Source organism: Streptomyces sp. NPDC059224, assembly GCF_042754285.1.
In the GTDB taxonomy this organism is placed as follows: Bacteria; Actinomycetota; Actinomycetes; order Streptomycetales; family Streptomycetaceae; genus Streptomyces.
Map to the genome: position 1 here is coordinate 56,218 of NZ_JBHZAN010000037.1, position 44,771 is coordinate 100,988.

Here is a 44,771-nt window from a genome sequence, read left to right on the forward strand (position 1 = left end):
CCCCGGATTCGTTCGCAGAACCTGTTCTCACTCAAAAGCGGGGCGGACCCCCTTCTGAGACTTGCATTGTGCGAAAATCCGGGCCCATGACGGGCCCTCAGCAGCCTTCCGTGTCCGACCGGTCGGACGCGGACGACGTCGAACAGCACGCCTGTCCGAAGTGTGACGCGCAGCCCGGCTCGCCGTGCCGCTCGCGCGGCGGCGCGGTCGCCTCGGCCTACCACACCCGCCGCTTCACATGGTGCCCCGGCTGAAGAAGGAGCTGCGGGTGCCCACCCCGGCCGACCGCGGTCCGGGCCGGCCGTGGCGGCCAGGCAGGGGTCTGAGGAACATCGGTGTCAGGTCGTGCGCTAAGCCCGCTTCGGCCCTGGTGGGCGGCCGACGGGTCATCAAGGCGGCGCCGGTCTGAAGTCGTCCCACAGATAACACCCCAATATCTGCGGTAGCTTGATCCGTCGCCTGCGGTGATGCTCTCCGGGCCGCACGTGAAGTGACCCTGTTATCTGCGGCAAGGAGGAAGCGGTGCCCACCGTCGTACAGTTGTCGACCGGCAAGGCGCTCACCGTCCGGACAGCGGCCGACGTGTTCCTGGACTCGCTCGGCAACCCGAACACCGTCCGCAACTACGGGATCGGGGTGGGCAAGACCGCCGAGCGGCTCGGCGAAGGCCGGCCGCTGGCCTCGGTCGCGGACGACGAGATCGGCGAGGCCCTCGAACTGCTCTGGGGCACTTCCGCGGTGAACACCTGGAATTCTCGGCGCGCGGCGGTGCTGTCCTGGCTCGGCTGGAGCGGGGAGCGCGGCTACGACGGCCCCGCCGTTCCGGCCTGGGCGAAACGGCTCGCGGTGCCGGACTCCGAGACGCCGGCCCGCTCCCGCATGGCCATCGACCGGCTGATCGCGCGGCGCGAGGTGCACCTGCGGGAGAAGACGCTGTGCCGGATGCTCTACGAGACCGCCGGGCGCTCGGAGGAGATCCTGGGCGTGAACATCGAGGATCTGGACTTCGCCGGCCGCCGCTGCCCGGTCAAGGCCAAGGGGGCGAAATCGAAGTCCCGCCGCCGAGGCCAGGTCCGCCAGGACTTCGTGCTGGAGACCGTCTACTGGGACGCCGGTACCGCCCGGCTCCTGCCCCGGCTGCTCAAGGGCCGCACCCGCGGGCCGGTGTTCGTCACACACCGCCGCCCCGGTCCGGGGAAAGTTATCAGCCCCCGTGACAGCTGCCCGGACACCGGCTTCGCCCGGCTGTCGTATGGGCAGGCCCGCGCGCTGCTGGACGAGCACACCGCCGTGCGCGGGCCCGGGACGGGCTGGGATCTGCACGAGTATCGCCACTCCTCCCTGACTCATCTCGGCGAGGCGGGGGCGTCCTTGCTGATGCTGATGGCGAAGTCCCGGCACAAGAAGCCAGAGAACGTCCGCCGCTATTTCAAGCCGTCCCCGGAGGCCATCGCCGAACTCACCAGCCTGCTCGCCCCAGGTGACAGCCTGCGCTGACGCGGGCGAATCGGGGTAGCCCTGAACGGCGATGCCCAGCAGGAATGGGCTACCTCTTGCGCGGCTGGAAGTTGTGGAACACTCCAAGACCGGCTCATGATCGTTGTTCCTGGCGGGGCCACCGCGTGTGGGGAAGCTGGCGGAGACTTGCAAGGGCGTGGTTGGCCTGGCTGGTCGCCGCGTCTTTGTCCCGGCCGACCCAAGGACTGTCATCGTGAGCGAGCGTGTTCTCACCCCCCGCAACCGGGGCTTCCTCTTCCTCGACTCCCACCCGGCGGGCTGCCAGCAGCTGGTGGCCGACATGTGGCAGGCATGCCCCGCCTCCGCCGGCGTGCCGGAGGGCGACGGGCCGGTCGCGCTGGTAATCGGCTCTTCCGCCGGATACGGCCTCGCGGCCACGCTTGCCGGACTCAAGCGTGCTGGTATCCGCGGCATCGCGGTGTCTTTCGAGAAAGCTCCCACCGCGCGGCGTACCGCGACGGCCGGCTGGTACCGCACCGCAGCCACCGCCGACATCGCCCGTGCTACCGGGCGGGACCTGGTCTTCCTCAACGGTGATGCTTTCTCTGACTCGATGAAGGATCAGGTCGCCAGCCTCATCGAGCAGCGTTTCGGCGGTCGGCTGGACTACCTGATCTACTCGGTGGCCGCGCCCCGGCGGACCGACCCCGACACAGGTACCACCTACGCCTCGGTCCTCAAGCCGATCGGCCAGGCGAACCGCACCAAGACCCTCGTTTTCGACGATGAGGGTGTTCCTGAAGTCCGCGAGGTGGAGACCGGACCGGCCGAAGGCGACGACGTGGAGCAGACCGTGGCCGTGATGGGCGGCGCGGACTGGGAACGCTGGATCGACCACCTTGCCGCGCGGGGACTGCTTGCCGACAAGTTCGCCACCGCCGCGCTGTCCTACATCGGCTCGCCGCTGACGGCGGCGATCTACCGGCAGGGCACCATCGGCGCGGCCAAGGCCCATCTGGAGGCGACCGCCCGCACCCTGAACGATCGACTCGACAAGACAGTGGGCGGGCGGGCCGTAACCTCCGTCAACGGCGCCGCCGTCACCCAGTCCTCCACCGCGATTCCTGGCATCGCCCTGTACACCGGCCTGCTGCGCGGCGTCCTCGGAGAGGACTTCGTCCCGCCGATCCGCCAGCTCGCCGCCTTGTGGGACCAACTCACCGGCGCCGCCCCGCTCGCCCTGGACGACGAGGGTCGTATCCGCCTGGACACCTTCGAACTGACCGGCGATGTCCAGGCGGCCGTCGCGCAACGCTGGGAGACCGCCACCACGGCGACCATCGCCGACCTGGCCGATCTCGACTGGTTCCGCGCTGAGGTCCGACGCCTCTACGGATTCTCCGTGCCCGGCATCGACTACACAGCGCCGGTCGCCACCGACGTTCCCTGGCCCGACCACACCCTCTGACCCGCGTCCGGAGAAATGCCAGAGAAATGGCGCTGCTGAGCAAACTCACCCTTCCTCAGTAGCGTCCCTGTCGCGCAGAGACCGCATCCCGCTGGGTCTGTCAAACGAGCGGCCCTGTCTCACATTCGGTGGTGACGGAGCGTGCTGTTATCCGAGGAGGATGCGGTGCCGGAGCAGGGTGAAGCCTGCTCGTCCGTGCATCTGGCGCGCGATCCGTTTGGTCTTGGTGTTGACGCCCTCGGTGGGGCCGTTGCTGTACGGAAGCGTGAGCCCGGCGATCACGGCGTTGATGTCCCGGTCCAGGCCCCGGGTGAAGGCGTGTAGGTGGGGCAGGTCGGCTGTTCGGACTTGGGCGATCCAGTGCGTGAGCGCATCGGCGTTGTCGGTGTGTGGCGTAGGGAGCGGGGCGAAGTCTCCGATACATGCCGCCAGTTGGGTCATCTCGGGGCAGGCGGCGGTGAGCTTGGCCAGGAGCTCGTGCTGCTCGGGCTTGAGGTTGTCGGGTCTGGTCAGCAGCATCCGGGCGAGCCGGCGCGGCGAGATGTGGCTGCGGTCGGCGTCCGCGCGGCCTTGGTTGATGTACTTGTGCAGAAGGTTCAGGCAGCCCGTGAAGCCGAGAGCCTTGATCTCTTCGAAGAGGTGCTGGACGGGGACGCCGGGGTCTTCACTTCGGCGTTTGCGAAGGTGCTCGCGGTAGGGGTCGACGAGGCTGGCGCGGTACCTGGGGACGCGGAGCATGCGCTCGGGCCGGTCGGCTCTGGCGTAGCGTTTGACGGTGTTCAGGGCCAGTTGCAGGCGGCGGGCGCATTCGAGCAGGCCCACGCCCTTCTCGAGCAGGCCATGAACCTGATGCCAGCGTTCGAGGGTGGTCTGGGCGCGGGGCCCGTCGTAGATCGGCGCGTCCAGCACGGTGGCCCAGCAGGCACTGTGTGCCTTCACTTCGTTCAGGGCGGCTTCACACAGGTTTTTCCATAAATGCCAGCGATCACCGACTTGCACCGCGTCAGGCAGAGCACGGCGGATGGCCTCGGCATAGGTCGCCGAGCCGTCACGGCACACGACCTCGATGCCCGGATGCCCGCGCAGCCACGCTTCTAGCGTGTCGGCCGTGCGGTCGGGCAGCACGTCGATCCGCTCATGGGTCTCGGCGTCGATCACCACGGTGGCATAACGGTGCCGCCGGCGCAGTGCGAAATCGTCGACGCCGATCACGCGGGGCACGCGCCCGGTGGGTAACGGGATGCGCAGCAGGGTGCGCAGGGCCGTGTGACGGGACAGGCCCACCGCGAGTATCGCCAGCAAGCGTGATCCCGCCCGGCCCGCTAACTCTTTGACCACGGCCTTGACCTGCCTGGTCAGACGAGCGGTACGTCGCTGGTATCGCTCCAGTACCCCGGGCACCTGTTCGCGGAAGGTATGGCGGCAGCCCCGCGTGGGACACACCAGACGCCGCACCCGCACACGGACCACCACCCGTCGCCCGTCGACCGGAACGTCGGCCACAGTCCGCCAATGATAGCCGTGCACCCGTCCCGACGAGACCCCGCACACCGGGCAGACCGCGGTGTCCAGCGGCGTCCGGGCCCGCACCACGATCCGCTCACCCTCGTCGACCACATCCTCCATGACCAGTGGGAACAGACCCGAAAACACCGTCTGCACAAGCTCGTTGACACCTATCACATGAATGTCAACGACCCTGACAACTCTCCGTCACCACCGAATGTGAGACAGGGCCGAACGTTTTACAGTCCCCCTCCAGGAGGTCCAGCGCGTCGTCGACAGCCCGGGTCGTCAGGTAGACCGTCGTGGCCAGCAGCGTCGCCAGCCGGCGGGAATCGCCGTGGCGGCGCAGCAGCGATGCCTTGCCGTCCACGCCGCACCGGGACAGCTCCGCCAGCCGCCAGGGCGGGATCGCCGACGTGTCCAGGTCCCCCATGCCGAGGGCGGCGATCTCCTCCGCCCGCTGCAGCGACCACTTCATCTGCGGACCCGACACCCGCACCGGACCGCGTCGCAACCGGTCCAGCTCCGAGACCCGCTCACCCGGCGGCACGGTCAGCAACGAGTCCAACACCGCCCGCTGACCGACGCTCAACAGCCCATACAGCGTGTCCCACAACCGCTGGTTCGCCGCCTCCCGCACCGTGCCCACCAGCCGGGCTAGACGGCTCGCTCCCGGCAGCAGCACCCGCCCCTCACGCAGCCAGCCCGCCGCCGCGTCGAACAACGCCTTCGGCCCGTCCCCGGTCGTCCACGCCCGCGCGTCCAGCCAGACCACCAGCTCGTCGCGGACCTCGGCGAAGTCCCGCCAGCCCCCGGCCTCCTGGATCTCCCCGGCGTGCGTACGGGCCGTACCGTCCCGCTCGCCGTACAGCTTCAGGCACGAGGCGTCCGCGATCTCCAACTGCTCAGCCAGGTACTCGGCCACCTCCGCCGGCACCTCCCGCGGGTCCGGCATGAACCGGCCCAGGAACCGCACGCTCGTGAGCTGGACCGCGAACCCGAGCCGGTTGTGGGCCCGGCGCTTGGCCTGCACAGCCTCCCGGTCCGTGTCGTCCAGGAAGAAGTACCTCTCCAGCTCCGCCCGCGAGGGCACCTCATGAAACGACCCGTACCGGGTCGCCTGCTCGTCCGTCAGGAACTCGACCGCCACAACAGCTCTCCGAAGATCGACAACAACGACCCTCGAAGGCTCCGACGCTCAATCACCCCAGGTCAAAGCCCCAGCCGGCCCGGAGAACCCTTAGCGCACGATCTGACACCGATGTTCCTCAGACCCCAGGCACCCCGCCGCCTGCGCCCATCGACCGGGACCTGCCGAGCGCGGACATCCGCATCGGCTACGCCCGCTGCTCGACGCTCGGGCAGGAACTCGACTCCCAGCTCGACGCGCTCAGCAAACACGGCATCCCCCGCGACAAGATCTTCAGCGAGAAGATCAGCACCCGCGTACGGGTCCGGCCGAAGTTCGAGGAGGCGCTGCGGACGGCGCGGGAGGTCAAGGCGCACGCCCCGCACTGCCGGGTCATCTTCACCGTGTACGAGATGAAGCGGCTCGGCCGCGACGCCGCCGAACTCACCGCGCTCGCCGACCACCTCACCGCCCACGGCCTGGTCCTGGAGATGCTCGCCGGGCCCCTGCCCGGCATCTACGACCCCACCGGCCCGGGGAAGCTGCTGTTCGCATTCTTCGCGGCGATGGCGGAGACCGAGCGGGAGAACATCCGCGAGTCGACCCTGGAAGGGCTCGACACCGCGGCCCGCAAGGGCAAGCACGGCGGCCGGCCCCCGGTCATCACCGACGACATGCTCCACACCGTGCTCCGGCGCCGCGCTGGCGGCGAGTCCGTCGAGCAGATCCAGGCCGACCTGATCATCCCCACCGGCAAGCGCAAGGGCCAGAACCCCTCGGTGGCGAGCATCTATCGGGCGCTGGCCGAGCACGCCAAGCGTGGGGCGTACCCGGAAGCCGTCGAACAGGCCCACGCCGACTTCGCCGCCCTTCAGGTCGGCGAAGTCCCAGGACCCCGTCCCGCTATCCGTGACCGAGCGTCACTTTGATTACAGAGAGCTACTTGTCACTTCGCCGTAGCTTCGGGAGAACAGGGCCGTCACGGCCGCGCCGCGCAGCGTGGCGGACTTGTGCGACATGGGCTGACTCCCGGCACGTGAGAAGGAACGCGCGGTGGGGGCGGACGTCGGAACGCTGCCTCCGAAGGATTCGAGCACGCACCGGACGGCGCCTGTCGGCCGGGCCGCCGGAATGCTTGTAGGACCGGCGGGCGGGTCCGATCGGGCGGGTGTGCTCACCCGACCCGGTGAGCGCGTCGGACGGCGCGTACCACCGGCGCGTTCCGGGCGTTGCGCCGGTATGGACGGATCCTCACCCACGCCCGGGCGTCCGGCCCGGAAGCCGCGCGCCCCTCGCTCCCGTGAGCCGATCTACACCCAGCTCCTGCGGGAGTGGCGGGACCAGGGCCGTACCGTTCCGGCCGAGCCCGAGGGCCTGAGGGGCGCCGTGTTCGTACCGTCGCCCCGTCGCTGACCTCGGCTACTCGCCGTACATCGGGGACAGCACCGCCAGCGTGCCGTTGGCCTCGCGCAGCGCCAGTTCCAGTGTGCCGGGCGCATGCAGCGAGCCGCTGCCGTCCGGCGGTACCAGCCATTCCAGATACCGGGCGGCCCGGTACGGCGGCGGTGCGGCGACCCATGCGCCCTTGGTCGCGTAGCGCAGACCCGAGCCGATCCAGCCGCCGGACGGATCGGGCGGCACCAGGAAGCCGATCCGTCCCGCCGCGCTGTCCGCCAGGGTGGGCCCGGGCACCGGCAGCGACGGCCGCCACAGCAGGTCGAGCGTGAGCAGGCCGAGGCGGTCCGGGACGCTCAGCACATCCCAGAACCGGCCCGCTTCCAGCAGGGCGACGCCCTCCCCGTGGTCCCAGTCCCACTTGCACGCCCGGGGGTCCGCCGCGGCCGCCGCGAGCCATTCCACACCTTGCATCCACATCACGTTCGTCACGCACCGCTCCGGGGGATCACCGCTCACCTGTTTCGGGGGCAGGGAACGACCGGCACCGGGCACCCGGTGCGGTCCGCCCACCAACCCGGCATATGCATGCTGGTAGATGTTTCTATGTGGCGGAAGGGGTGGCGAACCCTGGCGTTTTGAGGCGAATGTTCGAACATGGAGCGCTCGTGCCTTTATCGGTCGTCGCGCGGAAGATTTCCTTGATCGTCTGGCGCTCGAATCCGTCGTCCTGACGATCGATTCGATTGTCAGATCTTGATGATGTACGGGTTTCGGTCGTAGGCTCCCGCCGTTCCGTCGTCGCCGAGTCCGAGCTGGGGTATTCCATGGATCGCACCCGACTGCATGCTCTGCTGGCCCGGGAGAGCGCCGAGGCCGAGCGGCGAAACCCCCGCTCCCGCGCGGCATATGTCGACGCCGGCCATCTCTTCGGCCGGGTCCCGATGACCTGGATGAACAAGACCGCCGGCGCTTTCCCGCGCTACCTGGCGACCGCCCGGGGCGCCCGGGTCACCGACCTCGACGGGCACGCGTACATCGACTTCTGCCTCGGCGACACCGGTGCGATGGCCGGCCACTCGCCGGCCGTCGTGACGGAGGCGGTGCACCGCAGGTTCGCCGAGCTGGGCGGGGCCACCGCGATGCTGCCGACGGAGGACGCGGAGTGGGTGGGCGCGGAGCTGACCCGCCGCTTCGGGCTCGCCCGCTGGAGCTTCTCACTCACCGCGACCGACGCCAACCGATGGGCGATCCGGCTCGCGCGGGCTGTCACCGGCCGCCCGAAGATCCTGGTGAACAGCTACAGCTACCACGGCAGCGTCGACGAGTCCCTCATCGTCGTGGGCCCCGACGGCGCGGGCGTGCCCCGCCCCGGCAACGTCGGCGCGCCCTGTGACGTCACCCTGACCAGCCGGGTCGCCGAGTTCAACGACCTGGCGCAGCTGGAGCGCGAACTCGCCCACGGCGACGTGGCCGCCGTTCTCATGGAACCCGCGCTCACCAACATCGGCATCGTGCTGCCCGAACCCGGCTACCTTTCCGGCGTGCGCGCCCTGACCAGGCAGTACGGCACGCTGCTCATCAACGACGAGACGCACACCTTCTCCGCTGGACCCGGCGGCTGCACGGCCGCCTGGGACCTGGAGCCGGACCTGCTGACCATCGGCAAGGCCATCGGCGGCGGCATCCCGGCCGGCGCCTACGGCCTCTCCGCCGACCTCGCCGAGCGCCTGCTGGCCCGCGCCGACCTGGACCTGGTGGACATGGGCGGGGTCGGTGGCACACTCGCCGGGAACGCGCTCTCGGTCGCCGCGACCCGGGCCACCCTGGAGCACGTCCTCACCGACAAGGCGTTCGACCGCATGGGACGGCTCTCCGCACGCTTCGAGACCGGCGTCCGGCAGGCCGTCGAGGCGCACGGCCTGCCCTGGTCGGTCAGCCGGCTCGGGGCCCGCACCGAGTACCGCTTCGCCGCCCCGGCCCCGCGCACCGGGACCGAGTCCGCGGCCGCCGCAGACCCCGAGCTGGAGGACTTCCTGCACCTCTACCTGGCGAACCGGGGCATCCTCCTCACCCCGTTCCACAACATGGCCCTGATGTGCCCCGACACGACCGAGCAGGACGTCGACACCCACACCGCGGTGTTCGGCGCCGCCCTGCTCGAACTCGTCGGCTGAGGAGAGGAGCCCAGGTGCACATGGACGACATCGACCGGGCCATCCTGCGCGAGCTGCAGGCGGACGGCCGGATCGCCTACGCCGACCTCGGACCCAGGGTCGGGCTCTCCCCCTCCGCGGCCCGGCAGCGTTTGCAGCGCCTGCTGGACGCCCGGGCCGTCCAGGTCGTCGGCGTCACCGACCCGATGGCCATGGGCGGCCAGGCGATGGCGCTGCTCGGCATCGGCGTGGACGGCGACCCCCGAGCCGTCGCCGACGCCCTCGCCGCACACCCGGAAGTGGTGTACTCGGTGTTCACCTCGGGCGGCTTCGACCTGTTCGCCGAGGTGGTCACCCCTGGCCCGAAAGACCTGCTCGACTTCGTCAACGACGTGGTCAGGCCCGTCGAGGGGGTGCGCGAGGTCCGCTCGTTCCCGTACTTCGGCATCCACACCCACCGTTTCCTGTGGGAGGTGGGGTGAGCCGGGCCCCGGGCCAGTCCCTCAGGCGATGTCGGGCGCGAGGACGAGCATGGTCGCGTCGTCCCGCACCTCGTACCGCCGGGCCAGGTCGGCCCAGACCTGCTCGGTGAGCTCGGCCGGCTCCGCGCCGGCGAACCCGGCCAGCCGCTCCGGCAGCGGGTAGAAGCGTCCGGCGCGGTCGCGCGCCTCCCAGACCCCGTCCGAGGCGATGAACAGCCGGTCGCCGGGGCCCAGCTCGACCGTGATCTCCTTCGGCGGCTTCACCCCCGCAAGGGCGAGCCCCACCGGCGCGCCGGGCGCGACGGCCAGCTCGTGGGCCAGGCCGTCGCGCAGCAGTACCGGCGCGGGATGACCGCAGGCCACCACCCGTACCGACCGCAGATCTGCGGAGAACTCCAGCAGCAGGGCCGTCGCGAACAGCTCCGCGTTCGGTACGTCGGCCGAGTCCACCGTCAGCCGGCGGTCCATCCGCGCCGCGACCGACTCCAGGTCCGGCTGGTCGAGGACCGCCTCCCGGAACGCGCCGAGCAGCGACACCACCGTGGAGACGGCGGCCAGCCCGTGTCCGCGTACGTCCCCCATCACCGCCCGTACCCCGAAGGGCCCGTCCCGCACGTCGAAGAAGTCTCCGCCGACCAGTGTGCCGTGCTGTGCGGCCCGGTACAGTCCGGCGCATCCCACCGCGCCGACCCGTTCCGGCAGCGGGGGCAGCACGGCCCGCTGAACCGCCTCGCCCACCGCCCGCTCGGTGACCAGCTGGGCGTCCCGGTGACTGCGGACATAGGACACGAACACGCTCAGTAGCGCGACGAAGGTGACCGTGAGCAGGTCGGTGTCGCCGGGATGGTTCAGATGGGTGGCGGGCACGTTCAGCAGGAGTACGACCAGGCAGCTGAGCACGGCGGTCGCCAGCGGGCCGTAGGACAGCACGGCCAGCGGCGGGATGGCGCCGAGCAGGAAGCCGAAGTCGTGTCCGTCCGGGCTGGCCAGCGTCGCCGCGGTCACGACCGCGAGCAGGAGAACGGGCAGCACCCGCACCCAGCGCGGCGGAGGTGCACCCTGCAACCAGCCACGCCCGTCGCTGTAGTCGCGCGACCACCAGCCGCGCACCGAAGTCACATCCCCAAGTTACGCCCGTGCCCGGGCACCGGGCACACGCATGGATCTTCGAGTGCCGCGGCGGAAAATCCGTGGACGTGCCCTGACCGGCGCCCTAGTGTGTGTGCCGCACGCCCTGGACCGGACGGAAGGAGGCGAGTGCGATGTCCATCTCATCCATCCCGCGCTCCCTCCCCGACATCCGGGCGTGACAGGTCAGAGCTGACCCGGGAGCGCTCCTCGCAGCACGTCTCTCCCGGAGGAATCCGTGACCGATCCGGTCATCCGTACGCTCGACGACAGCACCGCCCACCTTTTCGACACCCTGCCCGACCCGCTGCGCCTGCGCGAGACGCACCGGCGGACCCGCCACCGCACCGACTGGAAGCGAGTCGCCCTGCGCGACGGCCGGGTGGTCGCCCGCGCCGCATGGTGGGGCGGCCCACAGGACACCGAGCCGCTCCTGGTCAACTGGTTCGACGTGGCCGAGGGCGAGGAGGAGGCCGGCGCGGAGCTGCTGCGCGGCGCGCCATGGCGGGCCGACGAACTGGAGCTCGACCTGCCCGCCGGCTGGCGTGACGTGCCCGCTCTGCGCTCGGCCGCCGAGACCCGCTTCAGCGCCGCCCGCCAGGCGGGCTACGAACTGCTGGTGGAGCGCTACAACTACCGCTGGACCCCCGAGTGCGGCCTGCCCGACCGGCCCGGCCGGCTCGCTTTCACCCCCGAACCCGACGACTCGGTCTTCCTCGGCATCCTGCGGGACATCAGCTCCGCGACCCTCGACGCCCACGCCCGCAGGGCCGTCGCGAAGGGCGGGGTGGAACTGGCGGCGCAGGAGGACCTGGAGATCTTCCACTGGTTCCCCTCGCCCCGTCAGTGGTGGCAGATCGCCCGCACCCCCGAGGGCGAGCCGGTCGGCATCCACATCCCTGCCCGCAACCCCTCCGGGCCGGTCATCGGGTACATCGGAGTCCTGCCCGGGCAGCGCGGCCACGGCTACGCCTACGACCTGCTCGTCGAGTGCACCCGCTTCCTCGTCGAACAGGGCGCCCAGACCATCGGCGCCGCCACCGACCAGGGCAACTTCCCGATGGCCGCGCACTTCGCGAAGGCCGGCTACCCGGTCGTCCGGGAACGGGTGAACTTCTGGGCGACGGCCGAGACCGCCGCCCGGTGAGGGCTGCCCCCCTGGCGGACCGCTAGGCGACGTCCTTGCCCAGCAGGGTCTCCGCCTCCGTGAGGACTTCGGTGACCCGCAGGGCGAATGCCGCGTCGCACGGGTGCGGGTGACCCGTGCGCGCGGCGGCGACCAGGGCGTCGGCGGCCCGGGACAGGGCCGGGACCGCTCCCTGCGCACTCCTCGGCAGCAGCGTCACCCCTGCCGCGCCCCGCAGCTCGACGTCGGCCCCGGCCGCCGCGGAGGGAGCCGTCAGGCTCAGGGTCACCGTGCTGGAGGCCCCCGTGGCGTGGTCGAGGACGAGATGCACGGTGTCCGCCGGGCCGTGCACGGCGGCCGCGACCCGCCGTACGTCGCCCAGCACCGGCAGCAGCACGGACAGGGCGTGCGGGCCCACGTCCCACAGCGCGCCCTTCTCCCGCCGCCACGGTGATGCCGCGAACGGGCTGTCGTCGGTGAACACCGACCCCAGCCACTGCGCCCGTGCCGTGAACCAGCCCCCCGTGCCCGCCTGCTCGCCGATCCACGCCTCCGGCTCGGTCTGGAAGCGGGTGGTGAAGAACACCACCGTGGCGACCTGGGCCCGCTCGGCGGCCTCCACCACCGCCCGCCCCTCGGCGACGCCGAGCGCGAGGGGCTTGTCCAGCAGCAGGTGCCGGCCCGCCGCCGCGGCACGCACGGCCAGTTCCGCCTGGACGGCCGGCGGCAGCGCCACCGCCACCGCGTCGACGTCGGCGAACAGCGCGTCCACGTCGTCGTACGCCCGGACCCCGTACTCCCCGGCCAGTTCCGCCGCGGCCTCCGGGCGGCGGCCCCACACCCCGGTGAAGTCCAGTGATCCGTGCCCCGCCAGCGCGGGGGCGTACGCCGCCCGTGCCCAAGGACCCGTCCCCAGCAGTCCGATGCGCATCTTCCGTTCCTTTCTCCGTCCGGTCCCGCCGTCACCCGCCCGTCAGGGCGTCCTGCTCCGCCCGCCGTCGACGAACGGCCGGTACTGCTCCGTGCCGTGCGCCAGCCAGCCGGCGATGGTCTCGGCGATCGGCTGACCGGTGTCCATCTCGACGAAACCGAACTGGCCCGACTGGTTGCACTCCAGGAACCACCAGATGCCGTCGGCGTCCTCCGCGAAGTCGAAGGCACCGTAGGCCAGCTCAGCGTCCTTCATATACGTATGGACGGCCTCGGCGACTCGCGGGGGCACCTCCGCCGCCAGCCAGGCAGAGACGGACGGGGCGAAGCGTACGTCCACGTCGTCGGGCCGCGCGTCGGGGCTCACCGGCTTGCGGGCGGCCAGCAGCCGTTCGCCGACCACCGTCAGCCGGATGTCGGCCCGCTTGGCCACCCGCCGCTGCAGCAGCGTCGGCCCGAACGCCACCGCCGAGAAGTCGGCGTCCGGCGCCACCCGGCTGGTCGGCACCGCCCGCGGCGGCTCCTGCGGATGCGCGCCCGACACCGGTTTCACCACCAGGTCCGGGAACCGCTCCGCGAACTCCCGAGCCGCCTGCGGGAACGTGGTGATCAGGGTCGCGGGCACGGCGAGCCCGCTGCGCTGCGCCAGCCGCAGCTGCCACGGCTTGTGGCGGGCCCGGCGGGCCGCGTCCGGATGGTTCATCCAGCGCGCGTCGGTCCCACGCAGCATGCCGTACAGCGCCTGTTCGGACTCCTCGGTCAGCCAGGCGGACGGCTGGACCGCCCGGGCGGCCGCCACTCCCGGCCTGCGCACCCAGATGGAGCGGAGGCCGTGCATGCTCACCAGACGCCCGTTCACGGACAGATGTCCGCGACTGGCGCCCTGCACATACTCGCCCGACAGGGCCACACCGCTGGTCAGATCGGCAGGATCGAGGCGGACGACAGGCACTCCGGTCTGGTGCAGCCGGAGGACCACCATGTCCGCGGTCACGTCCTCGTCACTGGTCAGGATGAGCACGGTCATCGTCAGGGTCCGCGCTCAGTCGTCGAAGTGCGTCTTGGAGCCCGCGGTTGAGGTCGTGGTCCCCAAGGCTCTGAGCATTGCGTGATCGGTGGCCGCGATCCGGCCATCGAGGAGAACGTTCAACTGCAGTCCGGAGTCATACGCGTACGGAGTGGTGACGTCCAACTGCACTGCGGGCTGTGCGTAGTTGAGCGCGAACGGTTGCATGGTCTCTCCCTGTTTCGTTCTTCCATGCACTTATACGATTCGAACGCGTGGTTGGTTTCGTTACTCTGCGTAATCTCAGTCCTAATTAAGGGCTCGTTAAGGAACCAGCCGGAAATCAACGGCGAATCGTTCCCGCCCGTGGCCGATTTCACATGCCCGTCCGGCATGTGACGGCGTCAGATGCCCGCGATGGTCCGGGATGTCTCCAGAGTCTGTTCGGCGTAACCCCGTCCGAAGAGCACGGTGTGCACCAGCAGGGGAAACAGCTGGTGCACACCGACGCGCTCCGCCCAGCCGGCAGCCAGGGGGGCCACTTCCTGGTACCCCTCCAGGACCAGGTCAAGGCGCGGGCAGCCGAAGAGGCGGAGCATCGCGAGGTCGGTCTCGCGGTGCCCGCCGTGCGCGGCCGGGTCGATCAGCCGTACCGCCCCGTCGGCTCCCCACAGGACGTTGCCGCTCCACAGGTCTCCGTGCAGCCGGGCGGGGGGCTCGGGCGGACCCGCCACATCCGGCAGCCGCTCGCAGACCCGCTCGACCACCGCGGCCTCGCCGGACCGCAGCGTCCCACGGTCGATCGCCGCGCGCAGATACGGCAGCACCCGGTACTCGGCGTACCAGCGCGCCCAGTCGGTGCCCGGCTCGTTGCGCATCGGGGCGAGGCCGATCCACGCGTCGCGCGGACCGTCCGGCGGTCCCGCCCCGAAGGCCGGGGCCCCGGCGGCGTGCAGAGCGGCGAGGTCACGCCCGAAACGTGTCGCCGCCTCGGCGCCCGGACGTCCGGTGGGGACCGACTCGGTCACCAGCCACCGCTCGTCCTGCCCCACCACCTCGGGTACCGCGACCGCCCCGGCGGCGGCCAGCCAGCGCAGCCCGGCCGCCTCGGCCGGTACCGCGCGGGGCCGGCCGCCGCGCTTGACCATCACCGCCCGCCCGTCGGCGAGCGTCACCTCCGTCGGGCCGCCCGACCGTGGCCGCACGGCCGAGACCGGCCGCCCGGTGAGCCGGGCGGCCGCCGCACCAGGGCCTTCACCGTTGTCGATCACGGCCACCAGGGTAGGGGCCGTCCGGGCTCAGGCCCCCCAGGTGCCCTGGTTCACGGCGCAGTTCCACCCCGTGCCGTGCAGGGCGAACTTCACCTTGTAGGTACGGGTGTTCAGCAGGTGCGTCTGCACCTTCACGCCGAGGCTGGTCTTCTTCTTCAGCGTCGTCGTGTACACCGACACCGTCTTCGACGTCTTGTGGCTGACCTTGCCGCCCTTGGCCGTGGCGCTGCCGAAGCGGATGTTCTTCACGTCCGTCACGGTGAACGTGACCTTCTTGAAGCTCTTGCTCGCGCTGGTGTTCTTGACGGCGAAGTACAGGCCGCCGTTGGTCACCCAGCCGCCCGAGTTCACGTAGAAGCGGCTCGGATAGACGATGTCGACCGGGCAGCCGGTGCTGCGCGCCGTCCCGGCCTGCGCGGACGCGCCGCTGGCCAGGCCGAGTTGGGCAGCGGTGACGACGCCGGCGGCGGCCAGGACACCGAAAGAAGTGCGCATACGGATCACTGCGGTGATACCTCCCCCTGTGGTACTCATCGGACCATAGAGGAGAGTCCCACCTCCGTGGCGTGAAAGCACGTGCATTTCCACGGGACTCTCGGGCCGTCTCGATCCGGCCGATCGCGTTGCCCAGCAGTTCGGTGAACCACAGCGTGCCGCCTGGGCCGGTGGTGAGCCGGAAGGGCGACTTGTCGGGCCCGGACGGCACCGGTACGACGCTGATCCCGCCGTCTGCCGACACCCGGCCGACGCGGCCGGACCGGTCGGTGAACCACACCCGGCCGTCCGGCCCCGCGGCGATCCCGCCGGGGTCGCCGTCCGTTCCGGGCAGCGGGAACCTGGTGACCCTGCCGCTGCCGTCGATCCGGTCGAGGCCGACCCGGACGCGGTGAACCACATTCCGCCCGGACCGGCGACGATGTCCTCGGGGAAGTCGGCGCGGCTCGGCAACGGGAACTCGGTGATCCGGCCGCTGGTGTCGATCCGTCCGGCCCGCCCGCCCGCGAGTTCGGTGAACCAGAGGGCGCCACCGGCGCCGGCGGCGATCCCGTACGGGAGGGCGGCGGCCGTGGGCACCGGGTACTCGCTGATCCTGCCCGCGGTCGTGATCCGGCCGATCCGGTTGGTTCCCGGTTCGGTGAACCACAGGGCACCGTCGGGCCCGCCGGTGACCCCGGCGGGTGCGCCGGCCGCCCGGGGCAGGGCGAACTCGGCGACGGCGCCGGAGGTGGTGATCCGTCCGATGCGGCCGGCTGCCTGCTCGGTGAACCAGAGGGCGTGGTCCGGCCCCGCGGTGATGGCGAAGGGTGCGCTGCCGGGGGTCGGGGTGCGGCGGCCGGTGACGGTGCCGTCCGCCGCGATGCGCCCGATCCGGGCGGCCCCGGACTGGGTGAACCATAGCGCCCCGTCCGGACCGGCGGTGATCCCGGCGGGGAGGCTGTCGGCGGTGGTGGTGATCGGATACTCCGTCACCTCGCTGCCGCCTCCGGCGCGGGCGGGCGCCGCGAGGGCGGTCACGGCGGTCAGGGCGCCGAGCAGGAGAGGGAGCACAGGGCGGGGGAGTCGGCAGGGCATGCGCGGTCCTGGTCCTTGTCGGGCGGACTGTCCGGCCGAGGCCAGCCGCGGCCGTGCCGCCGTACGACCCGGCCGGTCCGGGCGGGGGAAGTGCGCCCCTGACGCAGGCATGGGCGCCGGAAAGGCCGCTGGAACCGTCGGGGGGAGGGACATCCGCGTAACTCCCTCGTCACGCAAGGATTGACCGTTCCCACGCACCCCTCTAGTTTCTGACCGGCCCTCCGAACCGCGTTCGAAATATCAGACACCCTGCCTTCTCGTCTGGAGCGCACATGAACGGCACTCCCCTGTCGCGACGCCACTTCCTCGGTGCGGCGGCGACCGTCCCGCCGGCCTCCACCGGCGCCCTGGCCCTCGGCGTCGGAGCCGCCCGGGCCGCCACCGACTCGGCCTATGTGATGTGCTACTTCACCGAGTCCCCGGACATGCTGGCCGCCGCCTACGGCCTGCACCTCGCGGTCAGCACCGACGGCCTGCAGTGGACCCCGCTCAACCAGAACAACCCCGTCGCGACCCCCACTCCGCGGGCTCCCTCGGCCTGCGCGACCCGTTCATCCTGCGCAAGCAGGACGGTACGTTCGTGGTGCTCGCCACCGACCCGAACGGCACCGACTGGAACTACGTCAGCCAGTACATCCACGTCTGGGACTCCACCGACCTGCGCTGCTTCACCGGCTACCGGCGGATGAAGCTGCACGACATGGACACCCACAGCTGGGCGCCCGAGGCGTTCTGGGACCCGGGCCGCGGCCGGTACGGCGTCATCTACTCCGCGGTCGACGGCAGCGACCACAACGTCATCATGATCAACTACACCGGTGACTTCGTGACCGCCGGCGACCCCCAGGTCTTCTTCGACCCCGGCTACGACGTCATCGACGGCGACCTGGCGGTCGGCGTGGACGGCGTCAACTACCTGTACTTCAAGAAGAACTCGACCCTGGTCGGCGCCCGCTCCGGCTCCCTGGACCCGGGCAGCTTCACCGAGTTCAGCACGGCCGTCTCGCACAACGGCACCGAGGCGCCGACCCTGGTCAAGTCCCTTGCCTCCGGCCCGACCTGGTACCTGTGGGGCGACACCTGGTCCCCGAACGGCGTCTTCTACGCGTGGCAGACCAGCGCCCTGTCCGCCGGCACCTGGACGGCCCTCGACCAGAGGGCCTACACCCAGCCGCTCAACTCCAAGCACTGCGGAATCCAGCCGATCACCGCCACCGAGTACGGCAACCTCGTCGCCAAGTGGTCCACCCCCGCCTGGAACCGGCTGAAGTCCTACAACTACCCGGCCCGGTACGTCCGGCACAGCAACTTCGTCGGGCGGATCGACGAGTACGCCTTCGACCCGTACACCGACGGCCTGTGGAAGCTGGTCCCGGGACTCGCCGACAGCGGCGGCGTGTCCTTCCAGTCGGTCGACTACCCGGCCCGCTGCCTGCGCCACTACAACTACCAGCTGCGGCTGGACGAGAACGACAGCACCACGGCGTTCGCCCAGGACGCCACGTTCTACCGGACGGCTGGTCTCGCCGACTCCTCCTGGGCCTCGTTCCGGTCGTACAACTACCCGACGCGCTACCTCCGGCACTCCGACCACGTGCTGCGCATCGACCCGGTCTCCACGAGCACGGAGCTGGCCGACGCCACGTTCCACGTGGGCTGCTGACACCGCGGCGGGTCCGTCCCGCGACGACACGCCGACGGCGGGTCAGAACACCCCCGAATGGCCCCGTGCCGCCGCGCGGGATTGACCCAGCCGGGCGGTGTTTGGCGTGTCGTCACCACGGATGGGCGGCCTGGATGGTGCGGGGCCTGGCGCTGGCTGACGGTGGTTCATGTCGAGGCCGGGTCGTATAAGCCGATGGAGTATCCGCTGCCCGGCAACGGCGGAAGGACATCGAAATGCGTTCTGCCCGCATGATCCTTGCGACGACGGCCGCCACCGCAGCCCTCGCCTTCGCCGCACCCGGCGCTCAGGCCGCGGTCGCGGGGGACCGGGACGACGGAGGCCGTGACGACCTTTCCTACAGCAAGGAGCTCAAGGACGACAGCAGCCACGCTGTACTCGCCGTGGCGAAACTCAGTGACGACTGGAACTCGGACAGCGGCAACAACAGCAAGTTCGACCCCGAGACCTACAAGGGCAAGGGTGACGATCAGGGGGGCAACGGGGACCAGGGCGGCAAGGACGACCAGGGGGGCAAGGGGGACAAGGGGAGCGGGGGCGGTGACGGAGGCGGCTCGTGGGGCGACGACGAGGACAGCGAGAAGCCGCACGGCGGTATGCACACCGGTGGCGGCGCCCTCGCCACGCGCGGCCTGACGACCGGCGGGCTGGCCGTCCTCGGTGTGGGGGCCGCCGGCGCCTACGCACTGCGGCGCCGGAAGGCCGGCGGGTCCGCGTCCTGACGGGTTCGCGCATACGGGAGCCGGGGCCGCCGACCGTCAGGGACGCGGCCGCGGCCCCGTCCGCCCCTCCCGCTGCCTTGCCCAGAAAGGTGACCTCCGATGGCAGCTGGCTCCTCCTGCCCGAACCCCGACGACCCCGGCCCCGACGGACCTGATTTCGCGGAGGCGGACGGCACCCGGCGTACCGGACGGCTGCCCGTGTGGGTCGCGGCCGCCCTGCTCCTGACCGTGGCGCTGCTCGGCGGACACGGCAGGGCCTCCGACGCGGCGGGCAGGACGCCGGCCGAGAGCGCGGACGCCGCCCCCTCGCGCCAGGCCCGCCAGACCGGTGAGGCGCTGTCCCGCTCCGCGCCGACCCGCCTGCTCATCCCGAAGATCGCCGTGGACGCCCCCTTCACCACCCTCACCCTCGCTCCCTCGGGCCAGCTGGAGCCGCCGCCCGCCGCCGACACCAACCTCGTCGGCTGGTACGCCGAGGGTCCGGCGCCCGGTGAGGCGGGCACCGCGATCATCGCCGGGCACGTCGACACCAAGATCTCGGCGGCCGTCTTCGTCCGGCTGGCGGAACTGGAACCCGGCGACGGCTTCTCGGTGTTGCGGGCCGACGGGACGAAGGCGGACTTCGTCGTCGACAGCGCCGACACCTTCGCCAAGGACGACTTCCCCAGCGAGCGCGTCTACGCGGACACCAACCGCCCCGAGGTGCGCCTGATCACCTGCGCCGGCGACTACGACCACGACGCGAAGGACTACACGGAGAATCTGGTCGTCTTCGCACACCTCGTCTGAGGCCGGAGGTGTGATCGCCTGGCGGACGGCACGGATCGCGCCCCGGGCACAGGCGGCGATCTCCCGCTCGTGGTGCGGGAAGAGCATGTCGTCGGCCTTGACGAAGTCGACGCCCCACGCGGCGAACCGGGGCGCACCGTCGGGCTGTCGCCGTCCCGGGTGAGGTACTCGACCCACTCGCTCACCTCAGGGACGGTGCCGGAGCCGGCGTTGCCGCTGATGCGGGGCTCGGCGCCGAGGAGTTCGCACAGGGCCATGAACTCGTGGGTGCCGAAGTGGTGGGTGGCGGCTGATGACCGGGCCGGCGATGGCGAGGTCGATGATCGCGGTGGCGGTGGACACGCGGGTACTCCTGTCCGGCGTGCCGAAGGTCGTCCGTGGCTCCGTTTGGACCGATAGGAAATCGCCACCGGGTGGGGGCGCGTCAAGAGCGCGGACGGCCCGGCCTCCTGTCCGCACAGGGGGCCGGGCCGTGGGAGGCGGAGGGTCAGACCGCCGTCGCCGGGAAGGTCGGGTACTCGACGCCGGAGACGTGCTGGACGACCCGGACCACCTGGCAGGAGTAGCCGAACTCGTTGTCGTACCAGAGGTAGAGGATCGCGTTGTTGCCCTCCACCTTCAGGGCGCCGGCGTCGACGATCGACGCGTGGCGCGAGCCGATGAAGTCGCTGGAGACCGCGTCCGGGGCGGTGATGAAGTCGATCTGGCGCTTCAGCGGCGAGGTCAGCGACACCTCGCGGAGGTAGTCCAGGACCTCCTCGCGGGACGCCTCGCGGGCCAGCTGGAGGTTGAGGATCGCGATCGACACGTCCGGCACCGGGACCCGGATCGAGCTGCCGGTGATCCGTGCCTCGAGGTCGGGCAGCGCCTTCGCGACGGCGGACGCGGCACCCGTCTCGGTGATGACCATGTTGAGCGGCGCGGACCGGCCGCGACGCTCCGACTTGTGGTAATTGTCCAGCAGGTTCTGGTCGTTGGTGAACGAGTGGACGGTCTCGACGTGCCCGCGCAGCACCCCGTACTCGTCGGCCATCGCCTTCAGCGGCGGCACGATCGCGTTGGTGGTGCAGGACGCGCACGACAGGATCCGCTCGTCCGGCTTGATCGTGTCGTGGTTGACGCCGTGCACGATGTTCGGGACGTCGCCCTTGCCCGGCGCGGTCAGCACGACCTTCTCGATGCCCGGACGCAGGTGCTCGGACAGGCCCTCGCGGTCCCGCCACTTGCCCGTGTTGTCGATGAGGATGGCGTCCCGGATGCCGTACTCCGTGTAGTCGACCTGGGACGGGTCGTCGGCGTAGACCACCTTGATCTCGTTGCCGTTGGCGAGGATCGTGCTGTTCTCCTCATCGACGGTGATCGTGCCCTGGAACTGGCCGTGGATCGAGTCCCGGCGCAGCAGCGAGGCACGCTTGACGAGGTCCCCGCCGGCCCCGGCGCCGCCACCGCGCACCACGATGGCCCGCAGGCGCAGTCCGTTGCCGGAGCCCGCCTTCTCGATCAGCAGCCGGGCGACCAGGCGGCCGATGCGGCCGAAGCCGTACAGGACGACGTCCCGCGGCTCGCGCTGCTCGATCTTGTTGGCGCCGGTGGCCCCGGCGACCGCCTCCGCGGTGAACGCCTGGACGTCCAGACCGCGGTCGTCGGCCTTGTACGTGGCGGCGAGCATGCCGATGTCGATCTGCGAGGGGCCGAGGTCGAGCGTGGTGAGCGCCCGCAGGAAGGGCATCGTCTCGGTGACCGACAGCTCGGCGCCGGCTATCTGACGGGCGAACCGGTGCGTCTTGAGGAGGCTGACCACCGACTTGTTCACCAAGGAGCGGCTGTGGAGGAGGACGGTGACGTCCCGCTCCCGGTGCAGCTTCCCGATGATCGGGATCATCGACTCCGCGATCTCCTCGCGGTTCTTCCAGTTGGTGAACGAGTCGTCGTTGACAGTCACAGATCTACTCTCGATCGAGCTAGGTGGCGCTCATATGCTAAACCGGCCGGTCAGTGACCGATCAAGGGGGTCAGGGTGTGACGTGGGTCCAGGTGCCCCGCAGGTCGGCGGCCACATCGATCAGCAGCGTGCGGAACACGTCCGCCAGGGGGCCGGGGCGGTGTCCGACCGGGCCGCGGCGTGCGGGTCGCGGTGGAGCGCCGGCTCGGCGAGGGGGGCGGTGCGTGGTGCCGCGGACCGGGCTGAAGCCGGCCTCGTCCGCCGCGCGGTCCAGCTGCTCGCGGGCGGCGTGCCCGGGCAGGATGGTCACCCAGGACTCGTCGCGCAGCTGCGCAGGGCGCAGCGGTGAGCCCTCGGGAGGCCCGGCGGCCGGCGGATGGTCGTCCGGCAGGACGATCACCAGGCGGTCCCGCAGCAGTGTGCGCACGGCGATGTGCGGCGACGGCTCCGGTGGCCGGCCCCAGGGGGTGATCATCGCGACGTCGGGTTCGCCCGCCGTGACCCGGTTCGTGACGGCCGGCTGACCCGTCCTCCTGAGCGGCATCGCGCTGGCGCCCTGCGGGCCCTCGTCGACGTCCGCTGGTACGCCTTGTTCACCTGGGCCGTCGGCCGGGGCCGTGACCTGGTGAGCGGACCGTCCGTGCGGCGCTCCCTGACCATCGGCACGGGCGTGGTGCTGTGCGGGCTCGGTGTCGCCGCCGCCGGGGGAATCGGAACGCCCCGCCCGACAGGCGTGTGGGGACCTCACGTGTGCGGGTGGTGCCGGTCGGATCGGCGTGACCGGCACCACCCGCAGGAGCCTGACCGCGCGCGGCCTAGCGGGGGTTGAAGACCACGCTCGCGAAGTGGGCGCTGCCGGGCGCCGAGTGACCGGCAGCGATCTTGACCGCGGTGCCCTTGCACTTCTTCTTGCTGTAGACGACGAGCGCCTTCTTCGTGGAGTTCTGCGGACCGCGCGCCTCCTGCGCCATGTCCAGGCACCTGCGCTCCGGTGGGTTCTGGATGACGTACGCCCTGCCCTTGGGCCCCACCCAGACGAACGACCCGTCGGCGGCGGCCGCCGGACCCATGGTGATGACGGCGAGGGCGAGCCCACCGAGAGCGGCGGTGAGCGTACGGGTGAAGCGCATCGTGATGTCCTTCGTGAGCGGTGAGAACGCAGAGAGACGGCGGCGATGAGACGGTGACGACGTCAACGCCGGAAGGGCCGAGGCCCGTCGCCATCCCATACCGTCACCGCGGCCGGACACTCCGGCGACACGGAGACGTCCCACGACCGAGGGACCTCCACCGGCGTGTCGTGACGGACGGGGTGACGGAGTCGTCGGCGATTCATCGCCGCTGAACACGTACATAGGGGTAAATTCCCGCCATTGCTTGGGAGAGGTGTCACCGGCGGGAGGGGGCAGGAGATGAGCACGGACGACGGTGTCGCGGTGACGACCGGGATCGCGCGACTGCACGACTCGCCCGGGCTCGCCGGCCCCGGCCGGTTCGCACTGGTGACCAACCACGCCGGAGTGCTGCCCGATCTGCGCCCGGTGGCGCCCGCGCTGCTCGCGGCCGGCGCGCCGCTGGCCGCCCTGTTCGGCCCCGAACACGGGCTGCACGGCACCGGCCAGGCCGGCGAGTCCGAGGCCGCCGGGACGGACCCCGACACCGGCCTGCCGGTGTACGACACCTACCGGTGCGAAGGCGACCGCCTCGACAAGCTGCTGATCGACAGCGGGATCGACACCCTGGTGCACGACCTCCAGGACATCGGGGCCCGGTTCTACACCTACGCGTGGACCATGTTCGACCTGATGGTCTCGGCGGCCCGCACCGGCATCCGGTTCGTGGTCGCCGACCGCCCGAATCCGCTCGGCGGACTCGTCAGCGAGGGCCCGGTCCTGGAACCGGGGTGGGCCAGCTTCGTCGGCCGCGCGCCGGTCCCGGTCCGGCACGGCCTCACGGCCGGCGAACTCGCCCGGCACCTCAACACCTCGGCTGTACCCCAAGTAGCGGGGCAGGCAGTCGAGTTGACGGTGATCGAGGCCACCGGCTGGCGGCGCGCCATGGACGCCGAGGCCACCGGACTGCCGTGGATCGCGCCCTCGCCGAACATCCCGACCCCCGCCACCGCCCGCGTCTACCCCGGCACCTGCCTGTTCGAGGGAACCAACCTCTCCGAGGGCCGCGGCACCACCCAGCCCTTCGAGATCGTCGGCGCCCCCTACCTCGACGGGCGGTTCACGCCCGCGCTCGCCGAACTCGCCCTGCCCGGCGTGCACTTCCGCGACCTTCGCTACGTGCCGGCCTTCCACAAGCACGCCGGAAGGCCGCTGCGGGGAGTCCAGCTGCACGTCACCGACCGCGAGGCGTTCGCCCCCGTCCGCACCGCCGTCGCGATGCTCGCCGTGCTGCGCCGGCTGTACCCCGACGACTTCGCCTGGCACACCGCCGACGTCGACGCCGGCGTCGAGGGCACCGGACACCGCCACTTCATCGACCTGCTGTGGGGATCCGACCGGTTGCGGCGCGCCGTGGACGCGGGCGAGGACCCGCTGCCGCTGTGCGATCCGCCCCGCCCGCCCGGCCGGTGGGCCGGCGACGACGTGCTGCTCTACCCCGCGGACCTGGCGCCCTGCCCGGAAGGATCCCCTCGATGACCGACCGCACGACGACGGCCCCGGCCGGGATCCGCGGCTTCCGCGCGGGTGACGGCCCGCGGGTGGTGGAGGCGTGGCGCCGCAGCGTGCCGGCCGACCCCATCACCACGGACCGGTTCCGCACCCTGGTGCTGCTCGACCCCAACTTCGATCCCGAAGGACTTCGGGTCGCCGTCGACGGCGACCGGTTGGTCGGCGCCGCCTACGCGGTACGGCGGCTGACGCCCATGGCCGGCACCGACCTGGAGCCGGAACAGGGCTGGATCCCTTTCTTCTTCGTCGCCCCGGACGCCCGCGGACACGGCCTCGGCCGCCGGCTGCTGACCGAGGCCCTCGACTGGCTGCACGGCCACGGCCGTACCCGCGTGGACTTCTCGTCGTACACCCCGAACTACGTGTTCCCCGGCCTGGACGCCGAGGCCTACCCGGAGGCGGCCGGGCTCCTGGAGTCCCTGGGCTTCCACACGCTGTACGAGGCGGCGGCGATGGACCGCGGCCTGGTCGGCTACCGCCGCCCGGACGAGGTCACCCGCCGCCTGGACCACCTGACCGGACGGGGCTACCGGTTCGCCACCCCGGCCGACGACGACCTGGTGGACCTGCTGGCGCTCGCCGGGCGCCACTTCGGCCCGGACTGGGCGTGCACGATCCGGGCGTGTCTGACCGCGGGCACCCCCCTCGACCGGATCGTCGTGGCCCGTGACCCGGCGGGCCGCATGGTCGGCTGGGCGATGCACGGCGCGTTCGACTCGGTGGACGAACGGTTCGGCCCCATCGGGGTGCTGGAGGAGATGCGCGGCACCGGACTCGGCGAAGTCCTCCTCCACCTGGTCCTGGAACGGATGCGGGCGCGGCGCGCGCACTCGGCGTGGTTCCTGTGGACCGGCGCGCAGTCGCCGGCCGGCCACCTCTACCGGAAGACCGGCTTCACCACGACCCGGGTGTTCCGCGTACTGCGCCGGGAGGCCGCCCTCCGATGACACCGACACGCCCGGCCGGCCGGCTGAGCCGCCGTCACCTCGCGCTCGCACTGCCCTCGGCGCTGCTCACCGCCGGCTGCGCCGCGCCCTACCGGGGCACCGGACGGCCCGGCGAGCCGATCGTCCTCACCGTGCTCTCCCACTACGCGAGCGGTGAGCTGAAAGAGGCCCTGCAGGGCCCGGTCGACGAGTGGAACGCCACGCACGACCGGGTCAGGGTGGCGACCAAGGCCGTCGAGTTCACCGACCTGCTGACCACGTTCATGGTCCGCCAGGCCGCGGGCCAGGGCGCGGACATCCTCCAGCCGTACTGCCTGTGGAACGGCCAGCTCGTCCGGGCCGGCGTGTTGCGGCCGGCTCCCGCCGGACACGCCGAGGAGATCAGACGCGGTTACGGCGCCGCCGCGGTCGGCTCCGCCTCGGTGGCGGGCCGGGTCTACGGCTACCCCACCGAGACCCAGACGTACGCCCTCTACTACAACAGACGGCTGCTGCGCGAGGCCGGCGTCGATCACCCCCCGGGCACCTGGCGGGAACTGGAGGAGACGGCTTACCGCACCGCCCGGCGGGACGGCTACGGCAACACCCTGGTGCAGGGGTTCGGCCTGTCGACCTACGACGACTCCACGACCGTCGGCCAGACCCTCGCCCTGCTCAACGCGGCCGGCGGACGGTTCGTCACCGCGGACGGCAGGAGCACCGCCATCGACTCGACGGCCGGACGGGCCGTGCTCGACCTGCAGCACCGTCTCGTCGCCAAGGGCGCGAGCGACCCCGGCGTCAACGTCTACAAGGCGTTCGCGTCCGGGCACGTCGCCATGGTGATCAGCGCCGGCTGGTGGACGGCCAACCTCAAGTCCCTGATGGGCCCCGCCTACCGTGACGTCGGCGTGGCGCCCGTGCCGCTGCCCGAGGCGGACGGCCGGCGCGCCACGCTCTCCACCGGGTTCATGCTGGGCGTCAACACCGCCAGTGAACATCCGGGGGAGGCCTGGGAGTTCCTGCGCTGGCTGAACGCCGAGAAGGTGCGCGGCGTCACCCGGATGAGTGCCCTGCAGGCGTCGGTCGGCTCACTGACCGGCCGCGCCGACGACATGCGGACCCTGCTCGGCACCGGCGGCGACCCGAACCTGCGGCCGTTCCTGGAGGCGCTGGCGTACGCGGTGCCGGAGCCGAACGGACCGGGCGCACAGCAGGCCAAGTCGCTGCTGCGCAAGAACATCGAGGCGCTGTGGACCGGTCAGCAGACCGTGGACGAGGCACTGCGCACCACTTGCCGCCAGGTCGACCAGGAGGTGTCGCGCTCATGGTGAACGCCACCCTGACGGCGGAGGCCGCCGAACGGGCGGCCGCCCGGCCGTCCGCCGTCGGCGTCCGCGGCAGCGGACGTGGCCGCCAACGACGCCGCCAGGCCGTCGTCGCCTACCTCTTCCTGGCCCCGACGCTGCTGTTCTACGCCGTCTTCCTCGCCCTGCCGCTCGGCTTCGCGCTGCTGCTGTCCATGTCGCACTGGGCGGGCTTCGACCTCGGCGACATCGACCCCGTCGGACCGGACAACTTCGCCCGTCTCTTCGCGGACGGAGCGACGTTCCTGACCCCGGTCCTCACCAACACGCTGCTGTTCGCCCTCGGCACCGTGGCCCTCGCGCTGGCCGGCTCCGTGCTCGTGGCCACCTGCATCGACAAGCTCCGGTTCCAGGGACTGTGGCGCACCCTGTACTTCCTGCCCATCGTCACGACCGTCGTCGCCGTCGGCAACGTCTGGAAGTACATGTACGAACCCGGCGGCCTGGTCAACGGCGTCCTCAACGCCGTCGGGGTCGGCTCGGTGGCGTTCCTCCAGGACCCGGACACCGCGCTGCCCGCGGTCGTCGTCGTCCAGGCGTGGGCCTCGGTCGGCTCGGCGATCCTCGTCCTGACCGCCGGGCTGAAGTCCGTTCCCCAGTCGTACTACGAGGCCGCGGCGCTCGACGGCGCCGGGCCCGTCACCGTCTTCTGGCGGATCACGCTGCCGCTGCTGCGGCCGTCCCTGCTGTTCGTGTGCATCACCCAGTTCCTCACCGGCCTGCAGTCGTTCGCGCTGATCATCGTCATGACCAAGGGCGGACCCGGCGACGCCACCGAGGTGGCTGCCCTGGAGATGTACCGGCAGGCCTTCTCCTACGGCGACTGGGGCGCCGCGAGCGCCGCCGCCTTCGTACTCTTCGCGGTGGTCCTCGCGGTCACGCTGGTCCAGCTGTGGCTCTTCCGGCGCACGGGGGAGGACGCGTGATCCGCCGGCGGTTCCCCTGGCTGTCGTACCTGCTGGTCGTCACCGGCGCGGTGCTCACGGTGGTGCCGTTCCTCGACATGGTGATGACGTCCTTCAAGGGCGCCGACGAGGCCGGCCGGCTGCCCTACCGGTTCCTGCCCGAGGCGTTCGACCTGTCCAACTACCGCGCGGCCGTGCACCAGCTGGACCTGCCGGTGCTCTTCCGCAACAGCGTCGTGGCCACGGCCGTGATCAGCGGGTCAGTGCTGGTGACCTCGTCCCTCGCCGGCTACGCGCTGGCCAAACTCCGCTTCCCCGGCCGGGACTTCGTCTTCCGCCTGGTGCTGTCGACGATGATGTTCCCGCCGTTCCTCTTCCTCGTCCCGCACTTCCTGATCCTGGTGCACTGGCCGCTGGCGGGCGGCAACGACCTGTTCGGGCGCGGCGGCGCGGGGCTGACCGTCAGCATCGCGGCGCTCGCCATGCCGTTCCTCGTCAGCAGCTTCGGGATCTTCCTGATGCGCCAGTTCATGGTCTCCCTCCCGGACGAGGTGCTGGAGGCGGCGCGGATCGACGGGGCCGGGGAGTTCACCGTGTGGTGGCGGATCGTCGTCCCGCAGACCCGGCCGGTCCTCGTCACCCTCGGACTGCTGACGTTCGTCGACGCCTGGAACGAGTACATCTGGGCGCTGCTCGTCTCGACCGCCAACCCGGACGTGATGACGCTGCCCGTCGGCATCCAGCTCCTGCAGGACTACGTCGACCCGACCCGCACCACGCCGATCGTCATGGCCGGCCTGGTCCTGAGCACCCTGCCGGTCCTGGTGCTCTTCCTGTTGCTGCAGAAGCACTACATCCGCGGTGTGATGCTCAGCGGCCTCAAGTGAACCGCCGATCCTACCCAGATCGTGGTGTCGATACGCTGTTTGTCGTAGCACAGCGGATTGCGGCTGGGGGGTTTGTTCTCTCATCGGCCGTGCGGTACGCCTGCACCATGCAACAGTTCGGTCGCACCCCTTGTGGCGGGCGGCCTCAACTGCCCTGGCCAGCGACGTTCCTTGCGGATCCCGGCTAAAGGACATCCCAGCCTCAGCCCAACTTCTTCAAGTGGCGCTTGACGTCAATTCCACGATCGGGTGACACTGATGTTGCTTTTGACGATCCTCGATACGTCAGTGCAAAAAATGGAGAGCTAATGTCATTGGAACAGCCCGCCCTCCCGTTATCGCGAAGCGCCACCGAGGTTTCCCAGAGCGAGTTACCGGCCGTTCTCGGCGGGTTCGACCTCAGCGACCAGGACCGGTTCGGCGCCGGTTTCCCGCACGAGGTCTTCGCCCGGCTCCGCCGAGAGGCACCGATCCTGCTGCACCCGCCGGGCCGCACCCGCGACGGTGAGAGCTTCTGGGTCCTGTCCCGCTACGCCGACGTCGTCGAAGCCGCCTCCCACCCGCTGCTGTCCTCCCAGGGCGGCGGCGACCGTGAGGGCGGCGGCACCCACCTCGACGACCTGCCCGCCGGCACCTACTCCGGCGCGATGCTGAACATGATGGACGACCCCCGGCACCGGTTGCTGCGCGACCTGGTCAGCCCCTCGGTCACCGGCCCGGTCCTGGAGGCGCTCGCCCCGACCGTCACCGAACGCGCCGAGGCCATCATCGACGAGGTCGTCGAACAGGGCTCCTGCGACTTCCAGAACGACGTTGCCGGCCGGTACTCGGTCGAGGTCATGGCCGCGCTGATGGGCATCCCCCGCGCGGACTGGCCGCAGTTCGTCGACTGGACCGAGGTCGTGATGGGCTACGAGGACCGCGAGTCCGGCGAGGCCTCCTCCCGCAGCCAGGCCTCCCTGCTGGCCATGTACCAGTACGGCGTCAAGCTGATCGCCGAGAAGCGCGCCGACCCGGCCCAGGACTTCCTCTCCGTGATCGCCGCCGGTGACCTCCCCGAGGGCCAGGGCGAACCGCCGCTGCGCGAGTACGAGCGTGAGGTCTTCGTCAACCTGCTGACCCTGGCCGGCAGCGAGCCCACCCGTAACGTGATCGCGGTCGGCCTGCAGGCCCTGGCCGAACGGCCCGAACAGTGGCAGGCGCTGCGCGCCGACCGCGCGCTGCTGGACGGCGCGGTCGAGGAGATGATGCGCTGGTCCACACCGACGCCGTACAACCGGCGTACCGCCACCGAGGACTTCACCTTCAACGGCGTGCGGTTCCGCCGCGGCGACAAGGTGACGCTGTGGTGGTCCTCCGCCAACCGGGACGAGACCGTCTTCGAGGACGCCATGTCCTTCGACGTGCGCCGCAACCCCAACCCGCACGTGGCCTTCGGCCAGGGGCCGCACAGTTGCCTCGCAGTCGACCTCGCCCGTATCGAACTGCGCACGCTGTTCGGCGTGCTGCTCGACCGGGTCGCCGAGGTACGGCTGACCGGTCCGGTGCCCTGGGCCAGCAACAGCAAGCACACGGTGGCCCTGAGAGTGCCCGTGGAGTTCGTCCGCGCCTGAGCGGGCCCGCAATTCCGCCCGGTACGGCGGACGCTCGCACCCCGGCCGCCCGTGCGGCGGTTCCGGGAACGACGGTTACGACGCGGTGACCGCGGCAGCCTGAAGCGGACCGGCGCCCGATGCCGGTCCGCGCCCCGCCCGCGATCCGATCGGCCCGGTGCTGCCCGGGCCGGGCCTGCGGCATGCCTGCCGGACCGACGCGTCCGGGGCGTGTTCACCGGGGCGTGTCCAGGCGGCCGGTCCGGCCGAGGGGCCGCTCAGCCCTGCCCGTGGCACAGCGCAACCGTGTACGTCCGGAACACCAGGTGCCGGGCGGATCAGACCTGTCCTCGATGAGACGACGTGGAGGAGTCCGGCGTGGGTAACCGAGTGGGCAACGCCGCCGACCAGGAACCGGTGGCGGTCGTCGGCCTGGCGTGCCGGCTGCCGGGGGCGGCGAACCCCGCCGAGTTCTGGCGACTGCTGCACGACGGACGGGACGCCCTGGGCGAACCCGGCGCGCTGCGCTGCCGTCCGGACGGCCCGGCGGTGCCCGTGCTGCCCTCCGGCGAACCGGTCCGGGCCGGCTTCCTCGACCAGGTCGACTCCTTCGACGCGGCCTTCTTCGGCGTCTCCCCGGGCGAGGCGGCCGTGCTGGACCCGCAGCAGCGGCTCGTCCTCGAACTGGCCTGGGAGGCCTTCGAGGACGCCGGGATCATCCCGGGCGACGGCGACGGCGACGGCGACGGCGGCCCGGGCGGCACCGGGGTGTACGTCGGCGCCACCTACGACGACTACGCGGCGCTGCGCGGCGCCCGCCTGAGCCCGCACTCGGCCACCGGACGCAACCGGGCGATGATCGCCAACCGGGTGTCCCACGTCCTGCGGCTGCGCGGCCCGAGCCTGGTCGTGGACAGCGCCCAGTCCTCCGCGCTGCTCGCCGTCCACCTGGCCTGCCGGGCACTGGCGGCCGGGGAGTGCACGACGGCGCTGGCCGGCGGTGTCAACCTGAACCTCACCCAGGACGGCTACGACGTCACCCGGGCGCTCGGCGCGATCTCACCGTCGGGGCGCTGCCACACCTTCGACGAACGGGCCGACGGGTTCGTGCGCGGCGAGGGCGGCGCCGTCCTGGTGCTCAAACCGCTGTCGGCGGCACTGGCGGACGGGGACACCGTGCACGCGGTGATCCGGGGCAGCGCCGTCAACAACGACGGCGGCGGCGACTCGCTGACCGCCCCCCGCCAGGAGGCCCAGCAGGACGTACTGCGCCTCGCCTGCGCGGCCGCCGGGGTGTCCCCCGGCGAACTCGACTACGTCGAACTGCACGGCACCGGAACCCCGCTGGGCGACCCGGTCGAGGCCGCGGCGCTCGGCGCGGTGGCCGGGCGCGGGCCGGACCGGCGGCGGCCCCTGCTGGTCGGCTCGGTGAAGACCAACATCGGGCACCTGGAGGGCGCGGCCGGGATCGCCGGACTGCTGAAGACCGTCCTGTGCCTCTCGCGCCGGGAACTGGTGCCCAGCCTCAATTACCGCACCCCCAACCCGCGGATCCCGCTGACGGAGCTGGGCCTGCGGATGGTCACCGAGACCGGCCCGTGGCCCGCCACGGCAGGGCCGCTGCTCGCCGGAGTCAGCTCGTTCGGCATGGGCGGCGCCAACTGCCACCTGGTGCTCACCGAGCCGCCCGCCCCCGGCCCGGCACCGGAGCCCCCCGCCGAGGGGTACGACGGTCCCGTCCTGGTGCCGTTGACCGCGCGAGCCCCGGCGGCACTGGCCGAACTGGCCGCCCTGGTCGGCGGGTCGACGGCGTCCCCGGTGGACCTGGCCTACTCGCTGGCCACCACGCGCAGCCCGCTGGAGCGGCGGGCGGTGCTGGTCGCCGAGTCCGCGCACGAGGTCCCCGGCCTGCTGGCGGCGCTGGCCGGGGACACGGCGAACGCCCGGGTGGTGCGCGGCACTTCCGTCGAGGGGCGGACCGTGTTCCTCTTCGCCGGGCAGGGCAACCAGCGGCCGGGCATGGGCCGGGAGATCTACCGGCGCCACCCCGCCTTAGCCGCCGCCATGGACGCCGTCGCCGCGGAACTCCGCCCGCACCTGCCCCGGCCGCTGCTCGACGTGGTCTTCGCCGAGGCGGGCTCGGCGGACGCTGCCCTGCTGGACGAACCCGCCTGGACCCAGCCCGCGTTGTTCGCCGTCCAGGTCGGGCTGTACCGGCTGGTGGAGAGCTGGGGGATCACCCCGGACGCGGTCCTCGGCCACTCCTTCGGCGAACTCGCCGCCCTGCACGTCGCCGGGGCGATGTCACTGGCCGACGCCTGCGCGCTGGTCGCGGCCCGCGGCCGGCTGATGCAGGACATCCCGCCCGGCGGGGCGATGATCCTGGTCGAGGCGTCCGAGGCGGAACTGCTGCCCGACGTCGGGACGAGCGGTGGACTGGTGTCGGTCGCCGCCCTCAACAGCCCCACCGCCACCGTGCTGTCCGGGGACGCGGACGCCACCGCGTCGATCGCCGGCCGCTGGTCGGCGCGCGGCCGTCGTATCCGCCGGATCCAGGTCCCGATGGCCAGCCACTCGCCGCACGTGGACGGCATCCTGGACGGGATGCGGGCGGCCGCGGCCCGGGTCGACTGGCGGACCCCGGCGCTGCCGGTCGTCTCCTCGCTGACCGGCGCCGAACTGGACGTCACCGGCCTGGACTGGCCCGAGTTCTGGGCCCGGCACACCCGCGGCACGGTACGGTTCGCCGACGCCGTAGCCACCGCCTGCGCGGGCGGTGCCCGCACCTTCCTGGAGCTGGGCCCGGACGGGACCCTGTCCGCCATGGGGCCGGGCAGCGCGCCCGAGGACGTGGCGTTCGTCTCCGCGATGGCCGGCGGCGACCGCCCCGACCTGCGGTCCCTGCTCACCGCGGTCGCCCGGCTGCACACCCGGGGCGTCCCCGTCGACTGGGCGCGGTTCTACGACGGCTCAGGGGCCCGGCGGATCCCGCTGCCCACCTACCCCTTCCAGCGGAGGCGGCACTGGATCGCCGGGGTGACCGCCACCGGCGGCGCGAGCCCCGCCGTACCCGCCGGGCCGGCCCTGCCGGCCGCCGCGGAGACCGGGACGCGGGCCCGGCCGGACTCCTCACTCGCCGGGCTGCCCGCGGCCGAACGGGAGCCGGCGGTGCGCGCACTGGTGCGCGCCGAGGTGGCCGCGGCGCTCGAGCTGGACTCCGCCGAAGAGCTTGACATGCGCCGCCCGTTCAAGGACCTGGGCTTCGGCTCACTCATGACGGTGGAGCTGGGACAACGGCTGGCCGAGGTGACCGGGGTACGGCTGACCGCCACCGCCGTACTCGACCACCCCACCCCGGAACGGATCACCGCACACCTGACCGCGGGACTGGCCGCGGAGACGGCACCGGAGACCGTGCCCGGGCGGCCCCTCGTGGATCCCGGGCCCGCCGCCGACCCGATCGCGATCGTCGGGATGGCCTGCCGGTTCCCCGGCGGAGTCGGCTCGCCCGAGGCCCTGTGGGACCTGGTGACCGCCGGCACCGACGCGGTCGGCGGCTTCCCCACCGACCGCGGCTGGGACCTGGACGGACTCTTCGACGCGGACCCGGACCGGCCGGGCCGCAGCTACGCGCGCACGGGCGGATTCCTCCACGGGGCAGCCGAGTTCGACGCCGACCTGTTCGGCATCTCGCCGCGCGAGGCGCTCGCCATGGACCCCCAGCAGCGACTCCTCCTGGAGACCTCCTGGGAGGCCCTGGAGCGGGCCGGGATCGACCCGCACTCCCTGCGAAACAGCGCGACCGGCGTCTTCTCCGGGGTCATGGCACAGGACTACGGCCCCCGGATGCACGAGGGCGCCGACGGCCTCGACGGCTACGTGCTGACCGGCACCACCGCAAGCGTCGCCTCCGGACGCGTCGCCTACAGCCTGGGACTGCGCGGGCCCGCGGTCACCGTGGACACCGCGTGCTCCTCGTCCCTGGTGGCGGTGCATCTCGCGGCCCAGGCACTGCGGTCGGGGGAGTGCTCCCTGGCCCTGGCCGGCGGGGTGACGGTGATGCCCACGCCGGGCATCTTCGTCGAGTTCTCCCGGCAGCGCGGGCTCGCACCCGACGGGCGGTGCAAGTCGTTCGCCGCGGCCGCCGACGGCACCGGCTGGGCGGAGGGCGCCGGTCAGCTCGTCCTGGAGCGGCTGTCCGACGCCCGCCGCAACGGCCACCAAGTACTCGCGGTGCTGCGCGGCTCGGCGGTGAACCAGGACGGTGCGTCCAACGGCCTGACCGCCCCCAACGGACCGGCGCAGGAAGAGGTGATCCGCACCGCGCTGGCCGCCGCCGGACTCTCCGGCACGGACGTGGACCTGGTGGAGGCACACGGCACGGGCACCACCCTGGGCGACCCCGTCGAGGCCCACGCGCTGCTGGCCACCTACGGCCAGGGCCGCGCCGGCGCCCCGCTCTGGCTCGGGTCGCTCAAGTCCAACATCGGACACACCCAGGCCGCCGCAGGCGTCGCCGGCGTGATCAAGGTCGTACAGGCGCTGCGGCACCGGCTGCTGCCGCGCACCCTGCACGTGGACGCACCCTCGCCCTACGTCGACTGGGAGTCCGGCGAGGTGCGGCTGCTGACGGAGGAGCGGCCCTGGCCGGAGCACGGCCGGCCGCGCCGGGCCGGGGTGTCCTCCTTCGGGATCAGCGGCACCAACGCGCACGTCATCCTGGAACAGGCCCCCGATTCGCCCCCGTTGGAACCCTCTCCGGACCCGGCGCCGCGGTCCGGACCGCTGCCGGTGGTGGTGTCCGGGCAGACCGCCGCCGCGCTGCGGGCGCAGGCGGCACGGCTGGCCGCGCACCTGGAGAGCGCACCGGAGGCGGCTCTCGCCGACGTCGCCCGCGCCGCCGCGACCACCCGGGCCGGACTGCCGCACCGCGCCGTGTTCACCGCGACCGACCGCACCGAGCTGGTCCGGGGGCTGCGCGCCCTCGCCGCCGACGAGGAGACGCCAGGACTGGTACGCGGGCTCGCCGACGTCGACGGCCGCACGGTGTTCGTGTTTCCGGGGCAGGGCGCGCAGTGGGCGGGGATGGCGGTGGAACTGCTGGACTCGGCACCGGTGTTCGCGCAGCGGATGGCCGAATGTGCTGCGGTCCTCGCCGAGTTCGTGGACTGGTCGTTGCCGGGTGTGCTGCGTGGGGAGGCGGGTCAGCCGTCGCTGGACCGGGTGGATGTGGTGCAGCCGGTGTCGTTCGCGGTGATGGTGTCCCTTGCCGCGCTGTGGCGGTCGTTCGGCGTCGAACCGGACGCGGTGGTGGGGCATTCCCAGGGGGAGATCGCCGCCGCCTGTGTGGCGGGGGCGCTGTCCCTGCGCGACGCCGCGAAGGTGAGCGCCCTGCGCAGCGCCGCGCTCGGCGCGCTGTCCGGCGCCGGCGGGATGATGTCGGTGGCGCTCCCGGCCGCCGAACTGGAACCGCGGCTGGCGCGCCGGGCCGGACGGGTCTCGGTCGCCGCGGTCAACGGACCCGCCGCGGTGGTCCTCTCCGGAGAACCCGGACCCCTCCGGGAACTCGAGGCCGAGCTGACCGCCGAAGGCGCGCGGGCCCGGCTGGTCGCGGTGGACTACGCCTCGCACTCCGCACAGGTGGAGCGCATCCGCACCGAACTCCTCGACCGGCTCGCCGGACTGGAGCCGCGCGGCGCCCAGATCCCCTTCTACTCCACCGTGACCGGCGACCGGCTCGACACGGCGACCCTGGACGCCGAGTACTGGTACCGGAACCTGCGTCAGACCGTGCACTTCGAAGCGACCGTCCGCGAACTGGACCGCACCGGGCACCGTGTCTTCATCGAGGCCAGTCCGCACCCGATCCTTACCTCGGCCGTCCAGGACACCGCCGAGGCGGCGGGCAGCACCGCCGTGGTGGTCGGTTCGCTCCGACGCGACCAGGGCGGCCCCGAAAGATTCCTGCAGTCGCTGGCCGAGGCACACGTACGCGGGATCACCGTGGACTGGACCCCGGCCCTCGGCGCCCCCGGCCGACGGGCGGAGCTGCCCACCTACGCCTTCCAGCGCCGGCGCTACTGGCTGCCCACCCCGGCGGCCGGCACCGACCCCGCCGGGCTCGGACTGGACGCCACCGCCCACCCGCTCCTGGGCGCCGCCGCACCGGTGGCCTCCACCGGAGAACTGCTGCTGACCGGCGGACTGTCCCGGCAGCGGCAGCCCTGGCTGGCCGACCACACCGTCTTCGGCACCGCCGTCCTGCCCGGCACGGCATTCGTCGAGATGGCCGTGCGCGCCGGCGACGAGGCGGGCTGCCGGGTCCTGGAGGAGCTGACCGTGCACGCGCCCCTGATCCTGCCCGACCGCGGCGGCGTACGGGTACAGGTGGTGCTCGGCGCGCCCGGCGAGGACGGCGGCCGCGCCGTCGGCATCTACTCCCGGCCGGGCGAGGGCCCCCAGTGGACGCACCACGCCGCCGGCCGGCTCGGCATGACGCTGACGGCTCCGCCGGCGACCGGCGACTGGCCGCCGTCGGGCGCCACCCCCGTCCCTCTGGCCGACCGCTATCCGGCACTGGCGCGGCTCGGTTACGGCTACGGGCCGCTCTTCCAGGGTCTGCGCCGGCTGTGGCGGCACGGCGACGACCTGTTCGCCGAAGTCGCCCTGCCCGAGGCGGCGTCGGCGGACGCCGGAGCGTACGGGCTGCACCCGGCGCTGCTGGACGCGGCCCTGCACGCGGCCGTCCCGGCCGACGGCACGGCCGCCATCGGTCTGCCGTTCGCCTTCACCGGGGTCCGGCTGTACCGGACCGGCGCCGCCACGGCGCGGGTACGGCTGCGCCCCACGGCCGGCGGAGCCGTCGCCCTCACCGTGACCGACACCGAGGACAACCCCGTCGCGGTGATCGACTCGCTGGCGTTCCGGCCGGTCAGCGCCGGCCAGCTCGCCGCCGGCCGACGCGACCACCTGTACCGCACCGACTGGGTTCCGTCGGCGCCCGGGGCACCGGACGAGGCCTGGGCGTGGCTGGCGGACCTGGACCCGGACGGGCCGGTGCCCGCGGTGGTGGGTGTCCCGGTGGCCGGGGTCGCCGACGCCCTCACGGTGGCCCAACGCTGGCTGGCCGAGGAGCGGTTCGCCGCATCGAGGCTGGTACTGCTCACGCGCGGGGCGGTCGCCACCGGCCCGGGCGAACCGGTCGACCCCGACGCGGCGGCGGCGTGGGGTCTGCTGCGCAGCGCGCAGACGGAGAACCCCGACCGCTTCGTCCTGGCCGACACGGACATCCGGCCCGCGTCCGAGGCGCCGCTGCCCCGGCTGGCCGCCACCGGCGAAGCCCAACTGGCGGTCCGGGACGGGAGGTTGCTCGTACCCCGGCTGACGCGGGTGACGGAGACGGCCGGGGAGGCTCCCTGGACGGCCGAGGACGTCGTGCTGATCACCGGCGCGAGCGGGACCCTCGGCGGCCTGGTGGCACGGCATTTGGCCAAGCGGCACGGGGTGCGCGGCCTGGTGCTGGCCTCCCGGCGGGGCGAGGACGCCCCGGGGATGACGGAACTTGTCGCCGAACTCGCCGAGTCGGGTACCGAGGCGGTGGTGGTGGCCTGTGACGTGGCCGAGCGGGAGGCGGTGGCCGCGCTGCTGGCCGGGCATCCGGTGACGGCCGTGGTGCACGCCGCCGGGGTTCTCGACGACGGGGTGGTGGCCGCGCTCACCGCCGAGCGGGTGACCGAGGTGTGCCGGGCGAAGGTGGACGGCGCGCGCCACCTGGCCGAGCTGACCGGCCCGGAACTCAAGGCGTTCGTGCTGTTCTCGTCGGTGGCCGGCACGCTCGGCAACGCGGGACAGGCCGCCTACGCGGCGGCCAACGCCGCCCTGGACGGGCTGGCCGCCCGACGCCGGGCCGCAGGGCTGCCCGCGACCGCGGTCGCCTGGGGGCTGTGGGCCGAGAGCAGCGGCATGACCGAGGGCATGGCCGACACCGACCGGACCCGGCTGGCCCGGGCCGGTGTGCTGCCACTGGACTCCGCCACCGCGCTGGACCTGCTGGACACGGCCGTCGCGCTGGACGAGCCGGTCCTGCTCGCCGCCCGCCTGGACCCGGTGGCGCTGCGCGAGCGGGCGGCCGAGGGCGTGCTCTCGCCGGTGCTGCGCGCCCTGGTGCCGGTGGTGCGGCGGGCCGCCGCCACGGACGGCGCTTCGGACGGCGCCGACGGGCTGCTGCGGCGGCTGGCCGAGGGGGAGCCGCTCCGGGTCCTCCAGGACCTGGTGCTCACCCAGGCGGCGCTGGTGCTCGGCCACCCCGACCCCGGCGGGCTGTCACCGGACCGGCCGTTCAAGGACTTCGGCTTCGACTCACTGACCGCCGTGGAACTGCGCAACCGGCTGGGCCGGGCCACCGGGACACGGCTGCCCGCGACCGTGGTGTTCGACCACCCCACCCCCGCCGCACTCGCCGGATACCTGCGCGGCGAAGTCATCGGCGACACCGCCGCACAGAGCGCCCAGCCCGCCGCCGCCCCGGCGCCGGCCGCCGACGAGCCGATCGCGATCATCGGCATGGCCTGCCGGTTCCCGGGCGGGGTCGCCTCCCCGGAGGACCTGTGGCACCTGGTCGCCGACGGCGTCGACGCCGTCGGCGGGTTCCCCACCGACCGGGGCTGGGACGTCACCGGCCTGTACGACCCCGACCCGGACCACCCGGGCACCAGCTACACCCGGCACGGCGGCTTCCTCTACGACGCCGGCCGCTTCGACGCCGCCCTGTTCGGGATCTCGCCGCGCGAGGCCCTCGCCATGGACCCCCAGCAGCGGCTGCTCCTGGAGACCGCCTGGGAGGCGCTGGAACGGGCCGGGATCGACCCGTCCTCGGTACGCGGCAGCCAGACAGGCGTGTTCACCGGCGTGATGTACCACGACTACGCCACCACGCTGCGCGAGCTGCCCGAGGGCGTCGAAGGCCACCTGCTCACCGGCACCGCGGGCAGCGTCGCCTCCGGCCGGGTCGCCTACACACTCGGCCTCCAGGGACCCGCGGTCACCGTGGACACGGCGTGTTCCTCCTCGCTGGTGGCGATGCACCTCGCCGCCCAGGCGCTGCGCTCCGGTGAGTGCTCGCTGGCCCTGGCGGGCGGGGTGACGGTGATGGCCGAGCCCACCACGTTCACCGCGTTCTCCCGGCAGCGCGGACTCGCCGCCGACGGACGGTGCAAGCCCTACGCCGGGGCGGCCGACGGCACCGGCTGGTCCGAGGGCGCCGGCCTGCTGCTCCTCGAACCGCTCTCCGCCGCCCGCCGCAACGGCCACCAGGTACTGGCCGTGCTGCGCGGCTCGGCCGTCAACCAGGACGGCGCGTCCAACGGCCTGACCGCCCCCAACGGCCCTTCGCAGGAACGGGTGATCCGCACCGCCCTGGCCGCCGCCGGCGTCCGCGCCCAGGACGTCGACGCGGTCGAGGGCCACGGTACCGGGACGCCGCTCGGCGACCCGATCGAGGCCCAGGCGCTGCTCGCCACCTACGGCCGGGACCGCGCCGGCGACCCGCTGTGGCTGGGCTCGGTCAAGTCGAACATCGGGCACGCGCAGGCCGCCGCCGGAGTCGCCGGCGTGATCAAGATGGTGCAGGCGATCCGGCACGGGGTACTGCCCCGCACCCTGCACGTCGACGAGCCCTCCCCGCACGTGGACTGGGCGTCCGGCGAGGTGCGGCTGCTGACGGAGGCCCGGCCGTGGCCGGAGCGGGGCCGCCCGCGCCGGGCCGGGGTGTCCTCGTTCGGGATCAGCGGCACCAACGCGCACGTCGTCATCGAACAGGCCGAGGCGGAGGCGGACGCGCCCGCCTCGGCCGGACCGGACACCGGACCGTGGCCGGTGCCGGTCGCCGTGTCCGCGCAGAGCGAGGAGGCCCTGCGCGCCCAGGCCGTACGGCTGACGGCGCATCTCGCCGAGCACCCCGACGACCGGGTGCGGGACATCGCCTGGTCCATCGTGACCGGCCGGGCCGCGCTGGAACACCGCGCGGTCGTCCTGGCCGCGGACCCGGACCAGTTGCGCGAGCGGCTCGGGGCGCTCGCCGAGGGCCGGGACGTCCCGGGTGTGGTGCGCGGCACCGCGGCGGACGCGGCACGGCGGGTGGCGTTCGTGTTCCCCGGACAGGGTGCGCAGTGGGCCGGAATGGCGCTGGAACTCCTCGACTCCGCCCCGGTGTTCGCCGCCCGGCTGGCCGAGTGCGCCGCCGCGGTCGAGTCCTGGGTCGACTGGTCGGTGCTGGACGTGCTGCGCGGGCTGCCGGGCGCGCCGACGCTGGAGCGGGTGGACGTGGTGCAGCCGGTGACCTTCGCGGTCAACGTGTCGCTGGCCGCCCTGTGGCGCTCGTACGGCGTGGAACCGGAGGCGGTGATCGGCCACTCGCAGGGCGAGATCGCCGCCGCCTGCGTCGCCGGGGCACTGTCGCTGGCCGACGCCGCCGCGGTGGTGTGCCTGCGCAGCCGCGCGCTGACCGAACTGTCCGGCAAGGGCGGCATGATGTCGGTGGCGCTGCCCGCCGACGAGGTGCGGGCCCTGTTCACCGACGACCGCCTCGGCGTGGCCGCGGTCAACAGCCCCGCCTCCACCGTCGTCTCCGGCGACCCGGACGCCCTGGAAGAGCTGCGGGCCGCCTGCGAGGAGCGCGGGGTGCGGGCCCGCCGTATCGCGGTGGACTACGCCTCGCACTCCACCCACGTCACCGCCGTCAAGGACAGCCTGGCCGACCTGCTCGCCGGGATCAGTCCGCGGGCGGCCCGCACCGAGCTGTACTCCACGGTCACCGGACGGCGACTGGACACCCGGGAACTCACCGGTGACTACTGGTACACCAACCTGCGGCAGACCGTCCGGTTCGCCGACGCGGTGCGGACCGCGCTGGACGCCGGGATCGGCACGTTCATCGAGATCGGCCCGCACCCGGTGGTCGCCCCGGGCGTGCAGGAGACGGTGGACGCCGCCGGCGCGCGAGCCGCCGTACTCACCACCCTGCGCCGCGACGACGGAGGCTGGCCGCGCTTCGCCCGGTCGCTGGCCGAGGCACAGGTGCGCGGGGCCGGGGTACGGCTGGCCGAGGTGTTCGAGGGCACCGGCGCCCGCCGGGTGGAACTGCCCACGTACGCCTTCCAGCGCCGCTGGTACTGGCTGGCCGAGCAGACCGGCCCCCGGTCCGACAGCTGGCGCTACCGCGTCGAGTGGCGCCCCGCGGGCCCGCCGGAGCGCACCGCACCGGACGGCCAGTGGCTGGCGCTGGTGCCCGCCTCGGGCGCGGACCAGGACTGGCTGAAGACGCTCACCGGCGGACTTCCGGTGCGGACGGTCACCGTGGACACCGAACACGCCGACCGCGCGGGCCTCGCCGATCGGCTGCGCCGCGCGCTGGCCGAACACACCCCGCGCGGGGTGCTGTCCCTGCTGGCCGCCGACCACCGCCCGCATCCGGACCACCCGGTGGTACCCGCCGGCGTGGCCGCCACCCTGGCCCTGGTCCAGGCGCTCGGCGATCTGGACGCGACGATCCCGCTGTGGCTCGTGACCTCCGGCGCCGTGGGCACCGGGGCCGCCGATCCGTCGCGCGAACCGGGCGCGGCCCAGGTATGGGGACTGGGCCGGGTGGCGATGCTGGAACACCCGGCCTTCTGGGGCGGCCTCCTGGACCTGCCCGCCGAACTCGACGAGGCCGCGCTGGAAGCGCTGCGCGGCGTGCTCGCCGGCGGCTGGGGCGAGGAGGACCAGCTCGCCGTGCGTGCATCCGGCACGCTGCTACGACGACTGGTGCGCGCCCCGCTCGACGGCGGCACGGCCGGCGACTGGCAGGCCCGGGACACCGCGCTCGTGACCGGCGGCACCGGCGCGCTCGGCCCCGAGATCGCCCGCCGGCTCGCCGCTCAGGGCGTACGACACGTGGTACTGGTCAGCCGCAGCGGCCCGGACGCCGAGGGGATCGCCGAACTGACGGCCGAACTCGAAGGCCTCGGCGTACGGCTGACAGCGCGCGCCTGCGACGTCGGCGACCGGGCCGCCGTGGCCGCCCTGCTGGCCGGACTGCGCGAGGAGGGCGAAGCGGTGCGCACGGTGGTGCACGCCGCCGCACTGATGCGGCTGGCGGCCCTGCCCGACACCGACCTCGCCGAGTACGCCGACGTCCTCACCGCCAAGGTCCAGGGCGCCCGGCACCTCGTCGAACTGCTCGACCCCGCCGAACTGGACGTCCTGGTCCTCTACTCCTCCATCGCCGGAGTGTGGGGCAGCGGTGACCACGGCGCCTACGCCGCCGCCAACGCAGAACTCGACGCCCTCGCCGAGCAGGCCCGCGCCGCCGGACTGCCGGTCACCTCGGTGGCCTGGGGCGTCTGGGACGGGGCCCGCTTCCCCGACGGGGTCGACGCCGGCCAACTCCGACGCCAGGGACTGCCGTTGATCGCCCCCGGACCCGCGCTGGACGCATTGCGCACCATCCTCGAACGCGCCGAGAGCGGGCTGTGCGTCGCCGACGTCGACTGGGCCAGGTTCATGCCGCTGTTCGCCTCGGCCCGCAGCAGGCCGCTGTTCGCCGAGATCCCCGAGGCCCGCCGCGTGCTCGACAGCCTCGACGAACCCGGGTCCCAGCCGTCCGGCTCCCCCTGGACGCAGCGGATCGCCGGGCTCTCCGACACCGAACGCCGCAGCACCCTGCTCCGGCTGGTACGCGAGCAGGCGGCCGTCGTCCTGGGCCACTCCGGCCCCGCCGCCATCGGCGCCGACCACGCCTTCCGCGACCTCGGCTACGACTCGCTGACCGGGATCGAACTGCGCAACCGGCTCGCCGAGGCGACCGGACTGACGCTGCCGGCCACCCTCGTCTTCGACCAGCCCACCCCGGCCGCGGTCGCCGAAGACCTGCGCACCCGGCTCGCGCCCCCCGAACCACCCGTCCTCACCGAACTGGACCGGCTCGCCGAGCGGCTGGCCCGGGCGGACGCCGACGACGACCGAGCCGCCGTGGAACAGCGGCTGCGGGCGATGCTCGCCCATCTCAGCAGCAGCGAGGAGGACTTCGACCCGATGTCGAACGAGGAGATGTACGACCTCATCGACCGCGAACTCGGCGCGAGCTGAAGGGAGCCGCACATGTCCGAGGAAGAGAAGCTGCGCGGCTACCTGAACCGGGTCATGGTCGACCTCCGCAAGGCCAACCGCCGCCTGCAGGACATCGAACAGGCCCGCACCGAACCCGTCGCCGTCGTCGGCATGGCCTGCCGCTACCCCGGCGGGGTCCGCTCCCCGGAAGACCTCTGGCGCGTGCTCTCCGAGGGCCGGGACGTCACCGGTGAACTGCCCACCGACCGCGGCTGGGACATCGACGGCCTCTACGACCCCGACCCGGACAGCTCCGGTCACACCTACGTCAAGCGCGGCGGCTTCCTGGACGACCCCGGCGCCTTCGACGCGGGCTTCTTCGGTATCTCGCCCCGCGAGGCGCTGGCCATGGACCCCCAGCAACGACTGCTCCTGGAAACCTCCTGGGAGGCCCTGGAACGGGCCGGCATCGACCCCACCGCACTGCGCGGCACCCGCACCGGAGTGTTCGTCGGCCAGAACTACCAGGAGTACGGCACCGGACTGGCCCACGCCCCGGCCGGCGTCGAGGGACACCTGGTCACCGGCGTGGTCCCCAGCGTGCTCTCCGGCCGGATCTCCTACACCCTCGGCCTGGAGGGCCCGGCCATCACCCTGGACACCGCCTGCTCGACCTCCCTGGTCACCCTGCACCTGGCCATGCAGTCGCTGCGCGACGGAGAATCCACGCTGGCCCTGTCGGGCGGCGTGACCGTACTGGCCGGACCCGGACCGCTCATCGAGTTCAGCAGGCAGCGCGTGCTGGCCGCCGACGGCCGCTGCAAGGCGTTCTCCGCCGACGCCGACGGCATGGGCATGGCCGAGGGCGTGGGCGTGCTGGTGCTGGAGCGGCTGTCCGACGCCCGGGCCAACGGCCACCAGGTGCTGGCGGTGCTGCGTGGCTCCGCGGTGAACCAGGACGGCGCGTCCAACGGCCTCACCGCCCCCAACGGTCCCTCCCAGCAACGCGTCATACGCGCCGCCCTGAACGCCGCCGGGCTGACCCCCGCCGACGTCGACGTGGTGGAGGCGCACGGCACCGGCACCTCGCTGGGCGACCCCATCGAGGCACAGGCCCTGCTGGCCACCTACGGCACCGACCGCGAACGGCCGCTGCTCCTCGGCACGGTGAAGTCCAACATCGGACACACCCTCGCCGCCGCCGGCGTGGCCGGGGTGATCAAGTCCGTCCTGGCGCTGCGCCACGGGACCGTGCCGAAGACCCTGCACGCCGACACCCCGTCCCAGCACATCGACTGGTCCGGCGGCAGCCTCTCGCTGACCACCGAGGCGGTGCCCTGGCCACGCGGCGAACGACCGCGCCGGGCCGCGGTGTCCTCGTTCGGCATCAGCGGCACCAACGCCCACGTCATTCTGGAAGAGGCTCCCGACCCGGAGGAGTGGGAGCCGGTGCCGGTGCCGGTGCCGGTGCCGGTGTTGCCGGTGCCGGTGTTGGTGTCTGGTCGTTCTGTCGAGGCGTTGCGGGGGCAGGCGGTGCGGTTGCGTGAGTTCGTGCTTTCC

General features: G+C 72.5%; 27 protein-coding genes and 2 pseudogenes. 17 read left to right on the forward strand and 12 right to left on the reverse strand.

Features of this window, described 5'->3' with window-relative positions:
• The first annotated feature begins 522 nt into the window (after nt 1–522).
• Both ACFXI4_RS34595 and fabV read left to right on the forward strand, forming a co-directional pair.
• The gene (locus ACFXI4_RS34595) at nt 523–1,497 is read left to right on the forward strand and encodes a tyrosine-type recombinase/integrase (RefSeq protein ID WP_384998539.1); all 975 of its coding nucleotides are present in this window, start codon (nt 523–525) and stop codon (nt 1,495–1,497) included.
• A 214-nt stretch (nt 1,498–1,711) separates the two neighbouring features.
• A complete protein-coding gene (gene fabV, locus ACFXI4_RS34600) occupies nt 1,712–2,926 on the forward strand; it encodes an enoyl-[acyl-carrier-protein] reductase FabV (RefSeq protein ID WP_384998542.1) in 1,215 nt (404 codons plus the stop codon).
• Between the two features lie 147 nt (nt 2,927–3,073).
• Here the strand turns inward: fabV and ACFXI4_RS34605 are convergent, their stop codons facing one another.
• Together ACFXI4_RS34605 and ACFXI4_RS34610 are read right to left on the reverse strand one after the other, a co-directional pair.
• Nucleotides 3,074–4,552 (reverse strand): ISL3 family transposase, encoded by a 1,479-nt coding sequence (locus ACFXI4_RS34605; protein ID WP_384998545.1) that lies wholly within the window; start codon nt 4,550–4,552, stop codon nt 3,074–3,076.
• A 130-nt stretch (nt 4,553–4,682) separates the two neighbouring features.
• Nucleotides 4,683–5,582: pseudogene (locus tag ACFXI4_RS34610) on the reverse strand (DUF4158 domain-containing protein); the annotation flags it as partial.
• A gap of 182 nt (nt 5,583–5,764) precedes the next feature.
• On the opposite strand from ACFXI4_RS34610, the gene ACFXI4_RS34615 reads away from it, so the two are divergent.
• A complete protein-coding gene (locus ACFXI4_RS34615; RefSeq protein ID WP_384998616.1) occupies nt 5,765–6,490 on the forward strand; it encodes a recombinase family protein in 726 nt (241 codons plus the stop codon).
• 490 nt (nt 6,491–6,980) lie between these two features.
• On the opposite strand, the gene ACFXI4_RS34620 is transcribed toward ACFXI4_RS34615, so the two are convergent.
• Nucleotides 6,981–7,448, reverse strand: a complete 468-nt coding sequence (locus ACFXI4_RS34620; protein ID WP_384998548.1) for a hypothetical protein — start codon at nt 7,446–7,448, stop codon at nt 6,981–6,983.
• A gap of 335 nt (nt 7,449–7,783) precedes the next feature.
• Between ACFXI4_RS34620 and ACFXI4_RS34625 the strand changes: the two genes are divergently transcribed.
• Together ACFXI4_RS34625 and ACFXI4_RS34630 are read left to right on the forward strand one after the other, a co-directional pair.
• Entirely contained in the window at nt 7,784–9,133 is a 1,350-nt protein-coding gene (locus tag ACFXI4_RS34625; protein WP_384998551.1) for a transaminase, read from the forward strand.
• A gap of 20 nt (nt 9,134–9,153) precedes the next feature.
• Nucleotides 9,154–9,594 carry an Lrp/AsnC family transcriptional regulator gene (locus ACFXI4_RS34630; RefSeq protein WP_384998554.1) on the forward strand — a complete coding sequence of 147 codons (441 nt, stop codon included), beginning with the start codon at nt 9,154–9,156 and terminating at the stop codon, nt 9,592–9,594.
• Nucleotides 9,595–9,615: 21 nt separating this feature from the next.
• On the opposite strand, the gene ACFXI4_RS34635 is transcribed toward ACFXI4_RS34630, so the two are convergent.
• Nucleotides 9,616–10,713 carry a PP2C family protein-serine/threonine phosphatase gene (locus tag ACFXI4_RS34635; RefSeq protein WP_384998557.1) on the reverse strand — a complete coding sequence of 366 codons (1,098 nt, stop codon included), beginning with the start codon at nt 10,711–10,713 and terminating at the stop codon, nt 9,616–9,618.
• A gap of 247 nt (nt 10,714–10,960) precedes the next feature.
• Between ACFXI4_RS34635 and ACFXI4_RS34640 the strand changes: the two genes are divergently transcribed.
• On the forward strand, nt 10,961–11,869 hold the full coding sequence (locus tag ACFXI4_RS34640; protein WP_384998560.1) for a GNAT family N-acetyltransferase: 909 nt from the start codon (nt 10,961–10,963) through the stop codon (nt 11,867–11,869).
• Nucleotides 11,870–11,891: 22 nt separating this feature from the next.
• Here ACFXI4_RS34640 and ACFXI4_RS34645 read toward each other — a convergent pair whose 3' ends face one another.
• The 5 genes from ACFXI4_RS34645 to ACFXI4_RS34665 all read right to left on the reverse strand — a co-directional run bounded on the left by ACFXI4_RS34645 (nt 11,892) and on the right by ACFXI4_RS34665 (nt 16,627).
• Nucleotides 11,892–12,779 (reverse strand): Gfo/Idh/MocA family protein, encoded by an 888-nt coding sequence (locus tag ACFXI4_RS34645; protein WP_384998563.1) that lies wholly within the window; start codon nt 12,777–12,779, stop codon nt 11,892–11,894.
• A 42-nt stretch (nt 12,780–12,821) separates the two neighbouring features.
• Nucleotides 12,822–13,805, reverse strand: a complete 984-nt coding sequence (gene tgmB, locus ACFXI4_RS34650) for an ATP-grasp ribosomal peptide maturase (RefSeq protein ID WP_384998566.1) — start codon at nt 13,803–13,805, stop codon at nt 12,822–12,824.
• A 15-nt stretch (nt 13,806–13,820) separates the two neighbouring features.
• Entirely contained in the window at nt 13,821–14,012 is a 192-nt protein-coding gene (gene tgmA / locus ACFXI4_RS34655; RefSeq protein WP_362732643.1) for a putative ATP-grasp-modified RiPP, read from the reverse strand.
• Nucleotides 14,013–14,188: 176 nt separating this feature from the next.
• Nucleotides 14,189–15,055, reverse strand: a complete 867-nt coding sequence (locus tag ACFXI4_RS34660; protein WP_384998569.1) for a fructosamine kinase family protein — start codon at nt 15,053–15,055, stop codon at nt 14,189–14,191.
• A 27-nt stretch (nt 15,056–15,082) separates the two neighbouring features.
• Nucleotides 15,083–16,627 carry a hypothetical protein gene (locus tag ACFXI4_RS34665; RefSeq protein ID WP_384998572.1) on the reverse strand — a complete coding sequence of 515 codons (1,545 nt, stop codon included), beginning with the start codon at nt 16,625–16,627 and terminating at the stop codon, nt 15,083–15,085.
• Between the two features lie 272 nt (nt 16,628–16,899).
• Here ACFXI4_RS34665 and ACFXI4_RS34670 point away from each other — a divergent pair.
• The 3 genes and pseudogenes from ACFXI4_RS34670 (at nt 16,900) to ACFXI4_RS34680 (ending at nt 19,822) form a co-directional block, all read left to right on the forward strand.
• Nucleotides 16,900–18,290, forward strand: a pseudogene (locus ACFXI4_RS34670) (glycoside hydrolase family 43 protein).
• Nucleotides 18,291–18,526: 236 nt separating this feature from the next.
• Nucleotides 18,527–19,033: a hypothetical protein gene (locus tag ACFXI4_RS34675; protein ID WP_384998575.1), complete on the forward strand. Its 507-nt coding sequence runs from the start codon at nt 18,527–18,529 to the stop codon at nt 19,031–19,033.
• Between the two features lie 99 nt (nt 19,034–19,132).
• A complete protein-coding gene (locus ACFXI4_RS34680; protein ID WP_384998578.1) occupies nt 19,133–19,822 on the forward strand; it encodes a class F sortase in 690 nt (229 codons plus the stop codon).
• Between the two features lie 487 nt (nt 19,823–20,309).
• On the opposite strand, the gene ACFXI4_RS34685 is transcribed toward ACFXI4_RS34680, so the two are convergent.
• The 3 genes from ACFXI4_RS34685 to ACFXI4_RS34695 all read right to left on the reverse strand — a co-directional run bounded on the left by ACFXI4_RS34685 (nt 20,310) and on the right by ACFXI4_RS34695 (nt 22,894).
• Nucleotides 20,310–21,764, reverse strand: coding sequence for a glyceraldehyde-3-phosphate dehydrogenase (locus tag ACFXI4_RS34685; RefSeq protein ID WP_384998581.1), 1,455 nt, complete (start codon nt 21,762–21,764; stop codon nt 20,310–20,312).
• Between the two features lie 70 nt (nt 21,765–21,834).
• A complete protein-coding gene (locus ACFXI4_RS34690) occupies nt 21,835–22,308 on the reverse strand; it encodes a LysR family transcriptional regulator substrate-binding protein (RefSeq protein ID WP_384998584.1) in 474 nt (157 codons plus the stop codon).
• A gap of 271 nt (nt 22,309–22,579) precedes the next feature.
• Nucleotides 22,580–22,894 carry a hypothetical protein gene (locus ACFXI4_RS34695; protein WP_384998587.1) on the reverse strand — a complete coding sequence of 105 codons (315 nt, stop codon included), beginning with the start codon at nt 22,892–22,894 and terminating at the stop codon, nt 22,580–22,582.
• A 282-nt stretch (nt 22,895–23,176) separates the two neighbouring features.
• Here ACFXI4_RS34695 and ACFXI4_RS34700 point away from each other — a divergent pair, with 282 nt between their 5' ends.
• The 8 genes from ACFXI4_RS34700 to ACFXI4_RS34735 all read left to right on the forward strand — a co-directional run.
• Nucleotides 23,177–24,415 (forward strand): exo-beta-N-acetylmuramidase NamZ domain-containing protein, encoded by a 1,239-nt coding sequence (locus tag ACFXI4_RS34700; RefSeq protein ID WP_384998590.1) that lies wholly within the window; start codon nt 23,177–23,179, stop codon nt 24,413–24,415.
• Nucleotides 24,412–25,395 carry a GNAT family N-acetyltransferase gene (locus tag ACFXI4_RS34705; protein WP_384998593.1) on the forward strand — a complete coding sequence of 328 codons (984 nt, stop codon included), beginning with the start codon at nt 24,412–24,414 and terminating at the stop codon, nt 25,393–25,395. Before ACFXI4_RS34700 ends, ACFXI4_RS34705 begins: the two co-directional genes overlap by 4 nt.
• Nucleotides 25,392–26,708 carry an extracellular solute-binding protein gene (locus tag ACFXI4_RS34710; protein ID WP_384998596.1) on the forward strand — a complete coding sequence of 439 codons (1,317 nt, stop codon included), beginning with the start codon at nt 25,392–25,394 and terminating at the stop codon, nt 26,706–26,708. The genes ACFXI4_RS34705 and ACFXI4_RS34710 overlap by 4 nt, the downstream gene beginning before the upstream one ends.
• Nucleotides 26,702–27,667 (forward strand): carbohydrate ABC transporter permease, encoded by a 966-nt coding sequence (locus ACFXI4_RS34715; protein ID WP_384998599.1) that lies wholly within the window; start codon nt 26,702–26,704, stop codon nt 27,665–27,667. The genes ACFXI4_RS34710 and ACFXI4_RS34715 overlap by 7 nt, the downstream gene beginning before the upstream one ends.
• A complete protein-coding gene (locus ACFXI4_RS34720) occupies nt 27,664–28,533 on the forward strand; it encodes a carbohydrate ABC transporter permease (protein ID WP_362722415.1) in 870 nt (289 codons plus the stop codon). Before ACFXI4_RS34715 ends, ACFXI4_RS34720 begins: the two co-directional genes overlap by 4 nt.
• Before the next feature lie 308 nt (nt 28,534–28,841).
• Complete coding sequence (locus ACFXI4_RS34725; RefSeq protein WP_384998602.1) at nt 28,842–30,146, forward strand: cytochrome P450; 1,305 nt, start codon at nt 28,842–28,844, stop codon at nt 30,144–30,146.
• Nucleotides 30,147–30,503: 357 nt separating this feature from the next.
• Complete coding sequence (locus ACFXI4_RS34730; RefSeq protein WP_384998605.1) at nt 30,504–43,250, forward strand: SDR family NAD(P)-dependent oxidoreductase; 12,747 nt, start codon at nt 30,504–30,506, stop codon at nt 43,248–43,250.
• Between the two features lie 12 nt (nt 43,251–43,262).
• On the forward strand, nt 43,263–44,771 hold a 1,509-nt coding region (locus ACFXI4_RS34735), incomplete at its 3' end, for a type I polyketide synthase (protein ID WP_384998608.1).

Excerpts from the sequence above, each read along its gene's own strand:
- ACFXI4_RS34605 (WP_384998545.1), bottom strand. The coding sequence starts at position 4,552 with ATGGAGGATGTGGTCGACGAGGGTGAGCGGATCGTGGTGCGGGCCCGG.
- ACFXI4_RS34625 (WP_384998551.1), top strand. The coding sequence starts at position 7,784 with ATGGATCGCACCCGACTGCATGCTCTGCTGGCCCGGGAGAGCGCCGAG.
- ACFXI4_RS34630 (WP_384998554.1), top strand. The coding sequence starts at position 9,154 with ATGGACGACATCGACCGGGCCATCCTGCGCGAGCTGCAGGCGGACGGC.
- ACFXI4_RS34645 (WP_384998563.1), bottom strand. The coding sequence starts at position 12,779 with ATGCGCATCGGACTGCTGGGGACGGGTCCTTGGGCACGGGCGGCGTAC.
- tgmB (WP_384998566.1), bottom strand. The coding sequence starts at position 13,805 with ATGACCGTGCTCATCCTGACCAGTGACGAGGACGTGACCGCGGACATG.
- tgmA (WP_362732643.1), bottom strand. The coding sequence starts at position 14,012 with ATGCAACCGTTCGCGCTCAACTACGCACAGCCCGCAGTGCAGTTGGAC.
- ACFXI4_RS34665 (WP_384998572.1), bottom strand. The coding sequence starts at position 16,627 with ATGCCCTGCCGACTCCCCCGCCCTGTGCTCCCTCTCCTGCTCGGCGCC.
- ACFXI4_RS34675 (WP_384998575.1), top strand. The coding sequence starts at position 18,527 with ATGCGTTCTGCCCGCATGATCCTTGCGACGACGGCCGCCACCGCAGCC.
- ACFXI4_RS34680 (WP_384998578.1), top strand. The coding sequence starts at position 19,133 with ATGGCAGCTGGCTCCTCCTGCCCGAACCCCGACGACCCCGGCCCCGAC.
- ACFXI4_RS34690 (WP_384998584.1), bottom strand. The coding sequence starts at position 22,308 with ATGCCGCTCAGGAGGACGGGTCAGCCGGCCGTCACGAACCGGGTCACG.
- ACFXI4_RS34695 (WP_384998587.1), bottom strand. The coding sequence starts at position 22,894 with ATGCGCTTCACCCGTACGCTCACCGCCGCTCTCGGTGGGCTCGCCCTC.
- ACFXI4_RS34700 (WP_384998590.1), top strand. The coding sequence starts at position 23,177 with ATGAGCACGGACGACGGTGTCGCGGTGACGACCGGGATCGCGCGACTG.
- ACFXI4_RS34705 (WP_384998593.1), top strand. The coding sequence starts at position 24,412 with ATGACCGACCGCACGACGACGGCCCCGGCCGGGATCCGCGGCTTCCGC.
- ACFXI4_RS34710 (WP_384998596.1), top strand. The coding sequence starts at position 25,392 with ATGACACCGACACGCCCGGCCGGCCGGCTGAGCCGCCGTCACCTCGCG.
- ACFXI4_RS34715 (WP_384998599.1), top strand. The coding sequence starts at position 26,702 with ATGGTGAACGCCACCCTGACGGCGGAGGCCGCCGAACGGGCGGCCGCC.
- ACFXI4_RS34725 (WP_384998602.1), top strand. The coding sequence starts at position 28,842 with ATGTCATTGGAACAGCCCGCCCTCCCGTTATCGCGAAGCGCCACCGAG.